Annotated in this window: 42 protein-coding genes and 2 pseudogenes (1 of these 44 running past the window's edge); 33 read left to right on the top strand and 11 right to left on the bottom strand. The window is 64.3% G+C overall.

Features of this window, described 5'->3' with window-relative positions; all coding sequences use genetic code 11:
* The first annotated feature begins 189 nt into the window (after positions 1-189).
* Together MSIMFI_RS04730 and MSIMFI_RS04725 are read left to right on the top strand one after the other, a co-directional pair.
* Positions 190-1,359 (top strand): CaiB/BaiF CoA transferase family protein, encoded by a 1,170-nt coding sequence (locus tag MSIMFI_RS04730; protein WP_191496329.1) that lies wholly within the window; start codon positions 190-192, stop codon positions 1,357-1,359.
* A 47-nt stretch (positions 1,360-1,406) separates the two neighbouring features.
* The gene (locus tag MSIMFI_RS04725; protein ID WP_191496328.1) at positions 1,407-1,931 is read left to right on the top strand and encodes a hypothetical protein; all 525 of its coding nucleotides are present in this window, start codon (positions 1,407-1,409) and stop codon (positions 1,929-1,931) included.
* A 62-nt stretch (positions 1,932-1,993) separates the two neighbouring features.
* Here the strand turns inward: MSIMFI_RS04725 and MSIMFI_RS04720 are convergent, their stop codons facing one another.
* Complete coding sequence (locus tag MSIMFI_RS04720; RefSeq protein WP_191496327.1) at positions 1,994-3,100, bottom strand: alcohol dehydrogenase catalytic domain-containing protein; 1,107 nt, start codon at positions 3,098-3,100, stop codon at positions 1,994-1,996.
* A 14-nt stretch (positions 3,101-3,114) separates the two neighbouring features.
* Here MSIMFI_RS04720 and MSIMFI_RS04715 point away from each other — a divergent pair, with 14 nt between their 5' ends.
* Complete coding sequence (locus MSIMFI_RS04715; RefSeq protein ID WP_186241172.1) at positions 3,115-3,591, top strand: acyl-CoA thioesterase; 477 nt, start codon at positions 3,115-3,117, stop codon at positions 3,589-3,591.
* Positions 3,592-3,615: 24 nt separating this feature from the next.
* Positions 3,616-4,053: an SRPBCC family protein gene (locus MSIMFI_RS04710; RefSeq protein WP_186241173.1), complete on the top strand. Its 438-nt coding sequence runs from the start codon at positions 3,616-3,618 to the stop codon at positions 4,051-4,053.
* A gap of 7 nt (positions 4,054-4,060) precedes the next feature.
* On the opposite strand, the gene MSIMFI_RS04705 is transcribed toward MSIMFI_RS04710, so the two are convergent.
* Positions 4,061-4,753: a GntR family transcriptional regulator gene (locus tag MSIMFI_RS04705; protein ID WP_186241174.1), complete on the bottom strand. Its 693-nt coding sequence runs from the start codon at positions 4,751-4,753 to the stop codon at positions 4,061-4,063.
* A gap of 159 nt (positions 4,754-4,912) precedes the next feature.
* Between MSIMFI_RS04705 and fadD5 the strand changes: the two genes are divergently transcribed.
* The 15 genes from fadD5 (at position 4,913) to MSIMFI_RS04630 (ending at position 20,885) form a co-directional block, all read left to right on the top strand.
* Positions 4,913-6,553 carry a fatty-acid--CoA ligase FadD5 gene (gene fadD5, locus MSIMFI_RS04700; protein ID WP_191496326.1) on the top strand — a complete coding sequence of 547 codons (1,641 nt, stop codon included), beginning with the start codon at positions 4,913-4,915 and terminating at the stop codon, positions 6,551-6,553.
* A 224-nt stretch (positions 6,554-6,777) separates the two neighbouring features.
* Positions 6,778-7,581 carry an MlaE family ABC transporter permease gene (locus MSIMFI_RS04695; protein WP_186241176.1) on the top strand — a complete coding sequence of 268 codons (804 nt, stop codon included), beginning with the start codon at positions 6,778-6,780 and terminating at the stop codon, positions 7,579-7,581.
* A 1-nt stretch (position 7,582) separates the two neighbouring features.
* Positions 7,583-8,452 carry an MlaE family ABC transporter permease gene (locus tag MSIMFI_RS04690; protein ID WP_191496325.1) on the top strand — a complete coding sequence of 290 codons (870 nt, stop codon included), beginning with the start codon at positions 7,583-7,585 and terminating at the stop codon, positions 8,450-8,452.
* A 4-nt stretch (positions 8,453-8,456) separates the two neighbouring features.
* Positions 8,457-9,779 carry an MCE family protein gene (locus MSIMFI_RS04685; protein ID WP_191496324.1) on the top strand — a complete coding sequence of 441 codons (1,323 nt, stop codon included), beginning with the start codon at positions 8,457-8,459 and terminating at the stop codon, positions 9,777-9,779.
* Entirely contained in the window at positions 9,776-10,816 is a 1,041-nt protein-coding gene (locus tag MSIMFI_RS04680; RefSeq protein ID WP_186241178.1) for a virulence factor Mce family protein, read from the top strand. Before MSIMFI_RS04685 ends, MSIMFI_RS04680 begins: the two co-directional genes overlap by 4 nt.
* Positions 10,813-12,375 carry a virulence factor Mce family protein gene (locus MSIMFI_RS04675; protein ID WP_186241179.1) on the top strand — a complete coding sequence of 521 codons (1,563 nt, stop codon included), beginning with the start codon at positions 10,813-10,815 and terminating at the stop codon, positions 12,373-12,375. The genes MSIMFI_RS04680 and MSIMFI_RS04675 overlap by 4 nt, the downstream gene beginning before the upstream one ends.
* Positions 12,372-13,976, top strand: coding sequence for a virulence factor Mce family protein (locus MSIMFI_RS04670; protein ID WP_186241180.1), 1,605 nt, complete (start codon positions 12,372-12,374; stop codon positions 13,974-13,976). The genes MSIMFI_RS04675 and MSIMFI_RS04670 overlap by 4 nt, the downstream gene beginning before the upstream one ends.
* Complete coding sequence (locus MSIMFI_RS04665; RefSeq protein ID WP_191496323.1) at positions 13,976-15,130, top strand: virulence factor Mce family protein; 1,155 nt, start codon at positions 13,976-13,978, stop codon at positions 15,128-15,130. Before MSIMFI_RS04670 ends, MSIMFI_RS04665 begins: the two co-directional genes overlap by 1 nt.
* A complete protein-coding gene (locus tag MSIMFI_RS04660) occupies positions 15,124-16,701 on the top strand; it encodes an MCE family protein (protein ID WP_191496322.1) in 1,578 nt (525 codons plus the stop codon). The genes MSIMFI_RS04665 and MSIMFI_RS04660 overlap by 7 nt, the downstream gene beginning before the upstream one ends.
* Positions 16,671-17,327: a hypothetical protein gene (locus MSIMFI_RS04655; RefSeq protein ID WP_191496321.1), complete on the top strand. Its 657-nt coding sequence runs from the start codon at positions 16,671-16,673 to the stop codon at positions 17,325-17,327. The genes MSIMFI_RS04660 and MSIMFI_RS04655 overlap by 31 nt, the downstream gene beginning before the upstream one ends.
* Positions 17,324-18,298: an RDD family protein gene (locus tag MSIMFI_RS04650; RefSeq protein WP_191496320.1), complete on the top strand. Its 975-nt coding sequence runs from the start codon at positions 17,324-17,326 to the stop codon at positions 18,296-18,298. The genes MSIMFI_RS04655 and MSIMFI_RS04650 overlap by 4 nt, the downstream gene beginning before the upstream one ends.
* A gap of 2 nt (positions 18,299-18,300) precedes the next feature.
* Positions 18,301-18,852, top strand: coding sequence for a mammalian cell entry protein (locus MSIMFI_RS04645; protein WP_191496319.1), 552 nt, complete (start codon positions 18,301-18,303; stop codon positions 18,850-18,852).
* Complete coding sequence (locus MSIMFI_RS04640; RefSeq protein ID WP_191496318.1) at positions 18,819-19,529, top strand: mammalian cell entry protein; 711 nt, start codon at positions 18,819-18,821, stop codon at positions 19,527-19,529. The genes MSIMFI_RS04645 and MSIMFI_RS04640 overlap by 34 nt, the downstream gene beginning before the upstream one ends.
* 22 nt (positions 19,530-19,551) lie before the next feature.
* Positions 19,552-20,250 (top strand): YoaK family protein, encoded by a 699-nt coding sequence (locus MSIMFI_RS04635; protein WP_186241187.1) that lies wholly within the window; start codon positions 19,552-19,554, stop codon positions 20,248-20,250.
* 80 nt (positions 20,251-20,330) lie between these two features.
* A complete protein-coding gene (locus tag MSIMFI_RS04630) occupies positions 20,331-20,885 on the top strand; it encodes a PE family protein (protein ID WP_191498027.1) in 555 nt (184 codons plus the stop codon).
* Here the strand turns inward: MSIMFI_RS04630 and MSIMFI_RS04625 are convergent.
* The 3 genes from MSIMFI_RS04625 to MSIMFI_RS04615 form a co-directional block, all read right to left on the bottom strand.
* Positions 20,882-21,988 carry a phosphodiester glycosidase family protein gene (locus tag MSIMFI_RS04625; protein ID WP_186245515.1) on the bottom strand — a complete coding sequence of 369 codons (1,107 nt, stop codon included), beginning with the start codon at positions 21,986-21,988 and terminating at the stop codon, positions 20,882-20,884. The two genes, MSIMFI_RS04630 and MSIMFI_RS04625, sit on opposite strands and share 4 nt — an antisense overlap.
* An 84-nt stretch (positions 21,989-22,072) precedes the next feature.
* A complete protein-coding gene (locus tag MSIMFI_RS04620; protein ID WP_191496317.1) occupies positions 22,073-23,455 on the bottom strand; it encodes a YhgE/Pip domain-containing protein in 1,383 nt (460 codons plus the stop codon).
* 35 nt (positions 23,456-23,490) lie between these two features.
* A complete protein-coding gene (locus tag MSIMFI_RS04615) occupies positions 23,491-24,213 on the bottom strand; it encodes a pirin family protein (RefSeq protein WP_191496316.1) in 723 nt (240 codons plus the stop codon).
* A 114-nt stretch (positions 24,214-24,327) separates the two neighbouring features.
* On the opposite strand from MSIMFI_RS04615, the gene MSIMFI_RS04610 reads away from it, so the two are divergent.
* A complete protein-coding gene (locus MSIMFI_RS04610; RefSeq protein ID WP_186245516.1) occupies positions 24,328-25,236 on the top strand; it encodes a DUF559 domain-containing protein in 909 nt (302 codons plus the stop codon).
* Between the two features lie 15 nt (positions 25,237-25,251).
* Here MSIMFI_RS04610 and MSIMFI_RS04605 read toward each other — a convergent pair.
* Positions 25,252-26,365: pseudogene (locus tag MSIMFI_RS04605) on the bottom strand (sigma-70 family RNA polymerase sigma factor).
* On the opposite strand from MSIMFI_RS04605, the gene MSIMFI_RS04600 reads away from it, so the two are divergent.
* From MSIMFI_RS04600 to MSIMFI_RS04585, 4 genes are read left to right on the top strand one after another with little or no spacing between them, the layout of a single operon-like run.
* On the top strand, positions 26,358-27,152 hold the full coding sequence (locus tag MSIMFI_RS04600; protein WP_224770230.1) for an alpha/beta hydrolase: 795 nt from the start codon (positions 26,358-26,360) through the stop codon (positions 27,150-27,152). The pseudogene MSIMFI_RS04605 and the gene MSIMFI_RS04600 overlap by 8 nt on opposite strands.
* A gap of 34 nt (positions 27,153-27,186) precedes the next feature.
* Complete coding sequence (locus tag MSIMFI_RS04595) at positions 27,187-27,936, top strand: DUF2786 domain-containing protein (protein ID WP_191496313.1); 750 nt, start codon at positions 27,187-27,189, stop codon at positions 27,934-27,936.
* Positions 27,937-27,947: 11 nt separating this feature from the next.
* Positions 27,948-28,454, top strand: coding sequence for a TIGR04338 family metallohydrolase (locus tag MSIMFI_RS04590; RefSeq protein ID WP_224770229.1), 507 nt, complete (start codon positions 27,948-27,950; stop codon positions 28,452-28,454).
* Positions 28,448-30,553, top strand: coding sequence for a beta-glucosidase (locus tag MSIMFI_RS04585; protein ID WP_191498026.1), 2,106 nt, complete (start codon positions 28,448-28,450; stop codon positions 30,551-30,553). Before MSIMFI_RS04590 ends, MSIMFI_RS04585 begins: the two co-directional genes overlap by 7 nt.
* A 21-nt stretch (positions 30,554-30,574) precedes the next feature.
* Here MSIMFI_RS04585 and MSIMFI_RS04580 read toward each other — a convergent pair whose 3' ends face one another.
* Together MSIMFI_RS04580 and MSIMFI_RS28875 are read right to left on the bottom strand one after the other, a co-directional pair.
* The gene (locus MSIMFI_RS04580; protein ID WP_191496311.1) at positions 30,575-30,736 is read right to left on the bottom strand and encodes a copper-binding metallothionein MymT; all 162 of its coding nucleotides are present in this window, start codon (positions 30,734-30,736) and stop codon (positions 30,575-30,577) included.
* 122 nt (positions 30,737-30,858) lie between these two features.
* Positions 30,859-31,987 (bottom strand): annotated as a pseudogene (locus tag MSIMFI_RS28875) (PE family protein).
* 272 nt (positions 31,988-32,259) lie between these two features.
* Here MSIMFI_RS28875 and MSIMFI_RS04570 point away from each other — a divergent pair.
* On the top strand, positions 32,260-32,700 hold the full coding sequence (locus MSIMFI_RS04570) for an SPW repeat protein (protein ID WP_191496310.1): 441 nt from the start codon (positions 32,260-32,262) through the stop codon (positions 32,698-32,700).
* Positions 32,701-32,738: 38 nt separating this feature from the next.
* Here the strand turns inward: MSIMFI_RS04570 and ilvD are convergent, their stop codons facing one another.
* Positions 32,739-34,433, bottom strand: a complete 1,695-nt coding sequence (ilvD, locus tag MSIMFI_RS04565) for a dihydroxy-acid dehydratase (protein ID WP_191496309.1) — start codon at positions 34,431-34,433, stop codon at positions 32,739-32,741.
* Positions 34,434-34,513: 80 nt separating this feature from the next.
* Here ilvD and MSIMFI_RS04560 point away from each other — a divergent pair, with 80 nt between their 5' ends.
* The 4 genes from MSIMFI_RS04560 (at position 34,514) to MSIMFI_RS04545 (ending at position 38,260) form a co-directional block, all read left to right on the top strand.
* Positions 34,514-34,816 carry a copper-sensing transcriptional repressor RicR gene (locus MSIMFI_RS04560; RefSeq protein ID WP_186241198.1) on the top strand — a complete coding sequence of 101 codons (303 nt, stop codon included), beginning with the start codon at positions 34,514-34,516 and terminating at the stop codon, positions 34,814-34,816.
* Positions 34,817-34,881: 65 nt separating this feature from the next.
* Positions 34,882-36,138 (top strand): MFS transporter, encoded by a 1,257-nt coding sequence (locus MSIMFI_RS04555; protein WP_191496308.1) that lies wholly within the window; start codon positions 34,882-34,884, stop codon positions 36,136-36,138.
* 117 nt (positions 36,139-36,255) lie between these two features.
* Positions 36,256-37,233: a L,D-transpeptidase gene (locus MSIMFI_RS04550; protein ID WP_191496307.1), complete on the top strand. Its 978-nt coding sequence runs from the start codon at positions 36,256-36,258 to the stop codon at positions 37,231-37,233.
* 82 nt (positions 37,234-37,315) lie between these two features.
* Positions 37,316-38,260 (top strand): L,D-transpeptidase, encoded by a 945-nt coding sequence (locus MSIMFI_RS04545; RefSeq protein ID WP_191496306.1) that lies wholly within the window; start codon positions 37,316-37,318, stop codon positions 38,258-38,260.
* A 70-nt stretch (positions 38,261-38,330) separates the two neighbouring features.
* On the opposite strand, the gene MSIMFI_RS04540 is transcribed toward MSIMFI_RS04545, so the two are convergent.
* On the bottom strand, positions 38,331-40,154 hold the full coding sequence (locus tag MSIMFI_RS04540; protein ID WP_396819420.1) for a hypothetical protein: 1,824 nt from the start codon (positions 40,152-40,154) through the stop codon (positions 38,331-38,333).
* Positions 40,155-40,515: 361 nt separating this feature from the next.
* On the opposite strand from MSIMFI_RS04540, the gene MSIMFI_RS04535 reads away from it, so the two are divergent.
* The 4 genes from MSIMFI_RS04535 to MSIMFI_RS04520 all read left to right on the top strand — a co-directional run bounded on the left by MSIMFI_RS04535 (position 40,516) and on the right by MSIMFI_RS04520 (position 48,050).
* Positions 40,516-44,124 (top strand): ABC transporter ATP-binding protein, encoded by a 3,609-nt coding sequence (locus MSIMFI_RS04535; RefSeq protein WP_191496304.1) that lies wholly within the window; start codon positions 40,516-40,518, stop codon positions 44,122-44,124.
* Positions 44,125-44,510: 386 nt separating this feature from the next.
* The gene (locus MSIMFI_RS04530) at positions 44,511-45,146 is read left to right on the top strand and encodes a response regulator transcription factor (protein ID WP_191498025.1); all 636 of its coding nucleotides are present in this window, start codon (positions 44,511-44,513) and stop codon (positions 45,144-45,146) included.
* A 71-nt stretch (positions 45,147-45,217) separates the two neighbouring features.
* Positions 45,218-45,814 carry a TetR/AcrR family transcriptional regulator gene (locus MSIMFI_RS04525; protein WP_191496303.1) on the top strand — a complete coding sequence of 199 codons (597 nt, stop codon included), beginning with the start codon at positions 45,218-45,220 and terminating at the stop codon, positions 45,812-45,814.
* Positions 45,801-48,050, top strand: a complete 2,250-nt coding sequence (locus MSIMFI_RS04520; RefSeq protein WP_191496302.1) for a molybdopterin-dependent oxidoreductase — start codon at positions 45,801-45,803, stop codon at positions 48,048-48,050. The genes MSIMFI_RS04525 and MSIMFI_RS04520 overlap by 14 nt, the downstream gene beginning before the upstream one ends.
* A gap of 37 nt (positions 48,051-48,087) precedes the next feature.
* On the opposite strand, the gene MSIMFI_RS04515 is transcribed toward MSIMFI_RS04520, so the two are convergent.
* Positions 48,088-48,127 carry the 3' end of a M13 family metallopeptidase gene (locus MSIMFI_RS04515; RefSeq protein WP_191496301.1) on the bottom strand. Its footprint extends 1,958 nt past the window's final position, so the window shows 40 of its 1,998 coding nt (coding positions 1,959-1,998); its start codon lies off the right edge, out of view; the stop codon is at positions 48,088-48,090.

Genomic DNA, 48,127 nt, shown 5'->3' with positions numbered 1-48,127 from the left:
GCCGCCGTACCCGCGCCCAAGACCGCGCCTACCGCGTCGCCGCCGAACGCCGTCAAAACCACGCCGCTCGCATGGCCGCCCGCGCCACCCGGCGAGCCGAACTCACCAGCTACACCGGGCCCGCCCCACCGGATCCCGACGACGAACCACCGCCATTTTGATCCGGAAGGGCTGATTACTGTCCCAGTCATGGCCGGACCGGTAGAAGGCGTCAAAGTAGTCGAACTGGGCGTATGGGTGGCCGCTCCGGCCGCCGCGGCAATTCTCGCCGACTGGGGTGCCGACGTAGTCAAAATCGAACCGCCGAACGGTGATCCGGGACGCTTGTCCGGACCGATGCTGGGGTGTGAGCCGGGGATCAACCCGCCATTCGAAATGGATAACCGGTCCAAGCGCAGCATCGTGCTGGACCTCAGCACGGAAGCGGGACGCGGTAAAGCCTTCGAATTGCTGGCCGGCGCGGACGTTTTCGTGACCAACGTGCGGCTTGCGGCGTTACGACGCCTGGGTCTGGACTTCGACACGGTGTCCGCCCGCAATCCCCGTCTGATCTACGGCCTGATCACCGGGTACGGCGAAACGGGGCCGGAGGCCGACCGCGCCGCGTACGACGTCGCCGCGTTCTGGTCGCGCGCCGGCATTGCGGATCTTCTTACCCAGCGCGGCAACCCGCCCCCGTTCCAGCGGGGCGGCATGGGCGACCACTCGGCAGGTATGACACTGGCCGCGGCGGTGTGCGCGGCGCTCCTAGCCCGCGAGCGCACCGGTACGGGCCAACTCGTGACCACCTCGCTATACCGCCAGGGCGCCTACACGGTCAGCTTCGACATCAACACCTATCTGATGACCGGCCAGCCCATCATGCTTGGGCAGCGCGAATCGATGTTCAACCCGTGCATGAACAACTACACCGCCGGTGACGGGCGACGTTTTTGGATCGTTGGCCTCGAGGGCGATCGGCACTGGCCCGCGCTGTGCCGCGTCGTCGGTCACCCGGAGTGGATGACCGACCCCCGATACAGCGACGCGCGCGCCCGGGCCGTCAACGCCGTGCCGCTCATCGCGCAGCTCGACGAGATTTTCGCCACCAAGACACTCAACGAGTGGGAGGGAGTCTTCGCCGGCGAACCGGAATTCTTCTGGTCGCCGATCAACAGGATCGAGGACGTCGTGGCGGACGAGCAGTTTCACGCCGCGGGCGGATTCGTCGACGTGCCGGATGGCGACTCGAGTGTGCTGATGGTGGCCACCCCCGCCGATTTCCACGGCACCCCGTGTGGGCCCCGTTCCACGGCGCCAAAACTCGGCCAACACACCGAAGAAGTGCTCGCCGAACTCGAGGCGCGGCGCCAGCCCTGAGCGACTCGGACCTTTACAAATTTCCATGAAAGTGTCACGCTGTCCAAATGGTCGGTGTTCAGACATGCCTGGTAAGTGCTGCGCGAGCGGCCCGCGTAGACGGGGAGTGTCTGCGCTATCGACTTGACGTTGCTGCAGGCAGCGCCGCCGACGTCGTGCGTACCGCCGGGGGATGGCTCTACGACCGGGCGATGGCTGGCTGGGAAGTGACCGTGTTGCTCCCACACGGCTGCGATGCGCGCCCACTGCGCATCCTCGGAGCGGGTACCGGGGATCTGGAGTCGGGGATGAACGCGACGAGCCATGCGCTGGCCGTCAGCGCCGAGGCGTTCACCGCGGACGATCGTGTGCGCGACAGGGTGCTCGACGCCCTGGGCGACCCGTTGACCGAAGTAGCCCTGTGGGGCGACGGTTGGCCCCTGGGGCTGAACCGCGGCATGGCCAAAGCGCAGCACGTGCTCAGTGGCGCGGCGCGGGCATTCAAGAGCCAGGCGCTGGCTGCTGCCGGAATCCCTTGCTGCTCAATAAGTCCCACCGAAATGATGATGACCGACTCGGCCTGGCTGCGCTAGCCGGGAAACCATGAAGAAGTACTACGGTCACACGCTGCAGGGTGCTGCTCAGTTGCGGGCTTTCAGAAGGTGATCAGCTGACGCACCGCGGTGCCGTCCGCCAGGTGATCCATCGCCGCGTTGATGTCGTCCAACCGAATCGTCGACGACACCAACGATTCCACCGGCACCCTGCCCGACTGCCACAGCCTTACGAAGCGGGGTACGTCGCGGCTGGGCACCGCCGAGCCAAGATAGCTGCCGATCAGTGAACGGCCTTCGGCGACAAAACCCAACGGCGACAAGGTGATCCGGGCATCGGGAGGTGGCAACCCGACGGTGATCGTACGACCGCCCGGCGCGGTCAGTGCGATCGCGGTCTGCAACGCCGCGGGATGGCCGACGGCCTCGACGACCACGGCGGCCTTGATGCCAGCGTCAACCGCCTGCTCTGGCGTGTAGGTTTCGTGGGCGCCCAGGGCGCGCGCGGCGGCTAGCTTTCTGGGCAACTGGTCGACGCCGACAACACGGACGTCGGGATAGGTCAGGGCAGTGATCACCGCGGCCATGCCGACACCGCCAAGGCCGACGACGGCAACCGACTGCCCCGGTCGGGGATCGCCCACGTTGAGCACCGCGCCGCCGCCGGTCAGCACGGCGCACCCCAGCAGCGCCGCGACGGGAGCGGGCACGTCATGCGGCACCGGAACCACACTGGCCTGGTTGACGACGGCATGCGTCGCGAAGCCGGAGACGCCGAGGTGGTGGTGCACGGGGTGACCATTGCGGCCGAGCCGGATTCCGCCGCCGAGCAATGTCCCGGCACTGTTGGCCGCGCTGCCCGGTTCGCACGGTGTCAAACCCTCGGTTGCGCATGCCGCACAGTGACCGCAACGCGGCAAGAACACGAGCACGACCCGTTGGCCGACGGCTAAGTCAGTGACCCCGTTGCCGAGCTGTTCGACGATTCCCGCGGCTTCATGACCCAACAACATCGGCACCGGCCGCACCCTGTTGCCGTCCACAACCGATAGATCGGAGTGGCAGACGCCGGCCGCCTCGATGCGTACCAGGACCTCGTCAGTTCCAGGTGGATCCAGCTCTATGTCGACCACGCTGATCGGCTGGGATTCGACGTATGGCCGCGGCGAACCGATCCGTTCCAATACCGCACCCCGGATGTGAAACATGTTGGAATACAACCATGGCCTCGGTTCCGCCGGCACCTGACGAGCTCACCAGTAGTGACTTTCCGGTGCTGTGGCCGGTGCTCACCCGATGGGCCGACAACGATATGTTCGGCCACCTCAACAACGCGGTCTATTACCAACTGTTCGACACCGCCATCAACGCCTGGATCAACACAAGCGCCGGTGTCGACCCGCTCGCCACGCCCGCGCTGGGCATCGTCGCCGAATCGGGCTGTCGCTACTTCTCGGAACTGCACTTCCCGCAAAGCCTCGCGGTGGGCCTGGCGGTGACACGGCTGGGACGCAGCAGCGTCACCTATCGGCTCGGCGTATTCAAGGTCGACCAAGAAAGCGATCGAAAAGTCGACGCGCAACCGATCACCGCGCTAGGGCACTGGGTCCATGTCTACGTCGATCGGGCCACCCGCAAGCCGGTCCCCATTCCCGATGCCATCCGATCACTGCTGGCAACCGCCTGTGTGAACGACTGAGTTTGGCACCAGTATGCTTCGCCAATGCCAGTTTTGAGCAAGACCGTCGAGGTCGGCGCGGCTGCCGCTTCGATCATGGCCATCGTCGCCGACATCGAGCGGTACCCGGAATGGAATGAAGGAGTCAAGGGCGCTTGGGTGCTCGCTCGCTACGACGACGGGCGTCCCAGCCAGGTGCGGCTCGACACCGCAGTCCAAGGCATTGAAGGCGTCTATATCCACGCCGTGTACTACCCGGGTGAGAACCAGATCCAAACCGTGATGCAACAAGGTGATCTGTTCGCCAAGCAGGAGCAGCTATTCAGCGTGGTGGAAAGCGGCGCCAACAGCTTGCTGACGGTAGATATCGATGTCGAGCCGAGCATGCCGGTGCCCGCGCCAATGGTGAAGATGCTCCTCAACAACGTGCTCGAGCAACTCGCTGAAAACGTCAAGCAGCGCGCGGAGCAACTGGCTAGCTAGCCACCCGTCAGCTAAAGATTCCCGTCTTGTCCAGCGTCGCGCTCAGCCGCTGGGCCGCGTCCGTGAACTGCCAGATGGTGTGCTCAACCACCGCTGCGACGTCGCGCTGGCGTAGTGCGGCGATCAACAATCGGTGATTGTCAACCGCGGCCACACCCCACTGCGGATCGGCGGCGTATATCTGTGCCGGCATGTAGCGCGCGGCGTTTAGCAAGAACCAGGCCAACTTGATCCGCCCGCTCGCCTGATTAAAGACGCGATGAAACGAGAACTCGCACGCCGCGATCGTCTCGGCGTCGCCGGATTCGACGGCCCGAGCCAGCGCATCATTGATGCGGTCCAGTTCCGCGATCTCGATGTCGGTGATGCGATCCGCGGCCGTTACGGCAAGTTCTTTGGCGATGGTGGCCTGCAGCCAGAAGATGTCGGCGATGTCCTGCCGGGTCAACGGCAGCACAACGTGGCCGCGGTGCGGCTCCAGCTGCACCATGCCCTCACCGCGCAGCTTGAGCAGGGCTTCCCGAACGGGCGTGACGCTGACTCCCAGTTCGGCCGCGGTCTCGTCGAGGCGGATGAACGTTCCCGGGCGCAACTTCCCCGACATGATCGACGCCCGCAGGTGTCCTGCTACTTCGTCGGACAGCTGCGCCCGGCGCAGCGGTCTTCGGCTACGCGACTGCGTGGAGAGGGGAGCGTTCACGTGGCCTGCCAGGGCTTTCCGGGGCTTGGCGGGTGGTTAGCGGTCTAGTTCGGTGCTCTTGTCTTTGCGCCGTCAAGGCCATAATGTGACCCAGACAACACCATGTTTTATCAAATATCAACCTGTCGCAAGCGGTGCGCAAGTGAAGGGAAGGCATAGTTGACCGCGCAACTGGCCAGCCACCTGACGCGGGTAGCCGAGCAGCCTTACATTGCTCGGCGGCAGAACTGGGTCAACCAGCTCGAGCGGCACGCGATGATGCAGCCAGACGCGCCGGCGCTGAGGTTTGTGGGCCACACAGTGACATGGGCCGAGCTGCGGCGCCGCGTTGCGGCATTGGCCGGCGCCCTGAGCCGCCGCGGGATCGGCTTCGGTGATCGGGTCATGATCCTGATGCTCAATCGCACCGAGTTCGTCGAATCGGTACTGGCCGCCAACATGCTGGGGGCCATCGCGGTCCCATTGAATTTCCGGCTCACTCCAACTGAGATCGCATTCCTGGTCGAGGACTGCGGGGCGCGGGTGATGATCACCGAGGCGGTGTTGGCTCCGGTGGCCACCAATGTCCGCGACATCCAGCCATCGGTGAATGTGATCGCCGTAGCCGGCGGCTCAACCGACGACAGTGTGCTGGGCTACGAAGACCTCATAACCGAGCCCGGTGACACAGCCGAACCGGTGGACATTCCCAACGACTCGCCGGCCCTGATCATGTACACCTCGGGCACCACCGGCCGCCCCAAGGGTGCCGTGCTGACCCACGCGAACCTAACGGGTCAGACGATGACCATGCTGTATACCAGCGGGGTCGACCTGAGTAACGACATCGGCTTCGTCGGCGTCCCGTTGTTCCACATCGCCGGAATCGGCAACATGCTCACCGGGATGTTGCTCGGCATCTCGACGGTGATCTATCCGCTCGGCGCGTTCGAGCCCGCCAAGCTGCTCGATGTGCTGGAGGCCGAGAAGGTCACCGGCATCTTTTTGGTTCCCGCTCAATGGCAGGCGGTTTGCGCCGAGCAACAATCGAGACCACGTGACCACAAACTGCGGGTGATGTCCTGGGGGGCCGCGCCGGCTCCGGATGCATTGCTACGGCAGATGTCGGAAGTCTTTCCCGGAACCCAGATTCTGGCCGCGTTCGGCCAGACCGAGATGTCGCCGGTCACCTGCATGCTGCTCGGCGACGACGCGATCCGGAAGCGGGGATCGGTCGGCAAAGTGATCCCGACGGTGGCCGCTCGGGTGGTCGACGACAACATGTGCGACGTGCCCGTCGGCGAGGTGGGTGAAATCGTCTACCGCGCACCGACATTGATGAGCGGCTACTGGAATAACCCGGAGGCCACCGCGGAAGCGTTTGCGGGCGGCTGGTTTCATTCCGGGGACCTCGTGCGGATGGACTCCGACGGCTACGTCTGGGTGGTCGACCGCAAGAAGGACATGATCATCTCCGGCGGCGAGAACGTCTACTGCGCCGAAGTGGAAAACGTCCTTGCCGATCATCCCCGCATCGCCGAAGTCGCGGTCATTGGACGGTCCGACGAGAAGTGGGGTGAGGTGCCGATCGCGGTCGCCGCTGTAACAGAAGGGCACCTTCGAATCGAAGAGCTAGATGAGTACCTAACCGAGCGGCTCGCGCGGTACAAGCACCCCAAGGCACTCGAGATCGTGGATGCGCTTCCGCGCAACCCCGCCGGGAAGGTGCTCAAGACTGAACTGCGGATGCGCTATGGAAGCTCAAATGATTCTCAAAGACGTTCTGTATCAACCGATTTATCGACGGAAGAGGGGAGCTGACGGAACCCGTAATGTTTGCCAGCTGTTGACGAAGGGTTAATTGTGAGGATGCGGTTCACACCTGGCGGACCATCAGGTACATTCCTGTGGTCTCCGTTACTACCTGCTGGTAGGGAGCCGACGGTCACACACCTAGGGATGGGGCAAGGAGGAGGCGTGCGACATGCTCGGCCGCGACGCCGCACTGCGCGCGACACCCGTAATAACGGTGTGAGGGGGCAACGGTGACCACGTCGACGCGTCCGCACCTGATGGGTTACCTTCGCGACCAACTGGAGACGCCGCTGACAATGGTCGGCGGGTTTTTCCGAATGTGCGTGCTGACCGGAAAGGCGCTATTCCGCCGGCCGTTCCAATGGCGTGAGCTCATCCTGCAGTGCTGGTTCATCATGAGGGTCGCGTTGCTGCCGACCATCATGGTCTCGATCCCGCTGACAGTCCTGCTCATCTTCACTCTCAACGTTTTGCTGGCGCAGTTCGGCGCCGCCGACCTCTCCGGCGCGGGCGCGGCGATCGGCGCCGTCACCCAGCTCGGTCCGCTGACCACCGTGCTGGTGGTAGCCGGCGCCGGCTCGACCGCGATATGCGCCGACTTGGGTGCCCGAACCATCCGTGAAGAGATCGACGCGATGGAGGTGCTCGGCATTGACCCCATCCACCGACTGGTAGTGCCTCGGGTTATCGCCGCGACCGTCGTCGCCACATTGCTTAATGCCTTGGTGATTACCGTCGGCCTGGTCGGCGGGTACCTCTTCGGTGTCTACCTGCAAAACGTGTCGGGCGGTGCGTACCTCGCCACGCTGACCACGATCACCGGCCTTCCCGAGGTGGTCATCGCAATGGTCAAAGCGGCGACATTCGGACTCATCGCCGGACTGGTCGGCTGCTACCGCGGGCTGACCGTCCGGGGTGGTTCCAAGGGGCTGGGCACCGCCGTCAACGAGACAGTGGTGCTGTGCGTGGTCGCCCTGTACGCGGTCAACGTCATCTTGACCACGATCGGTGTGCGATTCGGGACGGGGCACTGACATGTCGACAGGCACAATCGTTCGCGCCCGCTTTCCGCGGGCAGTTGCCAATATCAATCGCTACGCCGGCAGTGTCACCCGAGGACTGGACGAGACGGGTCAGCTGGCCTGGTTCGTCCTGACCAGCATCGGGCAGATCCCGCACGCGTTGCACTACTACCGCAAGGAAACGCTGCGGCTGATCGCCCAGATCGGCATGGGCACCGGCGCAATGGCCGTCGTCGGCGGCACCGCCGCAATCGTCGGTTTCGTGACCCTGTCCGGTAGCTCGCTGGTTGCCATCCAAGGTTTTGCCTCGCTGGGCAACATCGGGGTCGAGGCGTTCACCGGGTTCTTCTCGGCACTGATCAACGTACGTATCGCCGGCCCTGTCGTCACCGGCATCGCACTGGCGGCCACGGTCGGGGCGGGCGCCACCGCCGAGCTGGGAGCGATGCGGATCAGCGAGGAGATCGACGCCCTTGAGGTGATGGGCATCAAGTCGGTTTCCTACCTGACCTCCACCCGCGTCATCGCCGGGCTGGTGGTGATCATCCCGCTCTACGCCCTGGCGATGATCATGTCCTTCCTCTCCCCACAGGTCGTCACGACGGTGCTCTACGGACAGTCGACCGGCACCTACGAGCACTACTTCCGCACGTTCCTGCGTCCCGACGACGTGTTCTGGTCGTTTTTGGAAGCCGTCATCATCGCGGCGATCGTGATGGTCACCCACTGCTACTACGGATATAACGCCGGCGGCGGGCCCGTCGGCGTCGGCGAGGCCGTCGGCCGATCGATGCGTTTCTCGCTGGTCTCGGTGCAGGTTGTCGTGTTGTGTGCCGCGTTGGCGCTGTACGGCGTCAACCCCAACTTCGCTCTAACGGTGTAGCGCCATGACGAGTCCAGGCAAGATCAACAAGGTCAGAAACCCGCCGTACAAAACGATGGGTGTGGTTTCGGGCGTGGTATTCCTTCTGGTGCTTGCGCTGGTGTACATCCAGTTCCGCGGAGATTTCACGGAAAAGGTCAAGTTGACCATGGTGTCCGACCGGGCTGGCTTGGTGATGGATCCAGGGTCGAAGGTCACCTATAACGGCGTGCAGATCGGCCGGGTCGACAAGATAACCGAAATCACGCGTCCCGACGGTAAGCCCGCCGCCAAGTTCACCTTGGACGTGTATCCGCAGTATCTGTCGATCATTCCGGAAAATGTGGACGCCCAGATCAAGGCGACGACGGTGTTCGGCGGAAAGTATGTGTCGCTGGTAACGCCGAGAGACGCCCAGGGAAACATCATTTCCAAGGGGCACCTCACACGCAGCAGCACCATCAATGCGGTGGGTGTGACGACGGAAATCAACACGCTGTTCCAGACCATTACCTCGATCTCGGAGAAGGTCGATCCGGTCAAACTGAACCTCACGCTGAGCGCGGCCGCACAAGCGCTGGCCGGGTTAGGCGATAAATTCGGACAGTCGGTCGTCAATGGCAACGCGATCCTCGACGACCTCAACCCGCAGATGCCTCAGGCCCGTCGGGACATCCAACAGCTAGCCGCGCTAGGCGACGTGTACGCCAATGCGTCGCCGGATTTGTTCGACTTCCTCAACAATTCGGTGCCGACCGCCCGCACGATCAACCAGCAGCAACACCAATTGGACCAAGCGTTGTTGGCGGCGGTCGGGTTCGGCAATACCGGCGAGGACATCTTCGCCCGGGGCGGGCCGTATTTGGCGCGTGGAGCCGCCGACCTAGTACCTACCGCTCAGGTGCTGGACACCTACAGCCCGGAGCTGTTCTGCACCCTGCGCAACTACCACGACATCGAACCCAAGGCCTACCAGTTCCTCGGCGGCAACGGCTACTCGCTAAACAGCCATTCCCAGGTGCTATCGGGCTTGGGGCTGATGTTGAACCCCGTATCGCTGGTACCCCTCTTGCTCTCACAGGTCGGCGGGCTTGCCGCCGGCGTGGTCGGAGGGGCGCCGAATCCCTACATCTATCCGGAAAACCTGCCGCGGGTGAACGCCCACGGTGGGCCAGGGGGTGCACCGGGATGCTGGCAGCAAATCACCCATGATTTCTGGCCCGCGCCCGAATTGGTTATGGACACCGGCAACAGCATTGCGCCGTACAACCACTTGGAGACCGGTTCCCCGTACGTAATCGAATACGTCTGGGGCCGTCAAGTAGGGGATAACACGATCAACCCATGAAAATCACCGGCACTCTAGTCAAACTCAGCATCTTCTCCGTGGTGCTGCTGCTCTTCAGCGTGATGATCATCATCGTGTTCGGTCAGCTCCGTTTCGACCGCACCAATGGCTACTCCGCCGAGTTCAGCAACATCAGCGGGCTGCGCAACGGCCAATTCGTCCGCGCCTCGGGTGTGGAGATAGGCAAGGTCAAAAACGTCGAGCTGATCGACGGCGGCAAACGGGTACGGGTGGATTTCGACGTCGACCGCTCGGTGCCCCTTTATCAGTCGACGACCGCCCAGATCCGCTATCTCGACCTGATCGGCAATCGCTACTTGGAGCTCAAGCGCGGCACCGGCGAAGGCTCTGACAAGATCTTGCCGCCGGGTGGATACATCCCGCTGTCGCGCACGTCGCCGGCGCTGGACCTCGATGCACTGATTGGTGGTTTCAAGCCGCTGTTTCGGGCCCTGGACCCGGACAAAGTCAACACCATCACCTCGGCATTGATCACTGTGTTCCAGGGTCAGGGCGGCACCATCAACAACATTCTCGACAACACCGCGCAGCTGACCTCGCAGATCGCCGAGCGTGACCAGGCGATCGGCGAGGTGGTCAAGAACCTGAACACCGTCCTGGACACGACGGTTCGACACCGCAAGGACTTTGATCAGACGGTCAACAACCTCGAGGTTCTGATCACCGGGCTGCGGAACCACGACGACTCGCTCGCCGGTGGGACCGCGCGCATCAGCAATGCCGCAGGAACGGTCGCCGATCTGCTGGGCGAGAACCGCTCCCTGCTGCACCGGACCGTTAACTACCTGGACGCCGTTCAGCAGCCGCTGATCGATCAGCGTCAGGAGCTCAACGATTACCTCCACAAGCTGCCAACGGCGTTGAACATGATCGGGCGCGCCATCGGCTCCTACGGAGACTTCGTGAACTTCTACTCCTGCGACATCACGCTCAAGATCAACGGGCTGCAGGCTGGTGGCCCCGTCCGTACGGTCCGGCTTTTCTCACAGCCGACGGGTAGGTGCGCGCCGCAATGAGAACTCTGGAACCCCCCAATCGACTTCGAATCGGCCTCATGGGCATCGTGGTGACGCTGCTTGTCATCGGAGTGGGCCAAAGCTTCACCAGTGTGCCGATGTTGATGGCCAGGCCCAGTTACTACGGGCAATTCACCGACTCCGGTCAGCTCAACAAGGGCGACAAGGTTCGAATCGCCGGTATGGATGTGGGCAAGGTCGAAGGGCTCACCATAGATGGTGACCACATCTTGATTAAGTTCTCGATCGGAACCCACACCATCGGCACCGAGAGCCGGCTGGCGATCCGCACCGACACCATCCTCGGTAAGAAGGTCCTCGAGATCGAGGCGCGCGGCAACCAGCCGCTGCGCCCGGGGGGCACCTTGCCGCTGGGACAGAGCACGACTCCCTACCAGATCTACGACGCATTCTTCGACGTCACCAAGGCGGCCACCGGCTGGGACATCGACACCGTCAAGCGGTCGCTGCACGTGTTGTCGGAGACCATTGATCAGACCTATCCGCACCTAAGCGCCACGCTGGATGGCGTCGCCAAGTTCTCCGACACGATCGGTAAGCGTGACGAGGAGATCAAGCATCTGCTTGCCCAGGCCAACCAGGTCGCCAGCGTCCTCGGTGACCGCAGCGCACAGGTGGATCGGCTCTTGGTCAATGCCAAGACACTGCTGGCCGCGTTCGAAGAACGCGGGCGCGCCATCGACGCACTGCTGGGGAATATCGCTTCGTTCTCGGCCCAGGTACAGGGATTGATCAATGACAACCCGAACCTGAATCACGTGCTGGAACAGTTGCGCACGGTCAGCGACCTCCTTGTCGAGCGCAAAGACGATTTAGCTAATGGGCTCGTCCAGGTCGGGGCATTCCTCCCGTCGTTGAATGAGGCCATCGGGTCCGGACCGTTCTTCAAAGTGGTCATTCACAACCTGGTCCCGGGTCAGATTATGCAGCCGTTCATCGATGCCGCGTTCAAGAAGCGTGGCATCGATCCCGAAGAGTTCTGGCGTAGCGCGGGGCTGCCGGCATACCGCTTCCCCGACCCCAACGGCACCCGATTCCCCAACGGCGCACCGCCTCCGCCGCCGCTGGTGCTTGAGGGCACGCCGGAACACCCCGGCCCGGCTGTGCCGCCCGGATCGCCATGTTCCTACACGCCGGCGGCGGGCGCGCTGCCCCGGCCGGAGGATCCGCTGCCCTGTGCGGGTGTGCTCCAAGGCCCGTTCGGTGGCCCCAATTTCCCGGCGCCGCTGGATGTCCAGGTGTCGCCACCGAATCCGAACGGCCTGCAACCGGGCCCGGGCATCCCGATCGCCGGGCGGCCGGGCGACCCACCGCCGGACGTTGTCGGGACACCGGTGCCGCTGCCGCCGAACGCACCCCCGGGTGCCCGCACCGAGCCACTGGGACCTGCCGGTCCGACGCCGCCGCCGTCGACGTTCGCACCGGGGCTACCACCGGGTCCGCCCGCACCGCCTGGGCCCGGGCCGCAGCTGCCCGCCCCGTACATCACGCCAGGCGGGACGGGCGGTAGCGGAGAGACGGGAGGTAGCCAGAATTGAGCACCATCTTTGACATCCGCAACATCCGCCTACCCAAGATGTCGCGGGCAGCGGTGATCATCGGATCACTGGTGGTGGTACTGGGTTTGGTGGCCGTGTTCGTGGGCTGGCAGCTTTACCAGAAGCTGACGAACAACACCGTTGTGGCCTACTTCCCGGCTGCGAACGCCCTATACCCGGGCGACAAGGTCCAGATCATGGGCTTGCAGGTCGGCAAGATCGACAGCATCGAGCCGGCCGGCGACAAGATGAAGGTGACCTTCCACTACCAGAACAAATACAAGGTGCCGGCCAATGCGCAGGCGGTGATCCTCAACCCCACCCTGGTGGCGTCGCGCACGCTCCAGCTGGAGCCGCCGTACAAAGGTGGCCCGGTGCTGGCCAACAACACGGTGATCCCGATCGAGCGCACCCGGGTGCCGGTGGAGTGGGACGAGCTGCGCAACAGCATCACCAACATCATCTCCAAACTCGGTCCGACCGAACAGCAGCCAAAGGGGCCGTTCGGCGAGGTCATCGAATCGTTCGCAAACGGACTGGCCGGCAAAGGCAAACAGATCAACACCACGCTGGACAGCCTGTCGGCGGCGTTGACCGCGTTGAACGAGGGTCGCGGCGACTTCTTTGCGGTGGTGCGCAGCCTGGCGCTGTTCGTCAACGCACTGCATCAGGATGACAAGCAGTTCGTCGCGCTGAACGAGAACCTGGCGGACTTCACCAGTCGACTCACCCGTTCCGACCGCGACCTCGCCAATGCGCTTGAGCAGTTTGACAGCCTGCTTACCACCATCCGCCCGTTCCTCGACAAGAACCGCGAAGTGCTGGCCCACGACGTCAACAACCTGGCTGACGTGACCAACACGCTGCTTCAACCGGAGCCCCTCAACGGGATCGAGACCGCGCTGCACGTCCTTCCGACGGCCGCAGCGAACGTCAACCAGATTTATCACCCGGCGCACGGTTCCGTGGTCGCCATTCCGGAGATTACGAGCTTCGCGAACCCGATGCAGTTCATCTGCAGCTCGATTCAGGCCGGCAGCCGGCTTGGCTATCAAGAGTCCGCCGAACTTTGCGCGCAATACCTGGCGCCGGTCCTCGACGCGATCAAGTTCAACTACTTCCCGTTCGGCTTGAACGCGTTCAGCACCGCCGAGGTGCTTCCCAAGCACGTCGCGTACTCCGAGCCGCGGCTGCAGCCACCGAACGGGTATAAGGACACCACCGTCCCGGGCATCTGGGTGCCCGATACACCGTTGTCGCACCGCAACACCCAACAGGGCTGGATTGTCGCCCCGGGGATGCAAGGACAGCAGGTAGGCCCAATCACGGCCGGCCTGATGACCCCCGAATCGCTGGCCGAATTGATGGGTGGTCCCGACATCGAGCCCGTTCAATCCACCCTGCAGACTCCGCCAGGACCGCCGAACGCATACGACGAGTACCCGGTGCTGCCGCCCATCGGCTTGCAGGCGCAGGTGCCGATACCGCCGCCGCCGCCGGCCCCGGGCGTGATCCCAGGTCCCGTCGCTCCCACGCCCGCTCCAGGGCCGGCGCCCGCGCCAGTCGGCGCACCGCTGCCCGCTGAGGCAGGAGGCCAGTGATGCGCGTACTGAGAACAATGCGGCTCCGGGGCTGGCAGGGCCTGGTGTTGCTCGTGGTCGCGATGGTGCTGAGTTCGTGCGGGTGGCGCGGAATCTCCAACGTGTCTATTCCGGGTGGTCCGGGCAGCGGTGAAGGGGCCTACACCCTTTATGTGCAGGTGCCGGACACCCTGGCGATCAACGGCAACAGCAAGGTGATGGTTGCCGATGTGACGGTGGGCTCGATACACAAGATCGAGCTGAAGAACTGGGTGGCAACCCTGACGCTGGGAATCGACAAGGGCGTCCAGCTGAGGAAGGGCACCCTCGCCAAGATTGGACAGACCAGTCTGCTGGGTTCGCAGCATGTGGAGCTGCACTCGCCAGATAAAGGGGCACTGCTCAAGAACGGCGACACGATACCCCTGAAGGATTCGTCCGCGTTTCCCAATACCGAGCAGACGCTGGCCAGCCTGGCCCTGATCATTCGCGGCGGCGGCATCCCAAATCTCGAAGTGCTGCAGAACGAGGTGTACAACATCTTCCACGGGCGGGCCGACCAGATCAGGGCCTTCCTCACGAAGCTGGACACCTTTACCAGACAGCTCAACGAGCAGCGCGACGACATCACCCACGCCATCGACTCCACCAACCGACTGCTGGTCTATGTCGGCCAACGGGCGGACGTTCTGGATCGGGTGCTGACTGACTTCCCGCCGCTGATCAAACATTTCGCCGAGACCCAGAACCTGCTCATCAACGCCGTTGACGCGATCGGGCGGCTCAGCCAACAAGCCGGCCAGTACCTGGAGGAGGCGCGCGGCAACCTGCACACCGACCTGCAGGCGCTGCAATGCCCGTTGCGAGAACTGGGCCGCGGTTCGCCGTATCTTCTCGGGGCGTTGAAGCTAATTCTCACCCAGCCGTTCGACATAGACGCCGTTCCGAAGATATTCCGCGGTGACTACCAGAACGTGTCGGCGACTATCGACGTGACCTACAGTGCCATGGACAACGCGCTCCTCACCGGTACCGGATTTTCCGGAGCCCTGCGCGCGCTCGAGCAGTCGTTCGGGCGCGACCCCGAGACGATGATCCCCGACGTCCGGTACACGCCGAACCCGAACGACGCTCCCGGTGGACCGCTGGTCGAAAGGGCGGACAGGCAATGCTGACTCCCTTCATCCGACGCCAGCTGTACCTGTTCGGGATCCTGACCGTGATCGCGCTGCTGGTGCTTGGCGTCTACTACCTGCAGATTCCCAGCCTCGTGGGTGTCGGTCGGTACACGCTTACCGCAGAGCTACCCGCGTCGGGTGGTCTGTATCCGACGGCCAACGTGACCTATCGCGGCATCACCATCGGCAAGGTCACCGACGTCGAGCCCACCCCAAAGGGTGCGCGGGCGACGATGAGCATCGACAGCCGTTACAAGATCCCTCTCGACGCGACGGCCAACGTGCACTCGGTCTCCGCGGTTGGTGAGCAGTATCTGGACCTGGTATCGACCGGTAATCCCGGCAAATACTACGCATCCGGACAGACCATCACCTGCGGCCCGGGGCCCGCGTGCAAGAACACGGTGCCAAGTGAAATCGGGCCGGCGTTGGACACCGCCAACCGTGGGCTTGAGGTGTTGCCCAAGGAAAAGATCGGGCAGTTGCTCGATGAAACAGCGCAAGCCGTCGGCGGTTTGGGACCCGCGCTGCAACGGTTGACCGACGGCACTCAGGCGATCGTGGGCGATTTCCGCAACCAAATCCAAGACATCAACGACATCATCCAGCACTCCGGACCGATCCTGGACAGTCAGGTCAACTCGGGCAGCGCCATCGAGCGCTGGGCGCACAACCTCAATGTGTTGGCAGCGCAAACCGCAGAGCGTGACCAGAATCTGAAAAGCATTCTGTCCCAAGCCGCTCCCACCGCTGACCAGGTCAACGAGGTCTTCACCGATGTGCGCGATTCGCTGCCACAGACGCTGGCGAATCTCGAGGTCGTGTTCGACATGCTCAAGCGCTACCACACCGGCCTCGAGCAGGTCCTGGTGTTTCTGCCGCAGGGTGCTTCGATCGCGCAGACGGTGGCCGCGCCGTTCCCGAACATGGCTGCGCTCGACCTCGCGTTGGCGATCAACCAGCCACCGCCCTGTCTGACCGGCTTCATTCCGGCATCGCAGTGGCGCTCTTTTGCGGATACCAGCTTGGTGCCATTGCCGAGCGGTACGTATTGCAAGATTCCCATGGACACGCCGGCCAACAGCGTCCGCGGATCGCGAAACATTCCTTGTGTGGATGTCCCCGGTAAGCGTGCGGCCACGCCTCGGGAGTGCCGCGACCCCAAGCCGTACGAGCCGGCGGGGACCAATCCCTGGTATGGCGACCCGAACCAGCTCCTGACCTGCCCCGCACCCGCGGCACGCTGCGATCAGCCGGTAAAGCCAGGGATGGTGATTCCGGCGCCGTCAGTGAACAACGGATTGAACCCGGCACCGGCCGACAGGCTACCGCCGGGTGGGACGCCGCCTCCGATCAGCGATCCACTGCAGCGCCCCGGTTCCGGCACGGTGCAGTGCAACGGACAACAGCCCAATCCGTGTGTCTACACTCCGAACGGGCCTCCCACGGCGGTATACAGTCCCCAGAGCGGTGAACTGGTAGGGCCCGATGGAGTCAAATACTCCGTCGAAAACTCGACCAAAACAGGAGACGACGGATGGAAGGAGATGCTGGCGCCAGCCGGCTGAACCCCACCGACGCGGATGATTCGCTGGGCCCGGAGGTGAAGGCCGAGGATTCGAAAGAATGCGAGGCCAGAGCCGACCAGACGAGCACCGAGGTGACGGCCGAGGATTCGACTGCCGAGCGGGGCCCGTCGCGTCTGGGCCGTGGTTGGCTGGCCGGTGTCAGTGCGGTGCTGCTGCTCATTGCCGGTGCCATTGGGGCGGGCGGCTACTTCGCGTGGCGTTCCCATCAAGAAAGCCAAGACATCGCGCGCTACGACGCCCAGGCACTTCAGGCGGCCAAGGATTGCGTGGCCGCGACACAGGCGCCGGACACCAACGCCATGGCCGCCAGCGAACAGAAGATCATCGAGTGCGGCACGGATACCTACCGCACCCAAGCCCTGCTGTACAGCAGCATGCTGGTGCAGGCCTACCAAGCCTCGAACGTGCACGTTCAAGTCTCCGATATGCGGGCGGCCGTTGAACGCAACAACACCGACGGCTCTGTCGACGTGCTCGTGGCGCTGCGCGTCAAGGTGAATAGCGATCAGGTACAGGGGCAGGAAACTGGCTACCGCCTGCGCGTGCGGATGACCCTCGCGGACGGTCAGTACAAGATTTCCAAACTCGACCAGGTGACGAAGTGACGGTGGTGGTCGAAAAGACCCAGACCACCACTGCGGCCATTCAAGACCTACCCCAGAACGACTTGGCGCCATGGAATTTGCGCGCCCGTGCATTTGTCGTTGACGTGGCGCCCGGTATGGCCGTGGTGGCGACGATGGCAGTGGTCTCGTTGACCCTCCCGCCACGCAGCGCGTGGTGGTGGGTAGCCATGTCCGTCCTCGGGGCCGTCATCCTGCTGCTGTTGGTCAACAGGTTGCTGTTGCCGACCATCACCGGATGGAGCTTGGGACGCGCCCTGTATGGGATCGCGGTGAAACGCAGCGATGGGCCAGCGCCGGGAGCATGGGGGTTGCTGCTGCGAGATCTAGCCCACCTGCTCGACACCGCACCGGTACTAGTGGGTTGGCTATGGCCGCTGTGGGACTCTCGGCGACGCACTTTCGCCGACATGCTGTTGCGCACCGAGGTACGACGCGTCGAACGTCACGAGCAGCCACTCAAGGTACGGCGCTGGACCGCGGCGGCCCTGCTGACAGCGGCGGTGTTGTGTCTGGACGGTGCCGGCGTGAGCTACACCCTGGTGTATGCGCCCGACCGGGCGACCGACCAAACTCGGGCAGAGATTTCCACACAAGGGCCGAAAATGGTCGCCGAGATGCTGACGTACGACCCGAAGACATTGCGCGAGGACTTCGTCCGCGCTCAGTCGCTGACCACCAACAAATATCGCGGACAGCTGGCCGCGCAGCAGGAGGCCGTGGAGAAAGGCCACCCGGTCATCAACGAGTATTGGGTGACCGGCAGCTCGGTACAGTCGGCGACTCCGGATCGCGCCACGATGCTGTTGTTCATGCAGGGCCGTCGGGGGGTACCGCCGGACCAGCGGTACATCAGCGCAACCGTCCGGGTGAGCTTTGCGAAAGACCGGCACGACCAGTGGCGCGTTGACGACCTGACCGTGCTGACCAAACCGAAACCGCCCGGGGATTGAAAATGAGTCCTCGACGTAAGTTTCGGCCCGGCGAGGGGCAACTGCTCGTCGCGCACCCGCTACCGCCGCGGTCTACCGGGTTGAGGCTCGCGGCCACCATCGCCGCCGTGGTCATGGCGGCGGCGGTAACGGTATCCACCCTGATGCTGATCGCCCATGAATCCGACCGGCGGGCCGCCGCGAAGGACCGCGAGGTGGTCAACTACGTGAAATGGTTCATGGCAGGCTTTACGAGTATCGATCCGTATCATGCCAACGACTATGTGGCCCGGGTCTTGGCGCAAGCGACCGGCGACTTCGCCAAGCAGTACCAGGAGAAGGAGAATGAGATCCTGCTCCAGGTGGCTCGAGCAGAGCCAGCCACTGGCACGGTCCTCGACGCCGGCGTGGAACGGTGGAACGACGACGGCAGCGCCAATGTGTTAGTCGCTACGCAAGTGACCTCCAAGTCGCCAGACGAAAAGCAGGTGTTCGAAAGCACCAATCGTTGGACGGCGACGGCTAGGCAGGAAGGGAATCAGTGGAAGATCAGCAACCTGCTACAGGTGATCTGACCGACGAGGCGCGGGATGATCAATCCTGCGAAGACGCCGCTGCTAAAGCTGATGTGGCCGACGACACCACGAAAGCTGATGTAGCAGAAGAAGAAACAGACGCCGAACCGTCTGATACCGAAGCTGACACGGCGGCCGAGGGCGGCGCCCCGAAGAAGAAATCGACCGGCAGGCGGCTCGCCGTGGTGGTCGCGGTGATCGCCGCATTGTTCATCGGTTCCGCGGCGTTCGCGGGCGCGACCGTGCAGCCATACCTGGCCGATCGCGCCACCGTCGCAATCAAGCTCAACGTGGCACGGACCGCAGCCAACGCGATCACCACCTTATGGACCTACACGCCAGAGAACATGGATAGCCTCGCCGACCGCGCGGCGACCTACCTCAGCGGCGACTTCGGCGCCCAGTACCGCAAGTTCGTCGACGCGATTGTGGCTCCCAACAAACAGGCCAAAATAACCAACAGCACCGAGGTCACCGGCGTCGCGGTCGAATCGCTGGACGGCCCAAATGCCGTCGCCATCGTCTACACGAATACCACCACCACCAGCCCGCTGACCAAGAACATTCCAGCAATGAAGTACCTGTCCTACCGGCTGATCATGAAGCGTGATCATGCTCGCTGGATGGTGACCAGGATGACGACCATCACCTCGCTGGATGTGACTCCCCGCCTATAGCGGCCCGGGCCCAGATCAAGCCATGGCCATAAGCTCGCCGGTATTCCACCGCCTGACGATTGCCGCGCTATTGCTGCTGACCTTCGCCACCGGATTGGCCGACGCGATCAGCGTTTTGGTGCTGGGGCATGTCTTCGTCGCCAACATGACGGGAAACGTGATCTTTCTCGGATTCTGGTTCGTGAAATCCAATGTCGATCTGACCGCCGGCATCGTGGCCTTTGCCGGATTTGTGATCGGCGCGGTCATTGGTGGCCGGCTGTTGCGAACGCTCAGCCATAACCCCCGGCGGTGGATCACCACCGTGCTCGGCATCGAGGTTTGCAACCTATTGGTGCTGTCGATTCTGGCCGGCGCGGGGGTTCTGCATTACCACGACAACACCAAGCTCTTTCTGCTGGGTGGGCTCGCGGCGACGTTCGGTATGCAGAACGCCAGCGCGCGCGAATTCGGCATTCAGGAACTCAGCACCACAGTGCTGACATCAACGATCGTCTCCCTCGGAGCGGACAGCCGACTTGCCGGCGGCGGTGGCCGTCGTGAAGGCTTGCGCTACAGCGTCGTTGCGTCGATGTGCGGCGGCGCCATATTGGGCGCGACCCTGTCGAGGGTGACCGTGGCACCGGTTCTTACGCTGGCCGCCGCGGTGATCGCGGTGAGCCTGGTGATCTTCCGGTTCGGACCGGCCGATCGCAAAACGCCTGAGGCTTTTACTAGTTGAGGCTGCAACGCACCATAGGACAAAATGATCTTCTACACCGAAATATCGACCGGGCGGTACCGAACCTGGGGGAGACAGACATGTCGTATGTAGTCGCAGCGCCGCAGGTGATGGAGGCGGCCGCAACGGATTTAGCTGCTATCGATTCGGCGCTTGGCGCGGCGAACACGGCGGCGGCAACCCAGACTCGCACCCTGCTGCCCGCCGCTGCCGACGAGGTGTCGGCGGGCATCGCGCAGCTGTTCTCCCAGCACGCGGACGACTATCAGAAACTGGCCGGCAAAGCGGCGGCGTTTCACGGCCAGTTCATGCAACAGTTGACGGCGAGTACGAGCGCCTATGCCAGCGCAGAAGCCGCCAACGCGTCGTTACTTCAGCCAAAGACCGCCACGGCGGCCGCGGCTGCCAGCACTGGTATCCCCTGGTGGGACCAATTGAGCACTGCAATAAATAGCTATATCGATTCTCTGCTCAACCGAATAGCTCTCTTCTTTTTTTGGCCCTTTTGGCTGCCCATAGCCCTGTCATTCTTGCCGTTCTACATATTGTTGTCGGCGTTCTTCCCCGACGCTTTCCCGTTAACGGATTTTTGGAGGTTCCTCTTCTTGCCTATTCTCCAGGCCCTTGAAACCTAGTTGAATGCCAGCCAGCTGGGCAGTGCTCGTTCATGCGAGTCGCACAGGACCTGTCGGGTGTCACACGAACCCTTTGGCGAGCCCGCGCCGGCCCACATGCCGCCGGTGTCGCGGCGCAGCACGATCGCCGACGACCCACCGCCGTCCAGCAGAACCGCCGTGTCGCTGCCCAGGCCGCGGAACAGGTCCTGAATGTTGTCCGGCGTGTAACTGCCGCCCTCGAAGATGTACATCTCGTCGCGCTGCTTCACGTATGCCAGCGCGGTACGCGCCGCACTAGGACCGCCGTCATGCAGCTGCCCGGTATTGCCCGGGGACAACAGCCCGATCCCGGCCACCGCGACGAACTTCGCGTTCTTGTTGAGCAGGTCCTGGATGACCGGGGTGGCGGCGTCGTAATCCTCTCTGCCCTTGGGCCGCAACACATATGGTGCACCACCGACGGGAATGATCATCGTGGTAAGCGAACTCCAGCTCTCACCCCCACCCGAAAGACCTTGCTTGCCGGGATAGGCGACGGTGCCAGTGACCGCCTGGTTGGCCCGGCCCTGGCCATGGGTGTTGTCCACGAACGCGCCCAGGGGCGAACTGCAGCCGGTCGTGCGCCAGCTGCCACCCTTCTGCGGGCGCACGTCGAAGAAGTTCGCGTTGATCGCGATCGTCGGTTGCCCCATCCGCAGCCACGCCTGCAGCGGTGGGTAGATCTCCGATGCCTGCCACAGCCCTTCGCTGGTGCGGGCCCCGGGGTTGTTCTCGCAGCGCGCTTGGTCACCTTGGTGGGTATCGACCAGTAGGTGCGGTTGAAGCCGTTGCGACGCATTCTTGATGACCATGAGGTGGCCGCCGTTGTTCATCTCGTACCACCTACCGGCGCCGTTGAGCAGCGGCGTGGGATGGCCCGCGCCGAAGTTGTAGACGAGGTAGGAGCCCCTGGTTGTGGCGATCGCCTGCTCGAGCATCTCGCGGCCGTCGGCGGCACGTGCGACCGGTCGTCCCGTGGCCGTGGCGAGTGTGGCACAAACAGCCAGCGCTGCGCAGCCAGCCGTCAACCGACCCGCCAATTTGAGGACGCGTGACAGCACGGTTGCCCTTTCGGCCCGAATCTGATGCAACCATCAAACCATTAGCCACACCAGTAACACTGTCAACTTTAGTAACAGCCCCGTGACGGTTCGGCCGCGCTGGAATTACGTTTGCTCGCTTGAGGTTTCGGCTGCGGGTTCGGGGGCGCTCTCGCGCGCCTTTTCGCGCGCTTGGTGCTGCGCTTGGTGTTCCATGGCGATCGCCATCTCGACCGCGCCCGGAATGCGGTGGAAGCCCTTGCGGTCGTACAGGTGTGTGATGATGCCGCCCAGCAACAGCCCGATGACCAGGCCGACGGCGGTCATGGTCAACGCCTGCGTCAGGCCGGCGTCAGCGTGGCCGTTGAGGTACAGCAGTGACCGCACGCCCACGAATACCTGGTGCATCGGCTCGAATTCGGCCAGCCAGCGAAAGAATGGCGGCACGGCCTCCAGCGGTACCGTCGCACCCGCGGACGGCAACCCGAGGATCACGAAGATCAACATGCTGGCCAACAGTCCCATCGATCCCAGCACCGCTATCAGCGAACTGGACGTGATACCGACGGCACTGATCGCGAACACCCCGTAGGCCCACAGTTCCCAGCCGAGTGGAATGGGCATGCCGAGCCCGTGCGCTATTGCCATGTAGACACCCGAGGTGAGCAGGGCGAGCACCACCATCACTCCCCACTTGACCAACAACGTACGGAATCGCGAGATGTTGACCTGTTCGGCGAAGCGGTAGACGGGGCCGAATTCGGCTGGTACGTAACCCAACATCGAATCCACTAAGGTGCTGACCACGATGCTCCCGGTAAAGCCCGCCAGCAGCAGCAAGAGCGCGTAGTAGAACGCCGACAGTCCGTTGCCGGTGCCGTTGGGCAGCGGGTTGTACACGGTTGACTTGACATCGATTGGGTTGGCAAGCCCTACCGCCGACGCTCCGGCCAGTGGCGCGCCACCGGTCTGCGCCGCGACTTCCGCCGAAAGCCTTTCGCCCACTTTGTTATTGGCCACCGCTAACGCCTGGGTCAGGGTCTGGCCGGCGATGCTCGATCCGAGCGTTCCTGCGCGCGGGTTGGTGGAGACGGTGATCGTCGGCCGATCGGCGCGGGTAGCCGTCAGCGCACTCGCCCCGAACTCCCGCAGCGACGACGAGAAGGTCGGCGGTATCACCGCCTCGGCGTACACCTGGGCCCGGTCGAGCAGCTGCTTGGCTTCGTCGCGCGACACGACTCGGACGTCGTACTTGTTCTTGTCTAGTCCGGCGACCACACCGTCAGCGATCTGCTTGCCCGCGGGCCCGGCGTCCTGGTTCACCACGGCGATGGGGAAGTGCCGCAGGTTGGTCGTGGGATTCAAGATGCCGCCCAGGTACAGCGCGGCGAGCGCCGACATCAGGGCCAATGTGATGACGATCGGCGCCGCCCAGAACCGCACGGTACGAAGCGCTTTTATGTTCCGCTTGGGGTTCGGTGCCGCGTGGCGCGGCCGCGATTGAGACATGCTGGCTCCTGTCTGTCGTGGCCACTCTATGTTGCTTAACCGCCCAGCTTGCTGTGCATCTCCCAGATCAGCACTTCCGACGGCTCGTCTGCCGTCAGCCGCCGGCCGTCGGCGTCGGTGAACCGCACCGCATCTCCCTCGTTAACGGTGTCGACGCCCTCCAGGGTGAGCCGACCACGTGCGACGAACAGGTGCAGGTAGGGCGCGGTGGGCAGGTTGACGGCGCCGCCCGGCTCTAGCCGTGCGCCGTGTAGTGCGGCATTACGGTTATGCAGGGTAATGGCTGCGTCGTGTCCGGTGATGCCCGACGCGATGGTCACTAGGCCGCTCAGCAGCTCATCGTCGATCTCGTGTTGTTGGTAGCTCGGGGAGATGCCGGTCTCGTCGGGGATCACCCACATCTGCACGAAATGCACTGGCTCCGTGGCAGAGTCGTTCTGTTCCGAATGCAGAATTCCGCTGCCGGCCGACATGCGTTGGGCCAGCCCGGGATGGATCACTCCGTGATTGCCCGCGGAATCGTGGTGTGCCAGTGCGCCACTGAGCACCCAGGTCACGATCTCCATGTCACGATGCGGGTGGGTATCAAATCCTGCCGCCGGTGCCACGACGTCGTCGTTGTTGACCAGGAGCAACCCGTAGTGGGTGTTGGCCGGATCATAGTGGTCGCCGAATGAGAATGAATGCCGGGAATTCAGCCAGGATGTGGTTGTGACGGCCCGGTCGGCCGCGCGCCTGATCTCTACCGTGGCCGGCATGAGTTCAGGCTAGTCGTTGCCGATTGTGGGGTTGAGGCACGTTTATCCACAGAAGGCGTGGCAGAAGCCCACATTCGGCAGCTGCTGTCGGTCGACGCTGAAAGCCTGTGCGCCATGGGGCAGGATTGGCCGTTCGTCGGCACCGAGGCGCTGTCAGCGGGGCTGGTGACCAGACGGACGTTGCGCAGCCGGCACGAGATGGTCTATCGCAATATCTACCTGCCCAAAGGTCAATCCCCCACGCCAGTGACCCGGGCAGTCGCCGCGTGGCTGTGGTCGGGCCGGAATGCCACCGTTGCGGGGTTGTCTGCTGCCGCCCTCCACGGTTCACGTTGGATCGACCCACGGCTGCCTGCGGAGCTGAATCGAGCTGAGGCGTGCAGCGGTTCAATCGTCATCCACCGCGAGCAGCTCTGCGACGACGAGATCGGCGTTGTCCGGGGCATTCCGGTGACGACACCGGCGAGGACGGCATTCGACCTGGGCCGGCGCAAGGGGCTCAACACCGCTGTCATTCGGCTCGACGCGCTGGCGAACGCGACCCGTCTGAACCCGGTAGATATCGAGGCCGTCGCGGACCGGCATCGTGGATCGCGGGGCATTGTCCAGTTGCGGCAGGTGCTGGATCTGATGGACAGGGGTGCTGAATCGCCGCAGGAAACCCGGACCCGGCTGCTCCTGGTGCGCGCCGGCCTACCTAAACCGCAGACGCAGATCGTGATCCGCGACAGGTTCGGTATTCCGTTCGCCCGGCTGGATATGGGCTACGAAGAATGCAAGGTAGGTGTGGAGTTCGACGGTGCACAACACTGGACCGATCCCGCCCAACGCACGGCTGACATCGACCGCTCCGCGGAGGTGAGCGCACTCGGTTGGCAGATCGTCCGGGTCAGCAGCGACCTGTTGCGGCATCGGCCCGGTGTCGTAGTCGCGCGCACTTGTGCCGCGCTGCGTGCCGCGGGTTGTTCGTGGCTTGGCGAGTGTGGGCTTGATTCACGCTTTCTGCGCGAAAACGTGGCATAAGCTCACGTTCAGCGGTCAAAGGCGTTCGGGCAGACCGAATTTCGGGAACAATGTGTCGTCTAGAAATGCCACCACATGCGACACCCGGTCGGCGCTCATGTCCAGCACGTGCAGCTGAAAGGGCAAATGCGCATCTCCGGTGCGCATATACATGGCGGCGGCGGGCTGGCCGTTGGCGACCAACGGGACCATGCGCATGTCGCCGGTAGTTTCGGCAGGGCACTGCTGGCGAATAAGGGTGACGATGTTCTGCGCGCCTTGATACCAGCCCGTGTACGGCGGCATTTCCCAGATCGCCTCGGCGGTGAATAGCTCCACCAGCCGGTCGATGTCATAGGTCTCGAACGCCGAGATGTAGCGGGCCAGCAGATCCTGCGCCTCGGGTGACTCCGGGGCAGTTAGCCGATCTTCGCTGCTGGGCCGGACGGATTCCAGTTGGGATCGGGCCCGCTGCAGCAGGCTATTGACGGCGATCGTGGTCGCACCGATCGCATCGGCCACCTCGGCGGCCTTCCACTGCAGCACGTCGCGCAGCAAGAGCACCGCCCGCTGCCGAGGTGACAGGTGCTGCAGCGCGGCCACAAACGCCAATCGCACTGATTCCCTGGAGCCGACGATCGTTTGGGGATCTGTGGGATCATCCGCTACGTCCGGCAGGGGCTCCAGCCAGGGCACCTCGGCGCGTTCTACCAGCTCTCCGGTCGGGTCCGAGCTGGGCGCGCCCAGACCCGTCGGCAACGGCCGGCGCTGTCGACCCTCCAACGCGCTCAGGCAGGTATTGGTGGCGATCCGGTGCAGCCACGTCCGTACCGAAGACTTTCCCTCGAAACGGTCGTAGGCCTTCCAGGCCCTCAGCAGGGTCTCCTGCACCAGGTCCTCTGCATCGTGCAGCGACCCGGTCATTCGGTAGCAGTGCGCGAGCAGTTCGCGCCGGTACGGCTCAGCATGGGAGGAGAAGTCACCGCCGAGCTCGTCTTCAGAATTCTGTGCGAGCACACTCACTCAAACGAGCCTACGCAGAGTCTCTGACAACACCGCGCGAGGAGCCATTACGCTGCCCGTAATGACTAGGACTGGTTGCCATGGCCCACGCTGAACGAACTTTCGACGGTGTCGGCGGTGTGGACATCGTTTATGACGTCTGGACGCCGGATACACCGCCGCGCGCGGTGGTGGTCCTTGCGCACGGCCTCGGCGAGCATGCCCGCCGTTACGACCATGTCGTGCAGCGGTTCTGCGACGCGGGCCTGGTCACCTACGCGCTCGACCATCGTGGCCACGGCCGGTCGGGCGGCAAGCGGGTCGTGGCGCGAGACATCACCGAATTCACCGCCGACTTCGACACCCTCGTCGGCATCGGCACCCGGGAGCACCCCGGGTGCAAGTGCATCGTGGTCGGGCACAGCATGGGCGGTGGGATCGTGTTCGCCTACGGTGTCGAACGCCCGGACAACTACGACCTGATGGTGCTCTCGGCGCCGGCGGTGGCCGCACAGGACCTAGTGCATCCGGTCGTGGCGCTGGCAGCCAAAGTTCTCGGCGTCGTGGTGCCCGGCCTGCCGGTGCAGGAACTCGACGTCGATGCGATATCCCGCGACCCCGAGGTGGTGGAGGCCTACAACTCCGACCCGATGGTCTACCACGGGCGGGTGCCCGCCGGTCTTGGCCGGGCGCTGCTGCAGGTCGGCGAGACCATGCCGCGGCGCGCGCCGGCCTTGACGGCGCCACTGCTCGTGGTGCACGGCACCGCCGACCGGCTGATCCCCATCGATGGCAGCCGCCGGCTGATCGAGTGTGTGGGATCCACCGATGTCGAGCTGAAGGAATATCCCGGGCTGTACCACGAGGTCTTCAACGAGCCGGAGCGCAACCAGGTGCTCGACGATGTGGTCACCTGGATCACCAAACGGCTTTAGGTGAAATGTCATACGGTTTGAGTAGTTTGGCGCCATGACCGACGACAAGATGCTGTCCCGTATCGCTGCGCTGCTGCGTCAGGCCGAAGGCACCGACAACCCGCACGAGGCGGACGCGTTCATGAGCGCCGCGCAACGGTTGGCCACGGCGGCATCCATCGACCTGGCGGTGGCGCGGTCGCATGCCTCCAACCGGTCGCCGGCGCAGGCCCCGACGCAGCGCACCATCACCATCGGCACTGCGGGCACCCGCGGTTTGCGCACCTACGTGCAGCTTTTCGTGCTCATCGCGGCGGCTAACGACGTGCGTTGTGACGTGGCATCGAATTCGACGTTCGTCTATGCCTACGGCTTCTGCGAGGACATTGACGCCAGCCACGCGTTGTATGCCAGCCTGGTTGTGCAGATGGTGCGGGCGTCGGACGCCTACCTCGCCTCGGGTGCGCACCGGCCGACGCCGACGATCACCGCCCGGCTCAACTTCCAGCTGGCGTTCGGGGTTCGGGTTGGGCAACGCCTGGCCGAGGCCCGAGAACAGGCACGGCGAGAGGTCACCGAGGACCGTGGTCGTGCACCGGGAACCGCTCTCGCGTTGCGGGACAAGGAGATCGAGTTGCGCGACTACTACCGCGGCGCTTCGAAGGCGCGCGGTACCTGGCAGGCCAGTAGGGCCACGGCCGGATATTCGTCGGCGGCGCGGCGCGCGGGTGACCGGGCGGGGAGGCGAGCCCGGCTGGGGAACAGTCCCGAGCTACCCCGGGCGCGGACAGCACTGGACCGGTGACTCAACCGGATTTGTCCCGACGAGACTCCCAGCGGGCCAAGGTATATGCGGCTGAGGGATTCATCCGGACGTTGTTTGACCGGGCCGCCGAGCACGGCTCGCCGGCGGTGGAGTTTTTCGGCACCCAGTTGACGCTGCCGCCGGAAGGACGGTTCGGATCGGTGGCGTCCGTTCAGCGCTACGTCGACGACGTGCTCGCGTTGCCGTCGGTGCGGCAGCAGTGGCCGCAGGCGGCGCCGCTGGCAGTACGGGCGCGGCGGGCGGCCACCGCCGCACATTACGAAAACCGCGACGGCACAGGCGTTATCGCCGTTCCCGACCGCGATACCGCCGACTGGGCGATGCGTGAGCTCGTAGTGCTGCACGAAATCGCGCACCATTTATGCCAGGTCCCACCCGCGCACGGGCCGCAGTTCGTGGCAACGATCTGCACGTTAATGGAGTTGGTGATGGGACCCGAACTCGGCCACGTGCTGCGCGTCGTGTATGCGAAAGAGGGCGTGCGATGGACTTGCTAGACCCTGACGGCCGCGCTCGCGAGGTCGAGATGCGGATGATCGACGACGAGCGATTCGCACTGCTGGTCGGGGTAATGGGAGCCGGTGAACTGTGGCCGCTGCGTGACGAGCGAATTCCGGAGGGCACCCCGATGAGTGCCGGCTATGTGCCAGGGGTGCCACGGCTCGGCGTGCCTGCCCTGTTGATGAGCGACGCCAGTCTGGGCGTCACCAACCCCGGCTACCGCCCAGGTGACACAGCGACCGCGCTGCCGGCAAGCCTGGCGCTGGCCGCCAGCTTCAACCCGGCGCTGGCCCGCTCCTCGGGCCAGGCAATCGCCCGGGAGGCACGCAGCCGCGGGTTTAACGTCCTGCTAGCGGGTGGGATCAACCTGGCCCGAGATCCGCGAAACGGCCGCAACTTCGAATACCTTTCCGAAGACCCGCTTTTGAGTGCGGTGATGGCCGCGGAGTCGATCATCGGCATACAGCAACAGGGTGTTATCTCGACGATCAAGCACTTCTCGCTGAACTGTAACGAAACCAACCGGCACTGGCTGAACGCGGTCATCGATCCCGATGCACACCGCGAATCCGACCTGCTGGCTTTCGAGATCGCCATCGAGCGGGCGCAGCCCGGCGCGGTGATGACGGCATACAACAAGGTCAATGGCGGCTACGCCGCCGCAAACGATGTCTTGATCAATGACGTGTTGAAAGGTGCCTGGGGATACCGCGGTTGGGCCATGTCCGATTGGGGCGGAACACCGGGCTGGGAGTGTGCGGCCGCCGGCCTAGACCAAGAATGCGGGGCACAAATCGATGCCCTGTTGTGGCAGTCAGAGGCGTTCGGCGACCGTCTGCGGGCCGCGTACCGCGACGGTGGGCTACCCAAGGAGCGGCTGTCCGACATGGTTCGGCGCATCCTGCGCTCGATGTTCGCCATCGGAATCGACCGGTGGGAACCGGCGCCCGCACCGGATATGGCCGCGCACAACGAGATTGCGTTGCAGATCGCACGGCAGGGAATCGTGCTGCTGCAAAACGAAGGCGCGCTACCGCTGAAAGCCGGTGCACGTATCGCTGTCATCGGCGGATATGCCCAGCGGGGCGTGCCTACCGGATGCGGGTCCAGCGCTGTTGTTCCGCCCGCGGGGTATGCAGAGGTGATCCCCATCGGCGGGCCCGGCCTGACGGGCGGCTTACGCAACCTCTACCTGCTGCCGTCAAGTCCGCTCGACGAACTGCGAAAGCGGTTTCCCAACACGCAGATTGAGTTTGACCCAGGCATCAGCCCGGCCGAAGCGGTACTGGCGGCGCGACGTGCAGACGTTGTGATTGTGTTCGCGATCCGCGTCGAGGGGGAGGGCGTCGACGTCCCCGACCTGTCGCTGCCGTGGGGCCAGGATGCGGTGATCGCTGCCGTCGCCGCGGCCAACCCGAATACCGTCGTCGTCCTCGAGACTGGCAACCCGGTCGTCATGCCCTGGCGAGACTCGGTGAATGCCATCGTGCAGGCATGGTATCCGGGCCAGGCCGGTGGTCAGGCCATCGCGGAAGTCTTGGCCGGACAGGTGAATCCGTCGGGCCGGCTGCCGATAACTTTTCCGGCCGATCTCGAGCAGACGCCGCGTCCGGAGTTGCCAGACCTCGGCGCCCCGTGGGGCACCCAGAGCACCATCCACTATTCCGAAGGCGCCGAGGTGGGCTACCGCTGGTTCGCACGAACGAGCCAGAGACCGCTGTTCGCGTTCGGTCACGGTTTGTCGTACACCAGATTCGACTACCGCGAGCTGGCCGTCACTGGCGGCGACACCGTGACCGCCAGCTTCACTGTCGTCAACACCGGCGCCCGCGCCGGGGTGGATCCCCCGCAGCTGTACCTGACCGCCACTCCCAGTGAATCGCGGTTGCGGCTGCTGGGATTCGAGCGGGTCGACCTCGAACCGGATCAGGCCCATCGGGTGAGCGTCCAGGCGGATCCGCGGTTGCTCGCCCGCTATGACGCCGGATGTTGGCGCATCGATACAGGTGGTTACACCGTGGCTGTGGGCGCTTCGGCGGTCGACCTGAAGCTGGCCGGCGAAGTCGAGTTGGCCGGTCGCGCGTTCGGTCGGTGACGCGCGACCGGCGTGCCCGAGCTACTTGACTGGGGCCAACTCGTCGCCGCAGGTGCAGCGGTAGGGCTCACCGGCGCCAGCGCAGTGGCACTCGTTTTCAATCCGAACGCGACAGCCGCAGCCTTCGTGGCCGCAGGTCAGCACGGTTCCGGCTTCATAATTCGCCATATTTCTCACCCTCATCTCTGCACGGGGACCGAAGTCCCACTGGTTGACTCGTTTCCCACTATACCCCCTACGGGTATCTGGTAAACCCTTTGGCTGGTTTCGCCGGCACACAATGCCGCCCGAACTCGGATACAACGCTAAATGTTTTGCCCGTCAAGCCCATCGGCGCCGAGGTCACCGGGGCCGCCGGGGACGCCGCCCGGTGAGGTGCCCTGGCCGCCGCCGCCCGGTTGGCCGCCGTCTCCGCCGGAGCCGCCGGACGCGCCCTCGCCATCGCCACCGTCGCCGCCGGCACCGCCGTCACCGCCTTGGCCGCCGTCGCCGCCGTTGCCGGTGCCGGTGCCGGTCACGCTGCCGCCGACGCCGCCGGTGCCGCCGTTGCCGGCCTTCCCACCGGCACCGCCGGCCTGACCGGTGACCACGCCGGTGGCGCCGTTACCACCAGCGCCGCCGGTGCCGCCTGCCGAACATGCCAGCGCCCCCGCCGACTCCACCGTCTCCACCGGCCCCACCGGCACCGCCCTCCTGGCCGGCCAAGCCCTGACCACCGGCACCGCCGGCCCCGCCGGCGCCACCGGCTCCGGCGGCGCCGTACAGGCTGCCGCTGCCCCCGGCGCCGCCCGTGCCGCCTACGCCTCCGGCGCCGCCGGCCGCACCGGCGGTACCGGTTCCGCCGACGCCACCGGCTCCGCCGGTGCCGAACAAGAATCCGGCATTGCCTCCGGCGCCGCCGGTCCCACCGGCCCCACCTTGTCCGCCGATGCCGCCATTGCCAATGAGGCCAGCAGCTCCGCCGGCGCCGCCGGGTGCTCCCGGGTTGGTGCTGGCCCCACCGTTGCCGCCGTTGCCGTACAAGATGCCGCCCGCCCCGCCAGCGGTCCCGACACCATTGACGGTTGTTCCATTGGCACCGTTACCGATCAGCGGGCGCCCCAATAGCGCCTGGGTGGGCGCGTTGATTACCGCCATCAGTCCGTCCGCCGCGTTGCTGGCCTCGGCCGCGACATACGAATTCGCGCCCGCCAGTAAGTTGCTCGCGAACTGCTCATTAAAGGTAGCTGCCTGCCGGGCAAGCACCTGATAGTCGGCCGCGTGCTGGGAAAACAACGCCGCGACTGCTGCGGATACCTCGTCGGCCGCCGCGCTGGCCACGTTCGTCGTCGTGCTGGCCGCCACCGCGTTGCCGTTGGCCAAAAGCGCGCCGATGCTCTTTATATCGGCGGCCATCGAGGCCATCATCTCCGGTGAGACCAGTACATATGTCATCGGGCACCTCGCTGTACTCAAGACAACATCGCCGCGCAGTTGCGCCAGCGATGGACTGCACGATGGTATCGCTGGCAACGTAGCCAGCGCTCAGAGTTTCGGAAATCGCTTAATCACAAGTCATCTGGCCGATCGGTCGCGCGCCCAAAGCGCGCGTTTTTCGTTGCTGGCATCTGGCGGCCGAGCGTAATCTTGGGACAGATGGATGGGTTGCAGAAGGCCTACAGTGCTTGCTGCACAACGGGCTTGCTGCATAACAGAAAGGTTGCAAAATGAGTACGGTCCATTCATCAATTGATCACCACCCCGATTTGTTGGCCCTGCGCGAGAGCTTCGAGCGCGCCGCCGAGTCGATGAGCGCGCAGATCACCTTCGGCCTGACGATGCTCGCAGGCCTGTATGTGGCTGCGTCCCCGTGGATCGTTGGTTTCAGCGCCACGAGACAGCTCGCCTTCTGCGACCTCATCGTCGGGATCGCGGTCGCGTTCCTGGCCTACGGGTTCGCTTCAGCGCTGGACCGCACGCATGGCATGACGTGGACGATGCCCGTGCTCGGTGTATGGCTCATCTTCGCGCCGTGGATTCTGCAAGGAATCACGCGGACGGCCAGCATGATGTGGTCGCACATCGTCGCGGGTGCGGTGGTGGCCTTCTTGGGCTTGACCGCCACCTACTTCGGCATGCGCACGCGCTCGACGGTTACTCACTCGTAGTTTCGAAGTCCGCTAGACGAGAAGCCAATTCGACGCGGTTAGCCGCAGACCGCCCCTGCCGCGGCTGAGCCGACGAGTTTGACGTACTTGGCCAGTACGCCGGACTTGTAGCGTGGTGGTGGCGGGATGAAATTCTTTTGCCGGGCCGCGAATTCAGCTGGCTCGACGAGTACGTCGAGGGTGCGGCTGGCCACGTCGAGGCGAATGCGATCGCCGTTGCGCAGAAACGCGATCGGTCCAGCGTCGACCGCCTCCGGTGCGATGTGACCAACGCAGAGACCGGTCGTCCCGCCGGAAAACCGACCGTCGGTCAGCAGCAGCACATCCTTGCCCAGGCCCGCGCCTTTGATCGCGCCGGTAATGGCAAGCATTTCCCGCATCCCAGGCCCACCTTTGGGGCCCTCATAGCGGATCACCACGGCGTCGCCGTCGGTGATGGTGCCGTCTTCGAGTGCGTCCAGTGCGGCGCGCTCGCCGTCGAAAACCCTTGCGGTGCCTTCGAAGACCTCGGAGTCGAAGCCGGCGGACTTGACGACCGCGCCTTCCGGCGCCAGCGATCCGCGCAGGATGGTGATCCCACCGGTCGGATGGATCGGATTGTCCAGCGCGCGCAACACCTTTCCGTCCGGGTCCGGCGGGGCAAGGGAGGCGAGATTCCCGGCCACGGTCTCGCCGGTCACCGTCAGGCAATCACCATGCAGCAGACCAGCATCCAGCAATGCCTTCATTACCACCGGGACGCCGCCGATGTGGTCTACGTCGATCATCACGTGGTTGCCAAACGGCTTGACATCGGCCAAATGCGGCACCTTGGACCCGATCCGGCTGAAGTCGTCGAGCGACAGCGCGACGCCCGCTTCTTGGGCGATCGCCAGCAGGTGCAGCACCGCGTTGGTTGACCCGCCGAACGCCATCACTACCGCAATTGCGTTTTCGAACGCCTCCTTGGTCAGTATGTCGCGGGCGGTGATGCCGCGGCGCAGCAGTTCGATGACGGCCTGACCACTGCGACGTGCGAACCCATCGCGACGGCGGTCGGTTGCCGGCGGTGCCGCACTGCCCGGCAACGACATGCCAAGTGCCTCTGCGGCGCTGGCCATGGTGTTGGCGGTGTACATGCCGCCGCAAGCCCCTTCGCCGGGACAGAAGACCCGCTCGATGGCGTCGACGTCTTCGCGGCGCATCAATCCACGGGCGCACGCTCCCACTGCCTCGAAGGCGTCGATGATCGTGACCTCGCGTTCGCTGCCGTCGGAAAGCTTGGCCCGCCCGGGCAATGTGGAGCCCGCGTAGAGGAACACCGCCGCCAAATCGAGACGCGCTGCGGCCATGAGCATTCCGGGCAGTGATTTGTCGCATCCGGCCAGCAGCACCGAGCCGTCGAGGCGCTCGGCCTGCATGACGGTTTCGACGCTGTCGGCGATCACCTCACGCGACACCAAGGAGAAGTGCATGCCCTCGTGCCCCATCGAGATGCCGTCGGACACCGAGATCGTCCCAAACTCAAGTGGATAGCCGCCCGCCGCGAACACCCCTTCCTTGACCGCCTTTGCCAGCCGGTCCAGCGAGAGATTGCACGGCGTGATCTCGTTCCACGACGACGCGACCCCGATCTGCGGCTTGGCGAAGTCTTCGTCGTCCATGCCTACCGCCCGCAACATGCCACGGGCGGCAGCCTTCTCCAGACCGTCGGTGACGTCACGACTGCGGGGTTTGATGTCGGATTGGGGCATTGGACAAGTATGCTCGCGCCGCCATTGTGACCAAAATCCGAGGCTAATACCCCTTCGGGGTATGGAGTACGATGCGTGGTATGACGGCGCCACACGGATATACGCAGGAGAAGGACAACTACGCCAAGCGCCTGCGTCGCATCGAGGGTCAGGTCCGCGGTATCGCGCGCATGATCGACGAGGATAAGTACTGCATTGACGTCCTCACCCAGATCAGCGCCGTCAACAGCGCCTTGCGGTCGGTGGCGCTGAACCTGCTGGACGAGCACCTGAGTCACTGCGTTACGCGTGCCGTGGCCGAGGAGGGGCCGGAGGCCCCGGAAAAGGGCCGAGCCAAGCTCGCCGAAGCCTCCGCGGCCATCGCGCGACTCGTTCGTTCCTAATCGTCTCGGGCGTGTTGCGTGGCGGCCGTCGCCGGCGTGCGTACGGTTGATGAGAGTCCCTCGCTATGACCGCCGAAGCCGCAATCCCCGCCACTGCCACACGACCGTGGACTCCACGGACCGCTGCGCAGCTGGCTGTGCTGGCCGCGGCGGCTTTTATCTATGTCACTGCCGAAATACTCCCGGTAGGCGCGCTGTCGGCGATCGCGCGCAACCTGCACGTCAGCGTGGTTTTGGTGGGGACGCTGTTGTCCTGGTATGCGCTGGTCGCGGCGCTGACGACGGTACCGCTGGTGCGCTGGACCGCGCACTGGCCGCGGCGTCGGGTGCTGTTGGTCAGTCTGGTCTGTCTGACCGTTTCGCAGCTCATCTCGGCGCTGGCGCCTAACTTCGCGGTGCTGGCCGCCGGTCGGGTGCTCTGCGCGGTGACGCACGGGCTGCTGTGGTCGGTGCTCGCCCCACTCGCCACCCGGCTGGTGCCGCCCAGCCACGCCGGGCGTGCGATCACATCGACATTCATCGGAACAAGCCTGGCGCTGGTGGTCGGCAGCCCACTCACGGCCGCCCTGAGCCTGATGTGGGGCTGGCGGCTGGCCGCGGCGTGTGTAACCGTCGCGGCTGCGGTCGTCACCGTGGCGGCGCGGTTGGTGCTGCCGGAGATGGTGCTGAACGCCGACGAGCTACAGCATGTCGGTGCGCACGCGCGTCACCACCGCAATCGGCACCTGGTTGTAGTCAGCCTCATCACCATGGTCGCCGTCATCGGCCATTTCATCTCCTATACGTACATCGTGGTGATCATCCGCCAGGTCGTCGGCGTACGCGGACCGAACCTTGCGTGGGTGCTCGCCGCGTACGGTGTTGCTGGTGTGATTGCGGTCGCCTTGGTGGCACGGCCGCTCGACCGCCGGCCCAAGGGCTCGGTCATCTTCTGTATGGCCGGGCTGACGGCCGCGCTCGTTCTGCTGGCCGCGATGGCTTTCGGCGTGCATCAGACCGCGACAGTGACGCTGGTTCTTGGAACGGGTGCGATCGTGCTGTGGGGCGCCATGGCCAACGCGGTGTCGCCGATGCTGCAATCGGCGGCGATGCGCAGTGCGTCCGACGACCCCGACGGTGCCTCTGGCTTCTACGTGACGGCGTTTCAGGTGGGCATCATGGGCGGCTCGCTGGTGGGCGGCCTGTTGTATGAGCGCAGTGTGGCGATGATGCTGACCGCATCGGCGGGATTGATGGGGGTTGCGCTGTTGGGGATGGCGGCCATCATGCAGCTGATCGAGGTTAGGCCCAAGACTCCCCGGGCAATTTCACACGACGAGTAAAGCCGCAGGTCAGCGACGCGCAGTCGCCCGCTACCGCGGGATTGTGGCGTCGTTGAACCGGTAGCGAGATGCCGCGCTATGCCAGACTGGGTCCAAATGTGACTGGAGGGATGTCATATGTCGCGCTGGACGAAGGGGCGCCTCGTTGCCGCTTTGAACGCGGTCGGTGTGGCTGCCGTGCTGGTGCTGGGCACCGGCCCCGCGCTCGCGGATCCGGAGGACGTGCCCGCCGACCCAGGGGCCGTCGCCCCGGCCGATCCGCCCGCGCCGCCGGACCCGTTGGCGCTGCCGCCACTGCCTGACCCGCTCGCGCCGCCGCCGGTCGATCCGCTGGCGGTGCCCGTGGGCCCCGTTGCCGGGCAGGACCCGACGCCGTTCGTCGGTGAGCCGCCGTTCCGGCCGCCGACGTTCAATCCGCTCAACGGTTCGATGGTGGGTGTGGCCAAGCCGATCATCATCAACTTCCAGGTGCCGATCGCTGACCAGGCGCTGGCGGAACGGGCCATCCACATCTCGTCGATCCCGCCGGTGCCGGGCAAGTTCTATTGGATGAGCCCGACGCAGGTGCGCTGGCGCCCGCTGCAATTCTGGCCCGCCAACACCGCGGTGAACATCGATGCGGCCGGCACCAAGTCGAGCTTCCGGACCGGTGACGCCCTGGTGGCCACGGCTGACGACGCGACGCATCAGATGACGATCACGCGCAACGGCACCGTGGTGCAGACCTTCCCTATGTCGATGGGCATGTCGGCGGGCAACCACCAAACCCCTAACGGCACCTACTACGTGCTGGAGAAGATGCCCACGGTGGTGATGGATTCCTCGACGTACGGTGTCCCGGTCAACTCTGCCAATGGCTACAAGGTCACCGTTTCCGACGCCGTGCGGATCGACAACAGCGGCAACTTTGTGCACAGCGCGCCGTGGTCGGTGGCCGACCAGGGCAAGCGCGATGTCAGCCACGGCTGCATCAACCTCAGCCCCACCAACGCAAAGTGGTTCTTCGACAATTTCGGTAGTGGTGATCCCGTCGTGGTGAAGAACTCCGTCGGCACCTACAACAAGAACGACGGCGCCCAGGACTGGCAGGTGTAGCGACTGGTTCGGCGAACCGGAGTCGAAATTCAGCACGGTTCTGGGTGACAAACTATTTCGAGATCGCGACGGAGGGATGCGGATGACGGGCTGGGCGAGGGGAAGGCTGTTCGGCGCTTTGAAGGCAGTCGGAATAGCTTCAGTACTGGGCCCACTATTGGGCTTTGTGATGGTGCTGACTGCCGGTCTTGCGCTGGCAGATCCTGATCCCGCTCCCGGTGATCCGGGGGTTGTCCCGCCCCCGGCCGATCCGCCTCCGATGGGGCAGCCGTTTGTGGGTCCCGCCGCCGGAGAGGATCCGACACCGTTCATTGGCACGGCACCATTCGGGCCGCCGAAGTTCAACCCCGCCAATGGCTCGACAGTGGGCGTGGCCCAACCGATCATCATCGACTTTCCAGCGCGGGTCGATGACGCGGGCGCCGCAGAAGGCGCGGTTCACGTTTCGTCGATCCCGCCGGTCGCTGGCAAGTTCTACTGGCAAACCCCGACCCAGTTGCGCTGGCGCCCGTTGAGCTTCTGGCCCGCCCACACCGAGGTGACCATCGACGCGGGTGGCACCGTGTCGAGCTTCCGAACGGGCGATGAGCTGCTGGCGACCGCCGATGACGCCACGCACCAATTGACCGTTACCCGAAACGGCGTCGTCGAGAAGACGTTCCCGATGTCGATGGGTATGGCAGCCGGCGGCCATCAAACCGCAAACGGCACGTACTACGTTCAAGAGAAGATGGCGTCGGTTGTGATGGATTCCTCGACGTACGGGGTTCCAGTCAACTCGGCGAATGGCTACAAGATAACGGTGACGGACGCCGTCCGGTTCGACAACAGCGGCAACTTCGTGCATAGCGCGCCGTGGTCGGTTGACGACCAGGGTCGGCGCGACGTCAGCCACGGCTGTATCAACCTCAGCCCCACCAACGCTAAGTGGTTCTTCACCAACTTTGGTCCCGGTGATCCCATCGTGGTGAAGAACTCCGTCGGCACGTACACCCGCAACGACGGCTCCAACGACTGGCAGAACTAACGGTTTAGCCCGCGAACAGACGTAAAGTCACCCTTTTTGACCCAAAAAGGGTGACTTTTACGTCTGCTCGCTAGAGCGAGGTCAGCGACAGCATCACGTAGTGCCGAAGCAGCCGACGTGCGCAGTCGTGGACCACAATGTTTCGCCTGCCGTCCAGGCTGTAGGCGGTGTCGACGGCCCAGAAGGCGAACAGGCTGGTCGACCGGTAGGCGGCCATGTCCTCGCAGCGCAGCAAAGCCTCGGCCACGTCCTCCAGCAGGTGTTTCACCGAGCGCGCGGCGGCGGCCGGGCTCATGCCAAGCATGTCGTTGTGCCAGTCGGCGGGTTGGATCTGGTTGCCGTCGAGTGGCAGCGTCTCGAGCACCTCGGAGATCAGGGCGTGGATCTGTCGCGGACGTAGGCAGTCGGCGGGCCGATGCTGGTCCATGTCGGCACTCCAGCCGAGTAACCGCTCATAGAGCCGATCCGCCGACATCTCGCGAATCAGGTTGCGCGCCCATTTTCTCGGTTCCTCGCGGTTGTCGTGGTAGAGGATCAGATCCAGCGGGCCGTGCTTGTCGAACCGCATCAGCCGCCAGATCAGATCGAAGAACTCCTCCCGCGACAGGACCTCACCGTAGGGGATCGGCTGTTCGCGGTTGCGGATCGCTTGCACGTCGGGGGCCTCGGTGGCCGCCGAAATCCATTCCTCGAGTCGCTGCCCGTCGATCTCCTTTTCCTGCAGTGGCATCGGTACCGGGCGCCGCGGGGTGACCTTCCACTTGAGGAGCAGTTCGGCGATCTCGTCGGCGGCGGCGCACAAGGTGGTGATGAACCGCTGCTGGTAGGAGTCGTCGGATACGCCGCTGGTCAGCAGCTCGCTCAAGGAGGCATCCGGGGGGTCCTTGAGATCGCTGACGAGACGGCCGGGGTTGTCGGCGACGCGGTGGAAGGCCATGATGACACAGCTGCGAGCGCTGCCGGTGGCGGTGCGGAAGCGGTGATGCACCAGGGAGCCAGCGGCGAATACGGTGCTCAGCGGTCGTTCGGAATCCGTGACCTCGACCACGGTCGGGTTGTCCTGGCCGCGAAGTTGCATTTGCGCGTCGAACACCTTGCGGATTCTGTCGGTGGTGGTGAAGATCGACGCATTTTCAGTCGACCACGGCACCCCCGTCTCGTTGACGAAGCAGGTGCGGGAGAGTTTATGTGTGCCGGGCAGGAAGGTGAAGTTCTGTCCCGCCGGCCCTTGTGCGGTTCCGCGACGCCAGGTGACAAGGATCTTGTACTCGTCATTGAACGGCGTGTTGTCGATGTGCAGCATATTGTCCTGGGCCAGCACCGACAGCGGTTCGGCGTCCTTGGCGCGTGCGTCGACCATTCTGATCGGCCCGCCGACGGCGTAGGAGATCAATGCGATCATCAATGGGTGCAGCAGCGGCTTGTTAACCGTTGGATCGGTCAGCAGTCCGATCGTTCGCCGCAGATCCACGAAGCGATGGATGAAACTGCCGCTACCCTCCCGGGCCATGATTTCGTCGTAGCGTGCGACCAATTTCAGAAAGGTTTCCGGGGCAACGATGTTGGCGAGGACCACCGCCCCCTGCTCGGCCATTTGACCCATGAGGTTTCGTAGCGCCGCGGTGGCGTCGGCGGCGGTCTCCGAATTCCAGGCCTCAAGCGCGTTGGCGAGCTCCTGCAGGAGCTTTCTCCGGTAGGACTCCTTTGCGTCCAGATCGCTGAATCGTTTGTACGCCCAGGCGGCGGGCAGTTCGTCCTTGGATACCAATTGCGGACCGATGGGCGGTGCGAAATCCAGTGGCAGGATGTCGCTGGCGATGAACGGGGTCAGTTGGATTCCGTCGGAATTGCCCGAAGGGGACTGTGCGGTAGCTGCCCGAACTCGTGAGCCCATGCGATTCTCCTGGGAAAGGCGATTATCTCTGCGGTCGTGCATTACTCGAGAACTCGAGAACTTGACCCCGTCGAGCCGACTGCCAAATGTATAGCCGGGCCCTGGCGATATCGCCAGAGCGGTATCCGAGTCTTGCCCGAAAGGGAAGATGTCATTCCCTTTCGGCTTTCGATGCCAACGGGATATTCCGTGTGATCCGAGCCGTGAATGAGAATCGATGCAGCGGATGCGGACGAGTTGGTGGTGACGGTTGTCCGAGTTCCGCTCGAAAGGGAAGAGTCGATTTCCCGTTAGCTTTAGTCGCCGAAGTCACTGGCATATACCGTGTGATCCGCGCAGTAAACAAGAAGGGATACGCCGGATGCGGACGACTTGGTGGTGCCGGTTGTCCGGATATGTCCTTCGGCATCGGGGTGATTTGCTGCTGGGATTCGGGGCGGCGCTGGCCGGCACCGTTATCGCCGTCCTGGTTCCGCTGGTAGTCAAGCGTGTCGTAGACGATGCGGTCGCGACGGACCACCGGCCTCTGGCACCGTGGGCCACGGTCCTGCTAACCGCTGCCGGTGCGGTCTACTTGCTGACCTTCGTGCGCCGGTACTACGGCGGTCGCATCGCCCACCTGGTACAGCACGACCTACGCATGGATGCTTTTCGGTCCCTGATGAGGTGGGACGGCCGCCAGCTTGACCGGTGGAGCAGCGGCCAGCTAATCGTCCGCACCACCAATGACCTGCAGCTGGTGCAGGGGCTGCTGTTCGACCTGCCCAATGTGATCAGGCATGTGCTCACGCTGCTGCTCTGCGTCGCGGTCATGATCTGGTTGTCCCCGATGCTGGCTCTGCCTGTGGTGCTGCTGGTGCCTTTGATCGCCCTGATTGCTCATCGCAGCCGCCGCTTGCTGGCAGCGGCCACCGAATGCGCTCAGGAGCGCTATGCCACGGTCACGGGGGTTGTCGATGCGGCAGTCTCCGGAATCCAGGTCGTCAAGGCTTTCGCGCAGGAGGGGCAGGAGACGGACAAGCTCGCAACGGCCGGCCGTTCGCTGTTTACGGCGCGGTTGCGGGTGGCCAGGCTCAACGCACACTTCGGTCCGCTGCTACAAAGCCTGCCGGCGCTGGGCCAGATGGCGGTCTTCGCGCTCGGGGGATGGATGGCGGCACAGGGCAGCATCACGGTGGGTACCTTTGTCGCCTTCTGGTCCTGCCTGGCGCTAGTGGCACGGCCGGCGTGCGACCTGGCGGGGATGCTGACGGTTACCCAGCAGGCGCGAGCGGGGGCGGTACGGGTATTCGAAGTTATCGACAGCCAGCCGACACTGGTCGATGGTGCCAAGTGCTTGACCTCGGGGGCTCAGGCTTCGCTCGAGTTTCAGCACGCATCCTTCGGATATGTCGCCGACCGCCCGATCCTGAGCGACATAAGCATGTCGATCCGGCCCGGCGAAACCCTCGCCGTGGTCGGCGCACCGGGCAGCGGCAAATCGACTTTGGCGTTGCTGGCGACGCGTAGCTACGACGTCACCGCCGGCGCGGTGCGGATCGGTGGCCAGGATGTGCGCGACCTGACGCTCGGCTCGCTGCGGTCAGCGGTAGGCCTGGTACCCGAGGAGGCCGTCCTGTTCTCGGGCACGATCGGTGCGAACATCGCATACGGTCGGCCGGATGCGACGGCGGAACAGATTGCCGAGGCGGCCCGGGCAGCGCATGTCGACGAGTTCGTCGACACCTTGCCCGACGGCTATGCCACGGCCGTCGGTGCGCTCGGGCTGACACTGTCCGGCGGGCAACGTCAGCGCATCGCCCTGGCCCGGGCGTTACTCGACCGGCCGCGGTTGCTGATTCTGGACGACCCGACGTCTGCTGTGGACGCCGTCATCGAATCTGGAATTCATGAGGTGTTGCGCGAAGTCATCGCGGATCGTACCGCGATCATCCTCACCCGCCGGCGATCCATGCTCGCATTGGCCGACCGGGTCGCGGTGCTGGAATCCGGGCGGCTGCTCGACATCGGCACCCCCGACGAGTTGTGGGAACGCTGCCCTCGATACCGCGAATTGCTATCGCCCGCACCGGATCTCACCGGTGACCTCGTTGCCGAGGACTGCGCGCCGGTACCAGCACCGACAACACGACCAGCGCCACCGGCCACGCACGATGCGAACAGCTGCACGGCCGAACCTCGCGTCCACACACCCGGCCGCCGCCTGTTCCACCGCCTACTGCGCGACTTCCGTGGTCCGCTTGCGTTGAGCCTGCTCCTGGTAGGAGTCGAGAGCTGCGCGGGTTTGCTACCGCCCCTGCTCATCCGTCACGGTATCGACGTCGGGGTTCGCCAGCACCTGCTGTCGGTGCTGTGGTGCGCAGCGCTCGTGGGCACAGGTGCCGTAGTCGTCCGGTTCGTGGCGCAGTGGGGAGGTGCCATGGTCGCCGGAGCCGCCGGTGAAAAGGTGCTGTTTCGATTGCGGTCCAGCGTGTTCTCCCATGCGCAGCGACTTGGCCTGGACGCTTTCGAAGACGACGGCGATGCCCACATCGTTACCGCAGTTACCTCCGACGTCGAGGCCATCGTGGCGTTTTTGCGAACGGGTCTGGTCACCGCGGTGGTCAGTGCGGTGACTCTGGTGGGCATTCTCGTGGTGCTGTTGGCCATTCACGCCAGGCTGGTGCTGCTCATCATCGCCACGGCGCCGCTGCTGGCCCTTGCGACTTGGCAATTCCAGCGGGCGTCGAACTGGATCTACCGGCAGGCACGCCAACGGCTGGGGACGATGACCGCCACCCTGCGTGAGTACGCGGCGGGGCTGCGGATCGCGCAGGCATTCCGTGCCGAATACGTCGGAGTGCAAAGCTATTTCGCGCACAGCGACGACTATCGCCGAACGCGGGTGCGCGGCCAGCGGCTACTGGCTTTGTACTTTCCATTCGTGGCTTTCCTGTGCAGCCTGGCGACGACCCTGGTGCTGCTAGACGGCGGACGCGAGGTCCAGGCGGGCGTGATATCGGTCGGTGCACTGGTGACGTACCTGCTTTATGTCGAACTGCTGTTCACGCCGATAGACCAGCTTTCGCAAATGTTCGACGGGTATCAGCAGGCGGCGGTGGCGGCCGCGCGGATCCGGTCGTTGTTGAGCGCGCCGTCGCCGTCGTCACCGGTGTCACGGCCGGCGGGCAGGCTGCACGGCGAGGTGGTGTTCGACGCCGTCGACTTCCGGTACCGGACACGGGAAGCGCCGGCATTGGCCGGTATCGACCTGCGAATTCCGGCCGGGCAGACGGTGGTTTTCGTCGGCTCCACGGGGTCCGGGAAATCCACCCTGCTCAAGTTGGTGGCGCGGTTCTATGATCCGACCGCCGGGATAGTGCGGGTCGACGGATGCGACCTGAGGGAATTCGATATCGACGGCTATCGCGGCCGCCTCGGCATCGTGCCGCAGGAACCGTACCTATTCGCCGGGACGGTCCGCGATGCCATCGCATACGGACGGCCCGATGCCACCGATGCGCAGGTCGAACGTGCCGCCAGAGAGGTCGGTGCCCATCCGATGATCACCGCACTCGACGGTGGGTACGCGCATCGGGCCGCCGCGGGCGGGCGCAATCTCTCCGCCGGCCAGCTGCAGTTGCTCGCACTGGCCAGGGCGCGTCTGGTCGATCCCGATATTCTGCTGCTGGACGAGGCTACCGTCGCCTTGGATCCCGCTACCGAGGCCGTTGTGCACAGGGCGATTGTCGGGCTGGCCGCCGGCCGGACGACATTGATTGTGGCGCACCAGCTCGGAATTGCCGAATCCGCCGATCGTGTTGTCGTGCTCGAGCACGGGAGCGTTATCGAGGACGGCACCCACACCGAACTTCTCGCTGCTGGGGGCCGCTATGCGCAGCTATGGGAGGCCCACACTCAAGTGGGCTGGCCGCCGCAATCCCAGCACACGCTGTTGGCGAACAACTTGGTCGCGGCCACCACGCCCTAAAGACGCGGCAGTGCTGACGGGACAGCGCGGCCAATCGGGGGATACGGGATGTCCGCAATCCGGGGGACACGGATGTCCCACAACTAGTTGACATGTGTCAAAAGTCTGTACAGATAGCTCTCGGGCACCAGTTCGCGGCGGTAGGGTGGCTCGTGGTCAGGAGCGGGCCGCAGTGCAAATCCAGTGATCAGACGCGTGACGAGGGCAGACACGTGAGCAGATGGAACGACGGTCACACCGTCGGGAGCTACCTGTCCTCGAACCATTCCGTCGAGCGGCTAGTGCCCGGCAGGCACGCCACGATGAAGACCGAGTTGGCGCACGCGGTGCGGCCCAGGGGGGCGCAGTCCGGCGCGGAGTTCACCTTGTGTCCGGACCGGATGCCAATGGCGCCTATGACAGTCACCCCAGTCGCCCTACTGGCGAGCGACCCACTGACCGAAGAGGGCGCTTTGGCCCGATTCTCGAATTACCGAGAGCTCGATGTGCGCAGTTGGTCGGCCGGATGCGAGGCCACCGTGCTACTGGTGTTGGCCACCACGATCACCGAAAAGTTGTTGTCCAAAATCGACGACGTCCAGCGGGTTATCCCGGGCAATCCGCCCAAACTGGTCGTCGTCGCTGACGAATTCTCCGCGGAACAGGTCTTCCGAATGATCGACCTGGAGCTGACGGGTTTGTTGGATCGCGGGCAGACCACGTTCGACAGCATCGTCGAGACAATCCGGTTGTCCGCGGAAGGCCGCCTCCGACTTCCAGAACGTGTCCAGCGTGATCTGGTCGGCCGCCTCAGATCGATTGGGACGGCCCAACCCGCCGCGGGGGATACCGCCTGTCTCGCCGAGCGTGCGGTGGAGGTCTTGCGTCTGCTTTCGGACGGCCTGAGCACGTGCGAAGTGGCGATGAAACTCAACTACTCAGAGCGCACGATCAAGAACATCGTTCACGACGTCGTGACGCGGCTGAAGCTGCGCAACCGCACGCACGCCATCGCCTATGCCGTGCGTGCCGGCATCATCTAAGTTCCAGTCCACACCGCCACCTGTCGTTTTGGGTCTATCCCTACCCGGCGATTATGTATAGCATCATACATATGCGGAGCCCACGTGAGCGGATGGTGGTCTCTGCTGCCCTGTTGATCAGGGAACGGGGTGCTCACGCCACCGCTATCTCGGACGTTCTGCAGCACAGCGGGGCGCCGCGTGGTTCGGCCTACCACTATTTCCCGGGTGGGCGTACCCAGCTGCTCTGCGAGGCGGTCGACTACGCCGGCGAGCATGTCGCCGCGATCATCAACGACACCCAGCCGGGCGTCGAGTTGTTGGACACGTTGGTCGACAAATATCGCCAGCAACTGCTTGGCAGTGACTTCCGCGCGGGCTGCCCCATCGCCGCGGTCTCGGTCGAAGCGGGGGAGGCGGCCGATCGGGAGCGGATGACGCCGGTGATCGAGCGCGCGGCCGCCGTGTTCGACCGTTGGTGCGACCTGATCGCGCAGCGCTTCATTGCCGACGGCATACCGTCGGAGCGGGCGAAAGAATTAGCGGCCTTGGTTACCTCGGCGCTTGAGGGCGCGCTGTTGCTGGCCCGTGTGCAGCGCGACCTGAAGCCACTTGATCTCGTTCATCGCCAGCTGCACAACCTGCTGCTGGCCGAGCTGCCGGAAGGAACCCGCGATGACCACCACTGATTGGCAGCACACTGCCTGCATTCTGTGCGAATGCAATTGCGGCATCGTCGTGCAAGTCGAAGATCGCAAACTCGCTCGAATCAGGGGTGACAAGGAGCATCCGGGGTCGCGGGGTTACACCTGCAACAAGGCGCTGCGTCTGGACCACTACCAGAACAACCGTGCTCGCCTGACGTCGCCGATGCGCCGCCGTCCCGATGGAACCTACGAGGAGATCGACTGGGACACTGCGATTGTCGAGATTGCCGAAGGATTCAAGCGAATCCGCGATACATACGGCGGTGACAAGATCTTCTACTACGGCGGCGGAGGTCAGGGCAATCATCTTGGCGGGGCCTATAGTGGCGCATTCCTGAAGGCCCTAGGTTCGCGCTACCGCTCAAACGCGTTGGCGCAAGAGAAAACTGGCGAGGCTTGGGTCGACGGTCAACTATATGGTGGTCACACCCGGGGCGAATTCGAGCACGCGGAAGTGTCGGGGTTCGTCGGAAAGAACCCGTGGATGTCGCAGAGCTTCCCACGAGCGAGGGTGGTACTCAACGAGATTGCCAAAGACCCGGCCCGGTCGATGATCGTGATCGATCCCGTCGTTACCGACACCGCGAAGATGGCCGGCTTCCACCTTCGGGTGCGACCCGGCACCGACGCCTGGTGTCTGACGGCGCTTGCCGCTGTGCTGGTTCAGGAAAACCTGTGCGACGAAGCATTTCTTGCCGACCATGTGCACGGCGCCGACACCGTGCGCGCTGTCTTACGTGAAGTCCCGATACCTGACTTCGCCGAGCACTGCGGGGTTGATGAAGAGCTGTTGCGTGCCGCCGCACGCCGCATCGGCAGCGCGGCCAGCGTTGCGGTGTTCGAAGACCTCGGCATTCAGCAGGGTCCCAACAGCACACTGTGCTCCTATCTCAACAAGCTGCTGTGGATTTTCACCGGAAATTTTGCGAAAAAGGGCGGCCAGCACCTGCATTCGTCCTTCGCTCCGCTGTTCAGCAAGGTCTCTGGCCGCACCCCCGTGACCGGAGCGCCCATCATCGCCGGGCTGATCCCTGCCAATGCCGTTCCCGAAGAAATCCTGACCGACCACCCGGACCGGTTCCGCGCTATGATCGTTGAAAGCGGCAATCCGGCCCACTCGCTGGCCGATTCGACCGCGTGCCGCAAGGCTTTCCAGGCGCTGGAACTGATGATTGTAGTCGATGTCGCTATGACCGAGACCGCTCGACTCGCGCACTACGTGCTGCCCGCGGCCTCCCAGTTCGAGAAGCCGGAAGCCACGTTCTTCAATTTCGAGTTCCCGCACAACGGCTTCCAGTTGCGAAGGCCGCTGCTCGAGCCGCTACCCGGAACGCTGCCCGAGCCGGAGATCTGGGCCCGGTTGGTTCGGGCGCTTGGCGTGGTGGACGAAGCGGATCTGCGGCCGCTGCGCGAAGCGGCTCAGCGAGGACGCCAGGCCTACACCGAGGCGTTCCTTACCGCGATGGCGACCAATCCCACTGTGGCGAAACTACTTCCGTATGTGCTTTACGAAACGCTGGGGCCGACGCTGCCGGACGGGCTAGCCGGGGCGGCGGCGTTGTGGGGTCTCGCCCAGAAGGTGGCGATGACGTATCCCGAGGCCGTTCGACGTGCCGGCCACGCGGACGGCAACGCGCTGTTCGACGCGATCCTCGACAGCCCGTCGGGGGTCACCTTTACCGCGCACAACTACGAGGACGATTTCGCGTTGATCAGCCACGACGATCACAAGATTGCGCTCGAAATCCCTGAAATGCTGGACGAGATAAGGTCGTTGACCCGGACGCCGGCTCGGCTGACCACTGCCGAATTGCCGATCGTGCTATCTGTGGGCGAACGCCGCGCCTACACCGCCAACGACATCTTCCGCGACCCGTCCTGGCGTAAACGTGACGCGGACGGGGCGCTACGCGTCAGCGTCGAAGACGCCCAAGCCCTTGGGCTTGTCGACGGAGGCCGGGCCCGCGTCACCACCGCGGCCGGCACTGCGGAGGCAACCGTCGAGATCAACGAGGCGATGCTGCCCGGACATGCCGCCCTGCCCAATGGCTTTGGGCTCGACTACGTCGACGCTGATGGACGCACCGTCGTTCCGGGCGTCGCGCCGAATGCGCTCACTTCTACCGAATGGCGCGACCGGTACGCCGGCACGCCCTGGCACAAACACGTGCCAGCGCGCATCGAACTGTGCCGAGCAGACGCAGAATCGCACGCGTAGGGGTGGATTTACGCGATTCTGTGTCTGCTCGCGGAGATTAGTTCCAGATGCGGACGCGGCGTTGGGGCTCCAGGAAC

This window comes from Mycobacterium simulans, assembly GCF_900232995.1.
GTDB classification, from domain to species: domain Bacteria; phylum Actinomycetota; class Actinomycetes; order Mycobacteriales; family Mycobacteriaceae; genus Mycobacterium; species Mycobacterium simulans.
The sequence above is the reverse complement of the archived record's forward strand: the minus strand, read 5'-3'. Positions and strand labels throughout refer to the sequence as shown.

Bases quoted from the DNA above. Each gene is read 5' to 3' on its own strand.
- MSIMFI_RS04610 (WP_186245516.1), top strand. From the start codon at position 24,328: ATGGGGCAGGATTGGCCGTTCGTCGGCACCGAGGCGCTGTCAGCGGGG.
- MSIMFI_RS04690 (WP_191496325.1), top strand. From the start codon at position 7,583: ATGTCGACAGGCACAATCGTTCGCGCCCGCTTTCCGCGGGCAGTTGCC.
- MSIMFI_RS04715 (WP_186241172.1), top strand. From the start codon at position 3,115: ATGGCCTCGGTTCCGCCGGCACCTGACGAGCTCACCAGTAGTGACTTT.
- MSIMFI_RS04730 (WP_191496329.1), top strand. From the start codon at position 190: ATGGCCGGACCGGTAGAAGGCGTCAAAGTAGTCGAACTGGGCGTATGG.
- MSIMFI_RS04675 (WP_186241179.1), top strand. From the start codon at position 10,813: ATGAGAACTCTGGAACCCCCCAATCGACTTCGAATCGGCCTCATGGGC.
- MSIMFI_RS04665 (WP_191496323.1), top strand. From the start codon at position 13,976: ATGCGCGTACTGAGAACAATGCGGCTCCGGGGCTGGCAGGGCCTGGTG.
- MSIMFI_RS04725 (WP_191496328.1), top strand. From the start codon at position 1,407: ATGGTCGGTGTTCAGACATGCCTGGTAAGTGCTGCGCGAGCGGCCCGC.
- MSIMFI_RS04720 (WP_191496327.1), bottom strand. From the start codon at position 3,100: ATGTTTCACATCCGGGGTGCGGTATTGGAACGGATCGGTTCGCCGCGG.
- MSIMFI_RS04645 (WP_191496319.1), top strand. From the start codon at position 18,301: ATGAGTCCTCGACGTAAGTTTCGGCCCGGCGAGGGGCAACTGCTCGTC.
- MSIMFI_RS04595 (WP_191496313.1), top strand. From the start codon at position 27,187: ATGACCGACGACAAGATGCTGTCCCGTATCGCTGCGCTGCTGCGTCAG.
- MSIMFI_RS04545 (WP_191496306.1), top strand. From the start codon at position 37,316: ATGACGGGCTGGGCGAGGGGAAGGCTGTTCGGCGCTTTGAAGGCAGTC.
- MSIMFI_RS04525 (WP_191496303.1), top strand. From the start codon at position 45,218: ATGCGGAGCCCACGTGAGCGGATGGTGGTCTCTGCTGCCCTGTTGATC.
- MSIMFI_RS04535 (WP_191496304.1), top strand. From the start codon at position 40,516: ATGCGGACGACTTGGTGGTGCCGGTTGTCCGGATATGTCCTTCGGCAT.
- MSIMFI_RS04520 (WP_191496302.1), top strand. From the start codon at position 45,801: ATGACCACCACTGATTGGCAGCACACTGCCTGCATTCTGTGCGAATGC.
- MSIMFI_RS04710 (WP_186241173.1), top strand. From the start codon at position 3,616: ATGCCAGTTTTGAGCAAGACCGTCGAGGTCGGCGCGGCTGCCGCTTCG.
- MSIMFI_RS04555 (WP_191496308.1), top strand. From the start codon at position 34,882: ATGACCGCCGAAGCCGCAATCCCCGCCACTGCCACACGACCGTGGACT.
- MSIMFI_RS04540 (WP_396819420.1), bottom strand. From the start codon at position 40,154: ATGGGCTCACGAGTTCGGGCAGCTACCGCACAGTCCCCTTCGGGCAAT.
- MSIMFI_RS04550 (WP_191496307.1), top strand. From the start codon at position 36,256: ATGTCGCGCTGGACGAAGGGGCGCCTCGTTGCCGCTTTGAACGCGGTC.
- MSIMFI_RS04620 (WP_191496317.1), bottom strand. From the start codon at position 23,455: ATGTCTCAATCGCGGCCGCGCCACGCGGCACCGAACCCCAAGCGGAAC.
- MSIMFI_RS04570 (WP_191496310.1), top strand. From the start codon at position 32,260: ATGAGTACGGTCCATTCATCAATTGATCACCACCCCGATTTGTTGGCC.
- MSIMFI_RS04685 (WP_191496324.1), top strand. From the start codon at position 8,457: ATGACGAGTCCAGGCAAGATCAACAAGGTCAGAAACCCGCCGTACAAA.
- MSIMFI_RS04680 (WP_186241178.1), top strand. From the start codon at position 9,776: ATGAAAATCACCGGCACTCTAGTCAAACTCAGCATCTTCTCCGTGGTG.
- MSIMFI_RS04630 (WP_191498027.1), top strand. From the start codon at position 20,331: ATGTCGTATGTAGTCGCAGCGCCGCAGGTGATGGAGGCGGCCGCAACG.
- MSIMFI_RS04530 (WP_191498025.1), top strand. From the start codon at position 44,511: ATGGCGCCTATGACAGTCACCCCAGTCGCCCTACTGGCGAGCGACCCA.
- ilvD (WP_191496309.1), bottom strand. From the start codon at position 34,433: ATGCCCCAATCCGACATCAAACCCCGCAGTCGTGACGTCACCGACGGT.
- MSIMFI_RS04580 (WP_191496311.1), bottom strand. From the start codon at position 30,736: ATGAGGGTGAGAAATATGGCGAATTATGAAGCCGGAACCGTGCTGACC.
- MSIMFI_RS04615 (WP_191496316.1), bottom strand. From the start codon at position 24,213: ATGCCGGCCACGGTAGAGATCAGGCGCGCGGCCGACCGGGCCGTCACA.
- MSIMFI_RS04655 (WP_191496321.1), top strand. From the start codon at position 16,671: ATGGAAGGAGATGCTGGCGCCAGCCGGCTGAACCCCACCGACGCGGAT.
- MSIMFI_RS04560 (WP_186241198.1), top strand. From the start codon at position 34,514: ATGACGGCGCCACACGGATATACGCAGGAGAAGGACAACTACGCCAAG.
- MSIMFI_RS04660 (WP_191496322.1), top strand. From the start codon at position 15,124: ATGCTGACTCCCTTCATCCGACGCCAGCTGTACCTGTTCGGGATCCTG.
- MSIMFI_RS04635 (WP_186241187.1), top strand. From the start codon at position 19,552: ATGGCCATAAGCTCGCCGGTATTCCACCGCCTGACGATTGCCGCGCTA.